Source organism: Flagellimonas pelagia, assembly GCF_003584135.1.
Taxonomy (GTDB): domain Bacteria; phylum Bacteroidota; class Bacteroidia; order Flavobacteriales; family Flavobacteriaceae; genus Flagellimonas; species Flagellimonas pelagia.
On sequence record NZ_QXFI01000025.1, the window covers coordinates 173,014 to 230,684 of the forward strand.

The window sequence follows — 57,671 nt, forward strand, 5'->3', positions numbered from 1 at the left end:
TCATCAATGAAATCTGAATCAGTGATGTCACCTTTTAGAAAAGTATAATTAGGGGCATTTTCTACATCCTTTAGATTTTCAAGGTTGCCGGCATAAGTAAGAGCATCCAAGTTGAAAATTTGATAGTTAGCGTATTTGCCCACAAACTGTCTGACCACATGAGACCCAATAAAGCCTGCGCCGCCTGTAATCAATATTTTTTTGTTTTTGAATTTGTTCATTGGTATGATTTCAAAGGCCTTATGTTTGATTAAAATTGGGGGAGTCTTTAATTTAAACGATTACGCTGTTTATAGGTCTTTTTGCGAAAGTACGATATTTCCTATCCAGAACAAGGTTCACCTTGTGCGTCAAGCCGTTTTCTTTCAGAATTTGTTCTGCAAAATCATACCATGTCATGGGTTTGCCATCAGTAACATGATAGATGCCGAAAGGCTTTTCTTCATTTAGAAGGTTTTCGGTGATGAACCCGACCAAGGATTCCGTATTAGTGGGGCAGCCTATTTGTTCATCGGTAATATGAAGGTCTTGCCCTTCGGATGCTCTTTTTACAATGGTTCTGTAAAAATTATGCCCATACTTTTTACTGTAAAGCCATGAGGTCCTTAAGATGTAATACTTCTCCAATAACTCCTTGATATACTGCTCCCCTTTGAGTTTGGAATTTCCATACTCGTTGATGGGATTGGTTTCGTCTTTAATGGTATATGGACCTTTTTTCTTGCCATCAAACACATAATCGGTTGAAATATGTATTAAAACAGCTCCATTATCCTTACAAGCCTTGGCCAAATTTTTTACTCCTTCTGCATTCACTGCAAATGCAAGCCTGGGAGTCTTCTCCGCTTGTTCCACATTGGTATAGGCCGCACAGTTTATACAGTAATCATAACCCCCATTTCCCAACACTTCATCAAGGTCCTCTTTTTTGGTAATATCCAAATCCTGCGAAGTCTTAAAATCAAAATGATAACCATAAAATTTAGGTGCAAGCTCTTTTAATGTCTTACCCAATTGTCCTCCTGCTCCAGTTACAACCACCTTTTTCATTGCTAAGGATAAAACATTAATTCATTGTGTAAATGAAGTTGTAGAGAAATGAATCGGTTACCCAAAATCATAAAGATTATGGCTTTGTATAAGTCTTCAAGTACTTATTAAGTTCCAGAAGCGTCAAGACAAAAATTACAAGGGCCAACAACGCCATGGGTAGTTTAAACTTATAGCTTTTTAAAAGTCCTTTTTGCTCAACACCCCTAGTTGGAAAATCGCTGATCACGTTGATAATGGACGACTTGTTGGCCCTATCCTTGTTCAGTTCCACCAAACGTTGCTTTAAAACATCCCGCTCTTGTACCAAAGCCAATTCCCTGTTCTGGGATTCTCCGTTTTCTGCCATGTTGATACTGGTTCCTTGCATGGGCTTTTCCGCTTCTTTCACCAATACGGTACGATATAGGCTTTGTAAGGAATCTATCTCGACCAATTGCTGTCTGTAAATGGAATCCTGAAGCGCAAGGTTTTCATCGTTTATCCTCTTTTGTAGCTTAAAATACCCATTTACTGAAATGGAATTGATGATTGCAGGCTGCATTTTTTTGGCCACCCTATTATCTGTGCTGATTACGGATATCTGATGGAACCTTGCGTCCAAGGAATTGAAGTTTTTCAAATAATTCTCAAAATCTATGGTCTTGATGGTGGTGGTATCCAACTCCCTCACAAATTCATCGAACAATTTGATCTTTTGGTTCTCGTCCGAATAGGAATCCGCATAGACTTCTTTAATACTTGCCGCTTCATGTTCAGTAATGTTCAATGCCGTTGCCAAGGCCACAGAGTCATTAGCTTTCGCCAAATCGTCATAGAAAGCAATATTGTTATAGAGCTGCTGAACACTATTAAAGTTCGGCTCCACCACCATTTTGGAGATATACTTTTCGGGCAGGATAGTATCCAACACATACCCCCCAATCGCTCCAATGACCAATGCCGTCCCTATAACTATTATGTTTTTCTGAATGAACAACAAGAATAACATCAGCACATGGAAAATGCCCTTAAAAATGCTGCCAATAAAATTGAAGACCCTCTGAAAGCCCCTTCCTATCATCTGAAACAGTTGTCCCAAATCTATTTCATCCGATGTATTCTGATTTACTGGTTGGTCTGCCATACCTTATGAATTGAATATCTGTTTTAAAATCCTGTCCGTAATCAAATAGGTGGGTTTTACCCCTGTTGTTCCCAATCCGCCAGAAGCCAAGGTACTCCCTGTTTCCAAGGGATTGTCCGACGCATAATAAGCATATCTTACCTTAACATCCTTTTTAATGCTCTTTCTGATCCGGGACGCCGATTGTATCGCCTTTTGGTAGTGAACACCTTCCATTTCCAAACCGATCACGTTCCATGTGGATTCGTGAAAGAACTTGAGCACATCCTTGTTCTGCAACGATGTCCCCAACACGGTCACCATGGTACCCTCCAAAACTTTCAGTCCATTGCCTTCAAAATCGGAAGCACTCAATTCGTTGTTGAACGGATAGTTGTCCGCTGTGCCTTCAAAAATATGTGCCGATGGAATCATGAGATCGCCTTTGCCACCTTCCAATATGCCGGCCTTGCCCATGATGGACAATGAATCCACGGTCAAAAAATATTTTTCTCCATCCTCTTCCAGTGGTTTCAACAACTCATCAATGGTCTCATATGCCTGCTCCCCAAAGGCGTAGTCCATCACAAATATAACGGGTTTTTGTTCCTGTGGCATGTTTTCGGGCAATTCATAGCAACACGTGTCCTTGCCAAATTTTGCCGTATCAAAAATTTGAATGTCAATATTGGTTCCCGATTTATCATCCATAAAGATCATCCCGTTCTTTTCTGCAACGTTCTTTACCTTTTCATTGAGCTTCTTGTTCTTTTCCGAACTTAAGGCCTCATAAATCTTTAGGGAATTACTTTCAGGAAACTCCTTAGCCAATGCTTTTTTTGCAAAAAGGGAATTCATGACACTGTGCATGTTGGCGCTGATGATATGCAATGGTCTTTCCAGCAGGCCCTTTTCCTTAAGGGTCTGTTTGATGGTTTGGGCCCATTTCTCGCCATGGAGGTGGTGTCCCAAACGCTCCCTCAACAAAGGACTGAAAGTGATGGTCCTTTTATTGCCCGTGGTTTCCTCTTCAAGGGCCAATTTGCCTAACCAATAGATCACGTTCAGGAACCGATCCGGATCTTCAGGGGTTTTGAGCTTGTTCTGTATATCCCCGACCTCATCAAAGGTCCTGCCCAAAATATTGGCGGCATGAATCAAGGCGACTTCCCGATCATCATCATTCTTTTCCTCACTCAAGACAAACTCTGTAAGCTTGTCCCAATCCCGAATGGTGGCACTACCACCATCCACAAGGACCCTTTTGCATATTTTCCCGGATTCGATGAACAAAAAGGTAAGGTGGGTAAGGATGTCGTAAATATCACTGCGGCCCCGGGTAATCTCGATGTTCATCTGTTCATCATCAATGCGATAACAGTTTCTGCGCCGTTTGGGAGGAACGATGGCCTTTAAATGGGATTTGGAAAATCCCTCGTCTGAAGTCAAATTGATAAACCGGCATTCTTCAATGCCTTCCGGTAGTCGTTCCAACACATAAATCAGTCCGTTGAGTTCTGCCTTATCCTCGGCAATGGTCCCATAAATTTCGGGGCGTAACAATAAAAGTGCACTCCTTAGGGCATTACCTGATACGCCGGAAGGTTTGTAAAAACCCCTGTTGAGCAAATGCCTCATGGTGATGTACAATCGCTCAATAGCATTGGTGGACTCCTGTGCCCTGGTGGTCTGTTTTACTTCTGTTGCTATCATTACTTCTTGGCAAAAATAAATGAATTCCTACGAAAGTACGGTGGTTCCGGCTCAACTAATTTTGAAGGCTCCCAAACCATCGGCTACTTTACGGTCGTTGGAGAGGCGCTGTACCTTGTTCTGGCCGCCCAGTTTGCCCAGGTTCTTCATATAATCCTGAAAGCCACCTGGTTTGATCATTGTAATCTTTAAGGGTTGAAGGATATTCCCGGCAATGAGATCATAATAGTAGCTGTTCTGCTTTTTCATGCTCTCTTCCATGATCCTTGAAAATTGGGGCATGTCCGAAGGCTTTCTTTCAAATTCTATGAACCACTCGTGATAGGGGAGTTCCCCGTTCTCTGGACTGGTCTGCGGAGCTACCGTGAATTCGTTCACCAAGGCATCGGTCCCATCCACGGCCAGCTTAAGGGCTTCTTCCACTTCTTTGGCAATCACATGTTCCCCAAAAGCAGAAATAAAATGTTTGATCCTCCCTGAAACCATGATCTTATAAGGGTCCCTGGAAATAAACCGAACGGTATCTCCAATGTTGTAGGCCCACAGTCCAGCATTGGTGGAGATGATCATGGCATAGTCCACATTAAGCTCCACTTCGGAAATGGTCAGCCTTTTCGGGCTTTCATTGAAAAATTCATCAGCCTTGATGAATTCGTAAAAAATGCCTGAATCCAACAAAAGGAGCATCCCTTTTTCCCTTTGGGAATCTTGGTACGCAAAAAATCCTTCGCTGGCAGGGAACAGTTCAATGCTGTCTACTTTTCTCCCGATCAAATTCTCGAACTTGGCCCGATAGGGTTCGTAGTTCACCCCACCATAAATGAACAGTTGGAATTCCTTAAAAAGCTCCCCCACCTTTTTGCCTGACTTGGTATGGAGCTTTTCAAAATACATCTGTACCCAAGAGGGAATCCCCGCAATCACGGTCATGTTTTCCTTTTCGGTCTCCTCAACGATCTTGTCCACTTTGGTTTCCCAGTCCTCAATGCAGTTGGTTTCCCAACTGGGTAAACGGTTCTTTTGCAGATAATTGGGGACATAATGGGCCGAAATTCCGGAAAGCCTTCCAAATTTGATGCTTCCCTTTTCTTCCAGTTCGGGGCTCCCTTGTAAAAAGATCATCTTGCCATCTACAAAATCGGCATGGCCGGTTTCGTGAATGTAATTGAGAATGGCATTGCGAGATGCCTCTACCTGGTGCTTGATGGATTCTTTGGTAATGGGAATATACTTGGCCCCAGAAGTAGTCCCAGAGGTTTTTGCAAAATAAAGGGGTTTTCCAGGCCAAAGGACATCATGGGCACCCTCGATTATCTTGTTTACATAATCCTTGATCTCTTCATAGTCACGGATGGGCACCCGTTGCACAAAATCGTCATGGGAATGGATACTTACAAAATCATGGTCCTTTCCAAATTGTGTCTTTTGGGCCGTTGCAATCAATCCCCTAAAAACTTTGTTCTGGGTCTGTACAGGATTATCTACCCATTTTTTAGTCTTTTGGGCTATCCTATTGGCGAAAATTTTTGCAGCAAATGCTTTTAACGACATTTAATTAAAATCCATATAGTTTTGGGGGTCCACGGGTTTGCCTTTTCTCCAGAGTTCAAAATGCAAATGTGGCCCGGTGGTGAGTTCTCCAGTGTTCCCGATAGATGCTACCACTTCACCTGCCTTTACCTGATCCCCCTGGGACTTGGTCAACGACCCGTTGTGCTTGTAGACTGAGGTAAAACCTTCTTGGTGCTCTATGATGATCACATATCCCGTATCCGAGGTCCATTCGGCAAAGAGTACCGTGCCATCCGCAATGGATTTTACCGGCGTATCCTTGGGAGCCACAAGATCAACGGCGAAATGTTTGGTCTTGGGGTCAAATCCTTGGGATAAAGTTCCAGAAATCGGAGCAAAAAGCAAGGTTCCCAAATTCTCCACGTTTCTTTCAAACAGGTTGTATTTGTCCTCCAGTTCCACTTCTTCGCGCAACAATAAATCTTCACGAATGGGTGTAAGATCTACCGATGCCGGATCTAACTTGTATTTTTCAAAAAGGGAATCGCGGTTTTGTTGGTTATTTTCCACATCGCCCCGCAACACTTTTCGGACATTGTCCAAATACCGGTTGGTATAATTAAGAACGGTTACCAAGGAATCTGTTTTATAGGTAAGTTCCGTGGCCTCTCGCTTTAGTTTAGTGGAAGAGTACCCTGGGATGTATTCTCGCAATGGGGTAAAGGCAATGATCAGGGTGGTCAGTCCGATCAGCACAATGATGAACAAGGTTCCGGTAACAAAAACATTGAGCCTGCTGAGCTTGAACGATATCTTTTCCTCAAAAGTACTTTCATTGAGAATGACCAAGCGGTACTTGTGTAACAACTTTCGTCTTATCTCTTTTCTTTTCTTCTGCTCCTTTGCCATAATGAACAAAGATAATCTTAGATTTTAATATTGATGTTAAGCTTTTTAAAAAGCCCACGTAATTACAACTCGCTCTAAATGATAACAATTGCTAATTTTCGTTAATTCATCGCGCTCTTCCAGTTCTTTTTACTACTTTTATCCTTCAATTAAAGGTTTTGATGTTATGATTGCTCAAACTATATTTCTTGGAATGATTGGAGCTCCTCAAATTATTCTTATTGTTGTAGTGGTGCTCTTGCTTTTCGGAGGCAAGAAAATCCCAGAACTTATGAGAGGACTTGGTAGTGGTATTAAAGAGTTCAAGGACGCTTCTAAACAAGACGAAAAATTAGACGGAGGAAGCAAGGAGTCAAACTCCTAACGCCTACCCTATCATGGATTTTGTGACGGAATAGGCCTTTTATACAAAGGGCTTATCGACAAAGAACCACATTTTTGATTCGTACACGCCACAAATCCATCCTTTCACAACAAAAAGTTATTAGCCCCTCTACCTTGTTCTATTTTAGCGGTTCAAACTAAACGTTAAGCCCTCTATGCTTAACCTCCAAATGGCCTAGTGGCTATTTGTGCAGATGGAGTGGTAATGAAAAGACTGATTTTGCCTCTTATTTTATTGTTGTCGATTGGGATGAAGTCCCAAGAGGTGTCCCTATTGCATTTTGATGGGGAAATCTCCGACAATTCCAAGCAGAATCGCACAGAATCTACCGCCCCTGATGAATCCCTAAAACATTTGGATGGTCTGAGCGACAAAAAACTTTCCCAATATGTTCGGAAAGAAGGTATTACGGAAAGGCTCATCGAAAAAGGGGATGACTATTTTAACAAGATGTGGTATGCCGAAGCGGCAAGAATCTATGACATTGTCCTTGAAAAAAGCGAGGCGAAACATACCTTGGAACTCCTTTCCAAAGCAGGCGATTCCCATTACTACAGCGGGAATATGGAAAAATCCTATAAATGGTACAACGAGCTGTACCAATTGTATACCGACGATATTCCTGAGGAAACTTTTTTTAAATACACCCAAACCTTAAAAGGTACGGGGAAATACCGTAGGGCCGCTGCCCTTACCAAGTTGTTCCGGCAAAAAAGGGATGAGCCCCTGAATGAATTGGAAACCGTAAGACCTTTGACATGGAAAGGTGCCACTTCGGTCAAGATCAAGAACATGGAAATCAATTCCAAGTATTCGGATTTCTCTCCCATGTTCCACAACGGTTCCGAAATCGTATATGCATCCGCCAAGGACTCTTCTTTTTTGACCACTAGACGCTACAGATGGACCAACCAACCCTTTTTGGATCTTTACGTAGCAAAAACCAAGAACGAGGAGGGCGACCTTTTCGGGTCTAGAAAATTCTCAAAAAAAATAAACACGAAGTACCACGAGGCTTCCATGGCCTTCTCACCAGATCAAAAGACCATCTATTTTACCAGGAACAATTATGGTAAAAGGCTAAAACGTGGCCAAAATGGGATCAACCATTTAAAAATATACCGTTCCCACTTCATCAATGGCGAATGGACGGAGGCGGAGGAACTGCCCTTCAACAGTGACGATTTTTCCACCGGCCACCCCACCATCAGTCCGGATGGCCATAAAATGTATTTTGTTTCGGACAGGCCGGGCGGTTTTGGACAAACCGATATTTATGTTGTCGACATTATGGAAAATGGCGGCTTTTCCGAGCCTGAAAACTTAGGAAGGTCCGTGAACACCAGTGCCAAGGAAATGTTCCCATACATCACCAATAATGCCCTTTATTTTTCTTCCAACCGTCCCATGAGTCTTGGTGGGTTGGATGTATACAAATCGGATTATTCCAATGGGGTGTTCAGTGTAGGCATCAATTTGGGCGAGCCCATCAACAGCAGCCGGGACGATTTCTCCTATATTATTGATGCTTCCGGTGAAAAAGGCTACTTCGCTTCCAACAGAAAAGGAGGAAAGGGGGATGACGATATTTATTCCTTCCATTATACCCTTAACTTAAATGCGGTTTCCGGTTCTGTACAGGATGCTGCAACAGGAGAGATGATGGATGGAGCCAAAGTGTCCTTATTGGACAAAGACGGTCAGTTACTGGCCGAAACTACTACGGACGACTCGGGAAGCTACACCTTTAAAAACTTAGATCCCCTATCTGAATATGGTGTAAAAGCACAACAAAAGGGTTATTTTGACGATCTAGTTCCGTTCAGAACGAAAGAAAATGTAGACATAGCGGTATCACAGCATCTGAAAAAAATTGAAAAAATCATGGGCGGGGAAAAGGCCAAAAAGCCTTTTGAACCCAACGCCGTGCATTTTGCTTTTGATAGCTACAAAATTGGGCCCAAAGCCGCTGAAGAGCTTGATAAACTGGTGGCCGCGTTGAAAGAAAACCAAGACCTGGCCCTCAAGATAGAATCCCATACCGATGCCGTGGGGAGTAATGCTTACAACAAATACCTTTCGGACAGAAGGGCAAAGGCCACACGTGACTATATCGTCTCGCAAGGCATAGACCCTTCCAGAATACTGAGTGCCATTGGCTACGGGGAAGAGCGGTTGCTGAACGATTGCTCGGATGGCAAACATTGCCCGCCGGATATGCAGCGGTTGAATAGAAGATCGGAATTTATTCTGGTTTCCAAATAAAAGTACAAAAGCCCCGAAGATTTCGGGGCTTTTTCTTTGGGCTTTATACCGTGTGATGCATTTCGTCGATTTTTTGTCCCGTCCAACCGTTCACCACAATATGCATTTCATCGATCAAAGAAATGGGTTTGCAGATGTTCAAGTCGCCTTGGTTGTTTTCACCCCTGTTTTACGACCATTTGTCCTGATGTTTTCTCCTCCACCTTGCAAAGTCAAATCTTTGTCATGTCTTTAAATCTTAAAATCTGACTTATGAAGAGACTTTTACTTGTTAAGGAAATTTATTTAGAAGGGTTCCGCAACTTGGGACACATTATCATTGAAAAATATTTTAAGGTATTTGCCTGGTTTAGCTTTGTTATGTTCTTTATTGTGCTTTACGCCTTTGTGTACAGGATCGCTACCGGCTTTGCCTTCGATTAACTAACTCCACTAAAAGCATTTAAAGAACAGAAAAGCCCAGTGAGTACTGGGCTTTTTTGATTTCTGTTTTTTTTGAGGGTCCTAGTCCGCTGGGGCCTGAGGGTCAAAATTCACAGTCTTAAGAATCGCCTCCAACTCGAACATATAGTCCCGCTTTTCGGTGGAAGGGGCAAAGGTGAAACCCTCCAATATCATTTTTCTGTTGTGCTCTTTATCATTAATGATATAGGTCAGAAATGGTCCTGCCATGGGATACCCATGTATTTCCCAAACGCCTTTTACCTCGGCCGCTTTCTTCCCACCTATTTCCGCAGGAAAAACATATGGAGCAAATGCCTTTTCGGTAATCATATAGGTATTCTCATAAGGTCCGGGAATGTATTTTTCTCCTATGGAATCGCGCATCCGAACAATATCCTGTACAAAAGTGGAATCATTCTCAAAACTGTCCCATGGCATACTGTACGCAATTATATTCATGGTCCCCTTGGGGATTTGAATGTCCATCCACACAAAGTTCTTTTCCCTCTTGCCCACCTTATAAAGCGAAGGCACATTCATTGTGATGCCAAACTCTTCTTCCAAGGCCTTGTCCTTACTCAATGAGCGGCTAAAGCGTTTTTGCGCTTCGGCCAGTTCAACGGCCTTAAACTCCTTGATGGCCCTTGGCGCCAATGAATCGAGATTCTTGATCATGATCTCTTCCGTAGGACCTGTGATCACGGCCACTTTTTGGGGCTTGGAATAGGCGTCCGTGCTAATATGTGCCAAGACAGTGGAATCTTTCTCCACATACAGGATAGATCGGGAATAGGTTGTGGTCCCCTTGAACACCTTGGGAGGCAATTGGGTTATGGTGAACAAGGGTTCTATTTGGGGCAGCCCTATGATCTGTGCCGCAAATTCATCGCGAATCTTATCACCCACTGGGCCCTTCCAGAGCTCGGTATCCATAACCACCATCAAGGAGTTCACGGGTCCCGTGGAGGGTGGGAGAAATCTTTTGTTGGAACCTGAATCGTTACAGGCTCCCAATGCCAATACAATACTGGCAACGAGTAGTGTTCCTAATTTTTTCATCTTGTGTTAAATTTACGAAGAACAATCGCACAATTTAAGTTTTGTGCCCGGTTTTAGGTTATTCCCACTAAGACCGTTCCATTCTCGTAAATTTTCCACAGAAACACCTGGATATTTTCTAGAAATTGTCCAAAGGGAGTCTCCTTGTTGGACCGTGTGTACCTTGGAGCCACTAGCTACCGTTCCAGAGGAACTGGAAGTGTTGCTCTTTGTGCTGGTGTTACTGGCAATATAGGGCTTTCTAGGGAAAATGGTCAACCGTTGCCCAACCCTCAGGTTATTGCTCCGTAGACCGTTCCACTGCTTAATCTGGCTAACCCCAACACCATATCGCTCTGCAATCTTTCCGAGATAATCCCCGCTTTTCACTTTGTAACGGATCTGATCATTGGCCGTAATCATCTGCGGAAGTGGCTTTTCCATGGAGTCCAGTTCCTGTTTTACATAGGCATAGATCTGCTCCTCATTGGCCACGAACTTACCGATTTTGCTCTTCGGCAATCGTAGGGCATAATTTTTTCCCTCTACTTTTGGAATGATGTTTAGTTTATAAGAGGGGTTCAACATTTCCAATTCCTCAGTGCTGATGTCCACCAGCTTCGAGATTTGATCGAACGAAATCATGTTCTTCACCTGTACCGTATCCGTTTCAAAATAGGGCCGGTCCGCCTTTTTGTAATGAAGGCCGTGTTCTTCCGCATATTCGAAAATGTACATGGTGGCCAAGAACGCGGGAAGATATCCTGCGGTTTCACGTGGAAGAAAAGGTCTGATGTTCCAATAGTTCTCATAACCGCCGGAACGTCGGATGGCCTTGTTCACATTTCCTGGGCCAGAGTTATAGGCCGCAAGGGCCAAGTCCCAATCATTAAAAATCTCATACAGTTTGGCCAAATACTTGCTTGCCGCTTCCGTGGCCATAATGGGATCATGGCGTTCATCCACATAACTGCTTACATCCAGCCCGTACATTTTACCGGTGCCGTACATAAACTGCCAAAGGCCTTTGGCCCCCACCCTTGATCTTGCCTTTGGGTTGAGGGCAGATTCGATGATTGCCAAATATTTGATTTCAAGAGGAAGGTCGTGTTTGTCCAATTCCTCTTCGAACAACGGAAAGTAAAACTGACTGGCCGTAATCATACGTTGCATCAAATCCCTTCTTCTGGTCAAAAACGATTTGATAACACTTTCCAAAGAGGGATTGTAGGTAATGTTGAACGGTGTTTTTTCGTTCATCCGTGCCAAACGCGCCTTTAGGGTATCCGTGGGAAGGTCCACCATGACGATCGAATCCTGTCCAGGGCCATTTTCCACTTCCAAAAGCATATCGCTGAACAAACTGGCACTGCTATGGAGTTCCCTCAGCCAAAGGCTGTCATACTTGCGGGCCTCCTCCAAATCCTGTAATTGAAACTTTCCATTTTCCTTTTTTTCCAAAGCAACAAATTCCCCATCGATCTTCATGTCGGACATTTGTATGGCCGGGGTTTCTTCAACGGAAAGCAAAACGGAATCCTGCTCCGCTGGTGGTGTGGAATCCACTTGTTGGGCCACCATAAACGGTGCTGCGGAAAGTAGCGCTGCGCATACAGCTATTTTCAATTTTTGGTTCATTTGGACAGGGTTTGATTTTTGGGGCAAACGAAAATGGTGTTTTTTTCTGAAAAAATAAAATTCCTTAACAAAAACACCATGTTAAAAACCTTCCCCAATAACTCATAACGTGCGAGTTAGTCCAATATTGCAGCAATACCCGGAAGGGTTCTGCCCTCCAGGCTCTCCAACATGGCACCACCACCTGTGGACACATAACTTACTTTGTCCTCAAAGCCGAATTGCTTCACGGCCGCCACGGAATCCCCGCCTCCAACAAGGGAGAAAGCGCCCTTTTGCGTGGCTTCATCTATGTAGTTGCCTATGGCAATGGTGCCATTGGCGAAATTTTCCATTTCAAAAACCCCTACCGGACCGTTCCAAAGGATGGTCTTGGAGGCTAAAATCACTTGTTTGAAAATTTCCAGGGTTTTGGGTCCTGCATCCAACCCTTGCCATCCATCAGGGATTTTGTCCACATCCACAAATTTGGTATTGGCGTTGTTGTCAAAAGCATCGGCCGCCAAAACATCAACAGGTAGGTATACTTTTACGTTTTTGGCATCGGCCTGTTTCAAAATATCAAGGGCCAATTCCATTTTGTCGTCCTCGCAGATAGAATCTCCCACCTTACCGCCGTGTGCCTTAACGAAGGTGTATGTCATTCCCCCACCGATGATAAGGTTATCGACCTTGTCCAAAATATTTTCAATGATGGTGATTTTCGAAGAAACCTTAGATCCTCCCAAAATGGCCGTCACGGGTTTTTCTCCGGTTTCCATCACCTTGTCGATAGCCTTGATCTCTTTGGCCAACAAATACCCGAAGCATTTATGGTCTGGGAAGAACTTGGCCACAATGGTAGTGGAGGCATGGGCCCTATGTGCTGTTCCAAAAGCATCGTTCACATAGATGTCGCCCAATTTGGCCAATTCCTTTGAAAAAGCCTCGTCACCTGCTTCTTCCTCATTATGAAAACGAAGGTTTTCCAATAGAAGGACTTCCCCATCCTGAAGGTTTTCCACGGCTTCCTCTGCCACTGGACCTACGCAGTCCTTGGCAAATTTTACCTGCACTCCAATAATCTCGGAAACCGTCTCACAAATATGGGAAAGTGACATATCCGGGTTTACTTTTCCATTGGGACGCCCCAAGTGACTCATCAAAACGGCGGAACCCCCGTCTTCCAAAACTTTTAGAATGGTTGGTTTTGCCGCTTCGATCCTACTGGTGTCGGTCACGTTGAAATTGCCATCTAACGGCACGTTGAAATCCACACGGATCAATGCTTTTTTTCCTTCAAAATTGAAATCGTCTATCGTCTTCATGTAATGTGTTCTTTTTAAGCGTCTCAAAAGTAAAGATTTCCTGCTTTTTGGATTGGAAGGTTTCGTTATATTTTTGGGCTTTTTCATAAAAACCTGTGAAATCCAACACCCTTAAATACCGTATCTTTGAAATATGCTTTTTAAAAACGTTTTAGGACTCGAGCATATCAAAAACCATTTGGTGACCACCGCAGAAACCGGAAGGGTGGCCCATGCGCAACTTTTTGTGGGTCCCGAAGGTTCCGGCATTTTGCCCATGGCTCTGGCCTATGCCCAATATTTACTTTGCAACAATACCGGGGCCGAAAACGAGGGCGGGAACCCGGTGTGCAATACCAAATGTGCTTCGCTTACGCATCCCGACCTGCATTTTGCCTTTCCTGTTTCCAATTCGGACAAGATAAAATCCCATGCCGTGAGCGACCATTTTTTGGAGGAATGGCGACAATTTGTAAAAGAACAGCCGTATGGCAATTTGTTTGACTGGTACCGACACATCGGAATTGAAAAAAAACAGGGACAAATAGGTGTGGACGAGGCCCAGGATGTGGTCAAAAAGCTATCCCTGAAATCCTACGAGGGCGGGTATAAAGTGCTCATCATTTGGATGGCCGAAAAAATGAATATTTCCGCAGCCAATAAATTGTTGAAGTTGATAGAAGAGCCGCCCAACAAAACCGTTTTGTTGCTATTGGCGGAAGAAGAGGAACAGATTATCAACACCATTCGATCCCGTTGCCAAATCCTTCATTTTCCTCCGTTGGCGGAGCAAGTAATAACGGATGGGTTGGTCCAACGTGGTGTAGGTGCCGCAGAGGCCCACACCATTGCACAAGAAGCCAATGGAAATTTCAACAAGGCCTTGGACCTGTTAAACAAGGATTCCGAAGATCTGGTGTTCGAACGTTGGTTTGTACAATGGGTCCGGAGTGCCTTCAAGGCGAAAGGGAACAAAGGAGCTGTTCAAGAGTTGATTTTATGGAGCGATGAAGTGGCCAAAACAGGCCGAGAGGTACAGAAGCAATTCTTGAACTATTGCCTAACCATGATGCGACAGGCCCTCCTGTTGAATTATAAAGCCGATGAACTGGTCTATACCAAGATTCATGTGCAGGGTTTTGATTTGGGAAAATTTGCGCCTTTTGTCCACGAAAACAATATTTTGGATATCGTGGAAGAGTTGGAAAGGGCCATTTTCCACGTGGAACGCAACGGAAACTCGAAACTCATTTTTACAGATCTATCGATAAAACTGACTCGGCTCTTGCACGCCAAGGCCGCATAAATACCTCTGACCATGGAAAATTTAATTTCAAACGCTACGGAGATTTTGCTATTGGCTTTTTTGACCATCACCTTTTTACAAAGTGGTATAGACAAAGTCATGGATTGGAAGGGGAACGTGGGCTGGTTGACCGGTCATTTTTCCAAATCGATTTTTAAGGGTGGGGTTCCCTTGCTTTTGGGCATCATCATGGTTTTGGAAATGCTCTCAGGGATTCTTTGCGGGGTCGGCATCTTCCAATTTTCCATTGATGGGGAAAGTTCCATTGGGCTGTATGGGTCCATTCTTTCTGCCGTTACGCTTTTGATGTTATTGCTGGGACAACGTGTGGCCAAGGATTATGACGGCGCCAAAACCATTGTCATCTATTTGATTCCCACAGTTTTTTTGGTGTATTTGATGCAGTGAAGAACGCCCATTTAACCAAATTCAAACAAACCAATTCATGAGCCTTGATAAAAACTTTGATTCCAAATCCATAGATAGTGTATTGGAATCTCAATCCGATATGCGTAGCGGCTATGCAAATGGCGCCTTGGGTGCACTTGTATCGGGAACGGTTTGGCTTGTTTCCGCTGTAGTTGCCCACCAGGTTTCTTCGCAAACTGCTGTTTGGACTTTGTTTTTTGGTGGCATGCTCATACACCCCTTAAGCCTTTTAGTATCCAAACCTTTGGGTATTCCCGGAAAACATTCCAAAGGAAACCCGCTGGGGAATCTGGCCATGGAGGGCACCTTTTTTATGTTGTTGTGCATTCCCTTGGCCCTGCTCCTTTCCCTACAAAACCACGCTTGGTTTTTTCAGGGGATGCTGCTCATTATTGGTGGGCGTTACTTGACTTTTTCCACACTGTACGGCTTAAAAATCTATTGGTTATTGGGCGGACTACTGGGGGTTGCGGCATTCGCTCTCTTTGCCCTAAAAGCTGATGCGGCGCTTTCGGCATTGATCGGATCTACCATTGAAATTGGTTTCGGTATTTTGCTGTTCTTAAAATTCCGGTCCCAAAAGACATAAAAAAACCCATTCGAATGAATGGGCTTGTTTGTTAGCAAGAAGTTTAAAAAACTATTTCTTGTACTTGTCGTTCAAAATCTTCAAGATGGCTTGGGTTAAATCGTTGGCCTCTTCGCCGTACAGCACGGAACCGCCATCGCCCCCACCCAAAATGTAGGTATACCCGTTGGCCTTGCCATATTCCTTGATCTCTTTTTTCACCTTCTTCACCAAAGAATCCATTTCCACTTGGCTGGTGGCCTGTAACTGCTGCTCTTCTTGCTGCAATTGTTGGCCAATATACTGACCGCGTTGCTGCAGCTGGCCATATTCTTCCTGGGCACTTTGTTGTGACATTTTTTGGGCCTTAGCCTGGAACGCCTGTAGTTCCATTTGGAAGGATTGGGAAATACTGTCCCTTTTTTTGGTCATGGCATCGGCTTTTGTTTTAAAACGGGCCTCCACATCCATCTTCTCTTGGTATTCGTCCATCAACTTTACGCTGTCCACAAATCCGATCTTGTTCTGCTGACATGCCATGGCCATAACGGCAAGGGCAAGTATCATAATTTTTTTCATCATTCACTTTTTATAGATGCGCAAAAATAGAAAAGCTTTTGGAATGGTGGTCATTATCTTTTTTGGATTGAAAAATTGATCCAAAAGGAATTATAAGTAAAATTTATAGAAAACCTCCGTTAATATTACACATCCTTATTATATCGGCTTGCAGAAATAAGGGTTTTAAAGCGTTTCTTTTCTTGCCAATAGCTTCGTCCGCATTGATGAAAGATCGCTCAAGAGAGGGGCTTAAACTAGCTGATTTTTCTTTTTAAGGATATAAATGAGCGATGAATGCTCTTTGGTAGAAAGAGCCTTTACGTTGGACCACAAACCAACAAAGAAAGCATTGATCAAATACAGTTTGTTGCCCTTATATTTTTCGGAGAGCATGGAAACATAAAACGCATCGAACCACATCGGCTTGATGGCGGTTACCTCCATTCCATGAGCGTCAAAAAGTTTGGCAATGGATGTTTTGGAAAAATGCCAAAGGTGTCTGGGTACATCATAAGCTGCCCAGTACTTTCCATAATAACTTGCATCATATGATTTGAAATTTGGGACCGCTATCACCAAAACACCATCGTCTTTCAAAAGTGAAGCTATAGTTTTAATCTGGTCATCTAAATTGGGTAAATGTTCCAAAACGTGCCAAAGGGTGATGGTATCAAATTTTTGGTCTATGATATTTTGGATTTCTTGATGAAGAGCAATGCCTTTTTGGGAAGATCGTTGTCTAGCCTTCTCGTTGGGTTCCACACCAACCACCTCAAAACCTCTCGATTTGGCGAAAAGTAGAAAATCGCCGGTACCAGCGCCAATATCCAGTAAAGATTTGGGATTATTTGACTGATTTTCAATTAATTGAATCTTATTTTTGAGGTTTTTCCTCTTTACTACCTGATACATTTTGTCCATCAGGGACTTTTCGGCATCTGTATGGGAAATATAGTCCTCACTTTCGTAATACTTGGAGAGATTCTCTGGTTGTGGTCGGGTAACCAGCATGTCCAATTCTTCATCCTTGAACAACTCAAAGGTTTCTCCCGAAACAGAAAAGTCCTTAGTTTTTAAAAACAACTTCATTATAATTATCTGTGGCCAAATATTCGTTTTTCAGATACCGAAGATAGGGCAAAACTATATCCCTTGAAACAGAACCTTCTTTTAAACAATCTTTCTCCATATCGCTAAAAACTTCCAAAGCGATATACCAATTTCCAGTTCGAGTTGTGTAGACCTCTTCAAAAATAGGGTCCATATCTGCAGCCTGGTCCAAAATGCCATCCACAACAAAAGGAATTAAATTAATCGTCTTTGTCGGAATTTCAACTTCATAAAATGAAAAGAAGTATGTTTCACCTTCTACCTCAAAAGGCACTTGAACATCCACATAATAATCATTAAGCTGAAATTTGGTGTTGATGTAATTATAAAACTCATTAGCATCCTTAGGGTCTTCAAAAACAAAGATTGTTTTTTTGGGTAATCCTCTTTTAAAACTTTTCCCCTTTGTGATTTTGTAATCTTTAATGTTTGGGGCAATCCGTAATGGGATGCAAGAACTTAAAAAAATGAAGGCGAAAGAAACGAGCAGAAACCTTTTCATGATGGCTGGGTTTGAACAAAAGCAAGCACAAAAATTAAGCCATATATGGAGTGAAAAAGAAAATCTTACTTCATGTTCCACGTGGAACAAAACATATCTTATCGGCCCAAATAGACCAACAAAACACTAATGTCTGCTGGAGAAACCCCGCTAATTCGTGATGCCTGGGATATGGTCACAGGGCGAATGGATTCCAATTTTTCCCTTGCCTCGAACGACAATGATTTTAATTGGGAATAGTCAAAATGGTCGGGTATGCGGACATTTTCCAATCGACGCAGTTTGTCCGCATTGTTTTTTTCCTTTTCAATATATCCCGAATACTTCACCAAGATCTCAGCCTGTTCCATCACCTCAGCGTCCAGTTCGTTTTCGGAAACATATCCTGAAACCTCATTCAATTGTAGCATGTGGTCCATGGTCACTTTTGGTCTGGAAAAAACCTTAAAGAGTTTGTCCGATTGACGAACAGTGGCTGAATCCACAGATTCCAGAATCGGATTCATCTCTTCTGGATCGAAACTGGTTTTTCTGAAAAAGTCCACAAACTTTTCGGATTTATCCAGCTTCTCCTCCATTCTACGCATACGCTCCTCTTTGGCCAAACCGATTTCAAATCCTTTGGGTGTAAGTCTCAAATCAGCGTTGTCCTGTCTCAAAAGCGTTCGGTATTCGGCCCTGGAAGTGAACATACGATAGGGCTCTTCTGTCCCTTTTGTGATGAGGTCATCTATCAAAACTCCAATATACGCTTCATCCCTTTTGAGGATAAAAGAATCCTTTTCATTGATCTTTAAATGGGCGTTGATACCCGCCATCAAACCTTGGGAGGCCGCTTCCTCATACCCGGTAGTTCCGTTAATCTGTCCAGCAAAGTATAGGTTGTTCACCAACTTTGTTTCGAGTGTATGCTTGAGCTGTGTGGGAGGAAAATAATCATACTCGATGGCATAACCTGGCCTAAAAAACTTCACGTGTTCAAACCCTTTTACCGATTTCAAGGCATTATACTGAACATCTTCGGGTAATGAAGTAGAGAAGCCATTCACATAAACCTCCACCGTATTCCAGCCTTCTGGCTCCACAAAAATCTGGTGGGAGTCCTTGTCTGCAAATCGGTTGATTTTGTCCTCTATGGACGGGCAATATCGAGGTCCTAAACTTTTGATCCTACCATTGAACATGGGAGAACGATCAAACCCTTCCCGCAAAAGATCATGTACCAATGCACTGGTGTGCGTCATGTGACAATCTCTTTGCTCTTTTAAAACAGGGGTGTTTAAATAGGAAAATTTCTCGGGCTTTGCATCCCCCGGCTGCGGAATCATTTTGGTATAATCCAACGAACGGCCATCTACACGAGGAGGTGTTCCAGTCTTCATCCTGCCGCTATCGAAACCTAATTCAACCAATTGTTCTGTAATTCCTGTAGCTGCTTTTTCCCCTGCTCTTCCCCCGCCAAATTGTTTCTCTCCAATGTGGATCAGGCCATTCAAAAATGTTCCATTGGTCAACACTACAGCCTTTGATCGGATCTCGATCCCTAGACTGGTTCTTACCCCAACAACCTTGTCGCCATCCACCAATATTCCGGAAACCATCTCTTGGTAAAAATCCGCATTGGGGGTGTTCTCCAAAGCCATTCTCCATTCTTCTGCGAAACGCATCCGATCATTCTGGGCCCTTGGACTCCACATGGCGGGGCCTTTACTTTTATTAAGCATCTTAAACTGTATCGCGGATTTATCCGTGACGATTCCACTGTAACCTCCAAGCGCATCAATCTCACGAACAATTTGCCCCTTTGCGATACCTCCCATGGCGGGGTTACAAGACATTTGTCCAATGGTCTGAAGGTTCATGGTAACCAATAAAGTGCTTGACCCCATATTGGCGGCAGCGGCAGTTGCCTCAGCACCGGCATGACCTCCTCCTACTACAATAACATCATATTCCTTCTCAAACATAACTATGGTTCCACGTGGAACATTTTCATTTTTTCTTCCTCCTTCGCGCGCATCATTTTCTTGTCCTCTTCCGACTTATCGCCATATCCCATAAGGTGTAAAACACCATGGCTCATCACCCGCAACAACTCTTCGTGGAAGTCCACCTCAAAACTTTTGGCGTTCTCTTGGACCCTTTCCGTGGAAATAAAAATATCTCCAGAAATAGTCTTTCCGTTGGTATAATCAAATGTGATAATGTCCGTAAACGTATCGTGGTTTAAATACTCTTGGTTGAGTTTCAAAAGATAATCGTCCGTACAAAATATATAGTCGATTTGCCCCTGTAAGAAGTCTTCAGATTCCAATATTCTATTTACCCAATCGGAAAAGTCGGATTTATTCTCCAACAACAAATCAGACCTAAAATGAAACTCAATCATTATTGAAATATACCTTTACTTTCTTTTCAAAATTTTGCCGCAAAGGTAAAGCTTGTCTGTTTAATATTTCAATGTCGTTTTGGTAATCTTTAAATAGCTCGGGTTTTGTAATAATGGGGTTGGCAAAATTAGTTTTGTTGGTTTCGCTTTCCCGTTCCTTTTTCTCGCCTTGTTCCAAGCTGGCATTTTCCAATTTCATCAATTGATGTTGGATGTTATTTGCCTTGCTCATGGTTCTATTCGTAATACCATTTTCTAGAAGATCATTCTCAAAATCTTCCATCTGTTGAATCAACTTTTTGGCGAGATTTTGATCCGACTTCTTAATAATATCACTCAATTGCTCCTCCAACTTTTCCCGAAGAAACTGTTGTTCCTTGTAAATTTCATAAACTTCATTCAGGTTCATTTCCTCAAGACCATTGCCGGTTTGACCCCCTGTAAATCCATTATCACCATTCTGTCCTTCTCCTTGTTCTGTACCTGAACCCTGGGGACCCTTCTCGCCTTGCTGCCCTTTTCCATCATTTCCTTTCTGTTCCCCTTCTTGCTGTGAAGGTTTTCCTTCTTGGCCCGAACCCTGCATTTTATCTTGGATATCTTGCTGCCCTTTGATAATGTCCGGCAACTGGAAATTGGACCCTTGCCCATTACCCTGACTTGGGTTCATGTTTTGTTGCATATTATCTAGAACATTAGCCAAAAAGTCTGCAAGGGAATTGGTGGCATTCATCACATACTGCTGATAAGATGCCCCTTGATAAATTTGGTTTTCGGCAATACTTTCCAGCGATTTATCGATGTTATAATAGACCTCCGTGATCTGTTCATTTACAAATTCGGACAATTCTGCCCTTCTCAAGGACAGGGCAAATAAACTGTCATCCACATGTTCAAATAACCTTCGTAGATTCTGTTGGTCCTTGACCGTTTTGGAAAATTGGGAAATATCTACGTCTGCTGTTTGAAGGTTATCGAACAGGTTCTCTTGTTTGAAAGAAAACGTGACCAAATTATCCAAAATCTGTCGCAACATTTCGGCATCTTCGGAATCCGTTTCGCCACCTCCCATAGAACTTTGCTGCATGGCCTGGCTTAATTCCCGCATCTTCTGTGCTGCTGATTTTTGTTTTTTGGACGTATTATTTCCAGCTTCTTGCTTTTGTGCACTTTGGGAGGATTGATCCATTCCCTGCTGTTTGTTGATTTCCTCCAAAGCATCCTTTTGATCTTCCTTTATATCATCGGTCTTCTTTTTGTCCGTGTCCAACTCCAACGGCTTTTGTAACTTCTGATTATCCTTTTCCAATTCTCGGATGTCCTTCTCCAAAGCATCAAAGTTTTCATTAAGCTTTTTTTGCTCCTTGTCACTAAAATCCTGTCCCAATTTAAGCTCAGAGAGCACCTCTTGCTTCTCGGCTAGTTTCTCTAATTCAATTGCCAACTGCGAAGCCTTTTCAGTAACATAATAGCGTTTGGTCAATTCCAAGATCTGTTCAAGATTTCTGGTATTTTTGCCTTGGTTTTTTCCCAGTTCCTCAAGTCGCTTTTGCAATTCTTCCTTATCTATCTTATCCGCAATTTTGTTGAGTTCTTCCAAAAGCTCAGCGTTCTTCTTGGCCTCCAATTCTTGCCGTTCCAAACGTTCCCGTAACATCTTTTTTAACTCACTATCCTCGCTCCCCTTGTCGATACTCTCACTCAACTCCCTACTGAACTTTTTCATCAGGGCTTCCTGCTGCTCTTGCTTCTTTAAAAAGTTTCTGATTTCCCCCTTGTCCTCAAATGAAAGTGCTTTCTCCTCCTTCTGACTCTCAGTAATTTTAGAGAGCTCTTGCCTTTGTTCCTTAAAAGCTTTCAAGGATTCATTCATCTTGTTCAAAGTAGCATCCTGAAATTCTAACTCTTTGTTTTTCAATTCATTATTATCGTATAGCGTGGCATTGAAAACGGGGCTCTTGGTAACCTTTCCGCCTCTAATACCGTCATTATCAACCACTTCGAAATACAATTTATAACTCCTGCCTTCCTCCAATTGCAGTCCAGATGGAAAAGTGTAATAGAAACGATACACATTGGTATTGGGAGATTCTAAATCCAACCGCTGAATGGCCTTGGCATCATCCGAAGGGTAACACACTAATCGAATCTTGCTTATCCCATAATCATCAGCAGCCTGACCTGTGTAGAAAGATTGGTTAGGATTCAAGGAATCCAAAAATTGTTCCACGTGGACCGTGGCATTGGCATCCTTTACAACATCCAATTGATAACCAAGTTTTTCAAAATTCTTCACATGTACGTTTGAGGTGCTCAACTCGTAGGCAAAATCATTGTACAGCCTACTCTGGTATGTAAAAGAATTTTCGTCTTCGTGAAACTTATAAATAGAATCCTTTGAAGACAGTTGTATGTCTTCTACATTAACTCCCTCTATCTGCCAGGTTACCCGAGTCCCTTCTGGTATCACCGCGTTACCCGTGCCTGTTATCATCTCTGGTGACTTATTCAGGTATTTGGGATACAGCATCTGCATTTTAAAATCCACGAGTGCGGGTGTTGCATAACTTTTAACGGAGTAGCTTCTGGAGTTCCAACCATTGGCCATTAGATAAAATGAGCTTTCCGTCACCGGTGCTTCAAAAGTATAGGTATACTCGCCACCGACTTGCTTCATCAACAATTCCTCACCATTTACTACAATACTCATACTTTCTGGCCGAATGGACCCTTCTGTGGTGGCCCTGATCGTAAGCGGTTCGTTGTCCAAAACTTCCAACTTATCGTTCAAAAGATGAAAAGCAAAAGGTGCCGGCTTTTCATAGGCCAAGTTATAGTGTAACACCCTTTCATGGGAATTGAAGAACGAAACAATGTTACCTGAAATCCAAATAAAAGCAAGAAGCACCACCGGAATCACGACATACTTGGCGTAGGAATAACTTTGTTTAAAATCCACAGCCTGTGCAAAAGGTATAGGCTTCAACCCTCTCGCCCTTTGTTCTATACTGGCCAATAAAAGGTCGGTCTTCTCATTGGAATCCGAGAGTTCCAAAAGGTTCAGCAGCTTATCATCAACGTTAGGAAAATGCTTCCCGATCAATACAGACGCTTCCCTGTTGGTGATTCCACCTCGAATTCGAAACAAATACAAAAGGGGTACAACAATGAACCGATATAATAGGAACAATTCAACCAAAACAAAGAGGATGAACAGGGTCAACCGCCAACCTTGGTTCAACCAAAACAAAAACTCCAAAGATGTTATCGCAATCCAAAAAAGCATGCCGAGGGCCAAGAAAAGTAAACTTCCCTTGATCAATTTCTGGGTGTAGTGCTTTTTGATGAAAGCACTCAATTTGTTCAATATTTCCTCGTAATTGCCCAATTGCTGAATTTATCTACTACCAAAATACCTGATCCTTAACAAATCAGGAGAAAATTTTTGTTAAACCTTAACGAACGACACCCCTAGAATCACTGGAAACGCATCCAACAATCCTTTTCTAATCGTAAAGCGGAGCGTATCTTTGCTTCATAAGCATAATGCCATGAGTGAAAAAGTAAGGGTCCGATTTGCGCCCAGCCCAACGGGGCCATTACACATTGGCGGTCTCCGCACTGCATTGTTCAACTATCTCTTCGCCAAGAAAAACGGCGGTGATTTTCTGTTACGAATCGAGGATACCGATCAAAACCGTTATGTGGAAGGAGCCGAAGAATACATTATCGAAGCCCTGAACTGGTGCGGAATTCCTTTTGATGAAGGACCGGGAAAAGAAGGCAATTTTGGACCCTACCGGCAGAGTGAACGCAAAAACCTGTACAAAGCCTATGCCCTTCAGCTTATCGAAAATGGAAATGCATATTACGCCTTTGATTCTGCTGAAAGCTTGGATTTTCACAGAAAGGACCACGAGGAAAAAGGTAAAACGTTCATTTATAACTGGCATAATAGATTAAAACTTTCTAACTCGCTTTCGCTGTCCAAAGAAGAAGTGGATGCCAAATTGGGAGCGGGTGAAGATTATGTCATCCGTTTTAAGTCGCCACAGGATGAACAGCTGATCTTGAACGATATCATTCGGGGTGAGATAACCATCGACACCAACATTTTGGACGATAAAGTCTTGTTCAAAAGTGATGGCATGCCCACATACCATTTGGCCAACATTGTGGACGATCATTTGATGAAAATTACCCACGTAATCCGTGGTGAAGAATGGTTGCCCTCTTTGGCATTGCACCAATTGCTCTACCAAGCCTTTGGATGGGATGCGCCGAAATTTGCGCATTTACCCCTTATCATGAAACCTGTTGGAAAAGGGAAATTGAGCAAACGCGATGGAGAAAAAGGAGGTTTCCCTGTGTTTCCTCTTTCTTGGAATGAATCAACGGGCTACCGCGAAGCTGGTTTCTTCCCAGAGGCGGTGGTCAATTTTTTGGCCCTATTGGGCTGGAACCCAGGAACGGAACAGGAAATATTCTCCCTAGATGAACTGGTACAGATTTTCAGTTTGGAACGCGTGAACAAATCCGGGGCAAGGTTCGACCCAGAAAAAAACAATTGGTATAATCAGCAATGGCTCCAGAGAAAAACCGATGATGAATTGGCTGAAATATTTATCAAAGACTTACAGGAGAGACAAATTAAAGTCGACTTTGCAAAGGTGAAACGGGTGGTTTCCCAGATCAAGGAAAGAGCTGTTTTTGTTTCCGATTTCTGGAATTTAAGTGATTACTTTTTTCAGAGGCCGACCAACTATGAGGAAAAAGCGGTAAAAAAACAGTGGAAAGAAGACACGCCCCAAATCATGGAGGAAGTTTTGGAAATACTGTCCGGCATTACAGAATTTGAATCTTCCAATATTGAGACCCTAGTAAAGGAATGGATTTCCAAAAAAGAACTCTCCTTTGGAAAAGTAATGCCCCCATTACGTCTTATCATTGTCGGTGACATGAAAGGACCCCATTTGTTCGACATCTTGGAACTGATTGGAAAAGAAGAAAGCATACAGCGGATCAAAACCGCCATTACGACCTTATCCAATTGACGGATCTGTAACAAAACTTGATGGATGGCGACCTATGGTGTACAAGAGTTTCGTAAATTCCATTTCTAACATAAAAATCTAAACACTATGGGCAATTATTTCATAATACCTATCGTATTTTTTGCGCTTGTAATTTTTTTCAAGTTCTTCTTTATCGTAAAGCAACAAACCGCAGTCATCATAGAACGGTTTGGTAAGTTCCATAGCATTCGCCACTCAGGGCTACAGATGAAAATTCCGTTAGTGGACCGAATCGTGACCCGAGTAGGTTTGAAAATTCAACAGCTAGACGTTATTGTGGAAACCAAAACGCTTGACGATGTATTCGTGAAATTGAAAGTTTCAGTTCAATATGTGGTCATCAAGGATAAAGTATATGAGGCGTTCTACAAACTGGAATATCCCCATGATCAGATCACTTCCTACGTATTCGATGTGGTCCGTGCGGAAGTGCCCAAAATGAAATTGGACGACGTCTTCGTGAAAAAAGATGACATCGCCATTGCAGTAAAGGCTGAATTGCAAGATGCCATGTTGGAATACGGATATGATATCATCAAAACATTGGTGACCGATATCGATCCAGATGCCCAGGTAAAAGCAGCCATGAACCGTATCAATGCTGCTGAACGTGAAAAAATCGCCGCCCAGTTTGAAGGAGATGCCCAACGGATCCTGATTGTGGAAAAAGCGAAGGCCGAAGCCGAAAGCAAAAGATTGCAAGGTCAAGGTATTGCCGATCAGCGTAGGGAAATTGCAAGAGGATTGGAAGAATCCGTGGAAGTATTGAACAAGGTGGGCATCAACTCACAAGAGGCTTCCGCTTTGATCGTGGTGACCCAACATTATGACACCCTACAGGCCATTGGCGAGGAGACCAATACCAACTTGATTTTGTTGCCCAACTCCCCACAGGCCGGTAGCGACATGCTGAACAATATGGTGGCTTCCTTCACGGCGAGCAACCAAATTGGGGAAGCTATGAAAAAGCAAAACAACAAGAAGAACAACGATTAAACTGTTCATAACCATAAAAAAAGGCTCCCATGTGGAGCCTTTTCTGTTTTTAAGATATTGGTCTAACCAATCTTTTTCAGAATTTTCTTGGCAACTATTGAAATGGCCACCTTTTGAATAATGGGTGTCAGCCCTCCTAAAATATTCACGGGATAAAGTTCCTTCTTGGTGTTTTGAAGCGCCAATTTCAATTGTTCCTCGTCTATCTGTCTTTCCAACTTCAAGATTTTAAGATCTTGATCTATGGCCTCAAAGGATGTATATTGCTTTTGTATCATAGTTCATCAAAATAAAATTTAGAAAACTTCTCCAGTAGCGGTCTTTCCAACCTTTGTCTGAAGACGAATATGATTATACCTATCAGTACATAAAATCCTCCGACCAACAAAAATCCCAAGGCGTTGCTATCCAGTGAGCTTCCGATCCAAAAAGCAGCGCTTATCGAAAGGAACAAAAGGGCCATGGCCACCATTGATCCAATCAGGATGACCTTGGCGCCCATGGTAATACCCTGCATCATGGACTTGAAGCTTTTCAACCTATAAAAGTCGATGCTGTTGTTTACATAGGACTTGGCACTATGTTCCGCTTCGGAAAACTGCTCTTTGATGTCCTCGAAAGCCATGTACTATTTTTGAAGTTCTGCGTTCTTCTCTCTCAAGTCTTCCAACTTTCTTTCCAAAGCCACAATAATATCATCGGCCTTGTAACTCATGTTGGAAAGCGTGTCCTCCAATTTTTCCTCGAACTCCATTTTTTTGGCTTCAGCTGTTTTATGGAATTCGTTCTTGGCATTGGATATGGTATCGGCCAAATCATTTTTTGCCTTTACGGCACTTTTCTTTATTTTCTTCCTGGTTTTGGTTCCCTTATCGGGAGCATAAAGAATTCCAACTCCGGCTCCTACAATGGCACCGGTCAATAATGCTGTTAAAATGTTTCCTGTATCATTAGACATAATTTCTAGGTTTTAAGATTAAACTTTAGTGAAGTATCCATCGAACGTCATATCATCTTTCAAAATCATACCGTCCCATCGATACAATGCTAAGGTACCCCAGTAAAAAGGGGAAGCTTGATGCAATCCATATAAAGATTGACTCTTACGATGAAAAAAGGGAAATAAGAGGGTTTTATGGGGTTTTATCCCGGTGGCTGGTCAATTGGGTTGCCCAAATAAAAAAGGGCGCCAAAAAGCGCCCAATTGATTCGTTTTCCATAAAATAAACTGATTGTTATTTTTTATTCAATAGGAGATGGCTATACTAGTCTTTTTGTTCCAATTTCGCCCAAGTGTCCCTTAAAGTAACCGTTCGGTTAAAAACCATTTTTTCTTTGGTCGAGTCCTTGTCCACATTAAAATATCCCATGCGTTGAAACTGGAACTGATCACCAACTTGGGCATCCTTTAAACTAGGTTCCAAATAGCCAGTAATTTTTTCCAAGGAATCAGGATTCACAAAATCCATGAAATCTTTGTCCTTGTGTCCATCTGGTGTGGGATCCGTAAACAGTCGATCGTAAAGTCTTACTTCTGCGGTCATCGCATGTGGTATGGAAACCCAATGCAGGGTACCCTTCACTTTTCGAAGGCTTTCTTCTGTACCGGAACCGCTCTTACTTTTGGGGTCATAGGTGCATTGTACTTCTATCACATTGCCCTCGCTGTCCTTGGTGCAGCTATTGGCTTGGATGATGTAACCGTTCTTCAAACGAACTTCTCCACCGAGTTTTAACCTAAAGAACTTTCTGTTGGCATCTTCCCTAAAATCCTCTTGTTCAATATATAACTCTCGAGAAAAAGGAACTTTCCGAAAGCCTGCCGATTCATCCTCGGGATTATTTTCAGCATCAAGCCATTCTTCTTTCCCTTCCTCATAATTGGTGATGACCAGTTTTAAAGGATTGAGTACGGCCATGACCCGTGGCGCGATTTTGTTCAAATGTTCCCTGACATGGAATTCCAACAAGGAAACATCCACCACGTTCTCGCGTTTGGCAATACCAATGGTGTTCGCAAAATTCTTGATGGATTCCGGGGTGTAGCCCCTTCTTCTCAAACCTGAAATGGTAGGCATTCTGGGATCGTCCCAACCAGCCACCACACCGCTGGTCACCAATTGCAGCAACTTTCGCTTGCTCACCACCGTATGGCTTAAATTCCGACGGGCAAATTCACGTTGTTTTGGGCGTAGTTTATCAGCAGATACCAATTGGTCCAAAAACCAATCATATAGTTCTCTATGTGGTAAAAACTCCAGTGTACAAAGGGAATGCGACACCTGTTCGATATAATCGCTCTCCCCGTGGGTCCAATCGTACATAGGATAAATACACCAATCGGTATTTGTTCTGTGGTGGGCTTTGTGCAATATGCGGTACATGACGGGGTCGCGCATCAACATATTGGAAGAGGCCATATTGATCTTGGCCCGAAGCACGTGCTCTCCCTCCTTGAATTCCCCATTTTTCATCCCTTCGAACAGCTTCAGGTTTTCCTCCACGGAACGATCTCGGTAAGGGCTGGGCTTTCCGGGCTCCGTTGGTGTCCCTTTCTGGCTTGCGATCTCTTCCGAAGTCTGACTGTCCACATACGCTTTGCCTTGCTTTATCAACTCCACGGCCCAGTCGTACAACTGCTGAAAATAGTCGGATGCATAGCATTCCGTATCCCATTCATAACCAAGCCAAGCGACATCTTTTTTTATGGCCTCCACATACTCCTTTTCCTCCTTTGCAGGATTCGTGTCGTCAAAGCGAAGATTGACAGGGGCATTATACTTCAATCCCAACCCAAAATTGAGGCAAATGGAACTTGCGTGCCCAATGTGAAGATACCCATTTGGTTCGGGGGGGAAACGGAATCTCAATTGGTCCGATCCATACCCGGTTTTCAGGTCTTCCTCAATGATGTGTTCTATAAAATTCAGCGATTTAACTTCTTCCGCCATACCCAAAATTTGAAGCGCAAATGTAGCAAAATCAACCATTCCTAGCTATTATTTGCACTTTTGTGTATACAAAGTACGCGATTTCACAACACTTTTTCTGTCCCCTACAACAATATCTTTCTGTTCGACGAAATTAACAACATATTTGTTATTGGAATACTATATGAAATCGAGGCGCTTGAGAACCGCCACGAAGAACAAACACATTTAAGGGGCACAAACTAACAGGGCATTATTGCCCATAACCTCTTAAAAACTAACGGTGATGAAGAAAAGAAGTTCAACCTATGGTATTCCGTTCTTGGCCTTGGCCCTTATGCTCCTTTTTGCCTCTGGAGCAAGTGCCCAGGTACTGAACAAACCTACTGCCGCGGACAACCCCAACCTTGCGGGAAATTCGGCTTGGACAGCTGCCTGTGCCTCAGCAAGCTTTAACGAATACTTTGTCAACTTTACCTGGAGTCCTCCCTTGGTGGCCTCTAACAACGAGTTCATCCTAGAGCTATCGGATGCCAATGGCTACTTTAGCAACCCTGTTGAGCTGGATCGGGTAAGTGATAAGAACACGGTTTTTGATTTCGAATTCCAGTTTGCCCTGCCTACGGACATTCGTGGTGAAAACTTTAAGTTCAGGGTCAGGAGTACCAATCCTGCCAAGACAAGCCCTGCATCGGATGCCTTTTCGATGTACTTTATCGACTATAACTCACCATTGCTGATCAGCCAAAATGGAAGCGGTACCATTCCGTCGGGTGGAATCATCCAAATATGCGGAGGAGGTTCCGTGACCCTAAAACCCCATAACATACCCAATGCGAACACCTATCTGTACAACTGGTACCGCAGTGGAACACTCTTGGCGGAAAAATCGGAAAGCATCACCGTGTCCGAGCCCGGAATGTACTACGTGGAACTGGATTATGGGTCCGTGTGTTCAGGTTCCGCCAACACATTGTCCAATACCATTGAGATAAGTACAGGAACCAGCGCGGGTATTGCCATTACAGGTGATAGCGCCATAGCGGTTTGCCCAGGCTCCTCCCAAATACTGGAGGCCAACATCACTGGAATGGGCTATTCGTATACTTGGTATAAAGACGGTTCAAAAATTAGCGGCCCCACAGTTGAGGGAAGCACATATACCGTAAACGCCACTACTGCTGGTTTTGAAGGTTCCTATACAGTAGAAATCAGCGGAAGCGGTGTCTGTGTGGAACAATCTGCTCCTGTAACCATTACCAGTGCAAGTGATTTTGAGGTGGCCCTTCAAAGTGCGGAAAATATTGTTTTGTTGCCATCGCAAACCAAAACATTGTCCGTTACCACTACTGCTTCCTCACCAACCTATCAATGGTTTAAAGATGGTGTTGCCGTAACCAACGCAACAAACAGCTCGTTGGTTATCAATGGAATAGGAGAGTATTATGCAGAAGTGACCGAAAACGGAGGTCCTTGTGCCTCGGCTCCAAAAACCTCGGCTGTTACCACTGTGGTTGCTCCCGATTCCTTTGAGTTCGTTGTTGATTTTGTAGGCACGTATTCATCCTGTGAAAACACCGATGCTACCTTGAGCCTTACCACCATCAATGCGGTAAGCGACAACGGGGCAAAGACCGATGTAACCTCTGATCTACAATCATCCTTTGCTTATCAATGGAAATTGAACGGTGCCAATATTACTGGTGAAACGGCAAAAACCATTACGGTTTCTGACCAAGCCAAAAATGGAACATATAAGTTAACCGGAACCATTGATGCTTTCAATGCCGGTTCCAACAACCTTGAAGTGAAACTGGCCTCTAGCCAAACTTTACAGATTACCGCTAATGGTACCGTGTATTGTGAAGGTGGGGATACTATTGTACTGGAAAGCTCAATGGACCTTAGTAACGAAACCTTCGAATGGAAAAAAGACGGTGCCTTGGTAAACAGTTCAACAGCTAGCCTAACCGTGGGTCAACCTGGTGTATATCAATTAGTTGTTTCCACAAACGATTGCCCAATTGTTTCCAACCAAGTGACCATCGTTCCGTTTGATGCTTCCCTGCTTGTTCTGGACAAACCCAGCGACCTCATCATCATAGAAGGGGAGACCGGGACCATTACGGCAAGTGGTGCAGATTCCTACGAATGGTACGATGCTGGAAACAATCTGATATCAACACAAAACTCCTATGGCTTCCAAGAAGAAGGCGAATACCTTTTGGTGGCCAGTTTTGGTACTTGTACTGTAAGCAAAGTCATCACTGTAACATTTAGGGATATGTTCGCCATACCCAACGTGATTACGGCAAACGGTGACGGTATCAACGATCTATGGATATTGCCCAACACATATTCAAGAGACCCCAACGTTCTCGTTACCATTTTTAACGAAAGGGGAGAACAGGTATTTAGCCAAGCCGGCTATGAGAACAACTGGCCACAATCCACCACAACCTTCAATAAACAAAGTATGATCTTCTACTACAAGATCACAAGAGGTGGAAAAAGCCTGAAACAAGGAACCATCACTGTTATCAAATAAACAGCAATGCAAACCAAAAAACCTCTACTACTTACATTCATCTTGCTACTTGTCTTCTCCGGAATGCGCGGACAAGAAGAGGATCCTTATGTGCCCTATAATGTCCCTTCCCAAAACTTGTTGAAATTCAACAGGTTCTTGATCAACCCGACGTTTTCCACGGTTCGTGAGGACAAGTCCTATATCAATTTGTTCCACAGGAACCAATCGGTATCTTTTGATGACAACAATCAAGTCTACTTCTTAAGCTATAGTGGTAGGGTAAGTGATAGAAGTGGTGTAGGGGTAAGCCTTTTTACCAACAGGGAAGGGGTTTTCAACAACTTTGGTGTACATGCCAACTATGCCTACGGGGTACGTTTAAGCCCTAAAAGCACTTTCACTTTCGGTGCCAACGTAAGCTATTACCAAAGCGCCCTTAACCAAAACCGTGTCAACTCCGTTGATGTGGATCCCTACCTAAGTACGCTGGAAGGCAGTTCTTTGGTGAGCTTTCAACCCGGTTTTAATTTCTCGTTTGGGAATTTTGATGTCGGTGGTTTTGCCGAAAACCTGTTTGATTACAACCTAAAAACCAGTGAATCGGTAACCGATTTTACAGAAAAAACCTATTCTGGGCACCTACAATATACCCATCAGTTTAAAAATGGTGCGGGCATTATGGAAAAAGCCCGTTTAATGCCTTTGGCCAGGGTGAGAAAAGTGGGCGACCAGAACTTGGTGCTCGGAGGAAACCTTATTCTTGACCTTCCCAAATTGGGTTGGGTACAGGCCGGATATGATGATTATTACGGTGCTTCTGCAGGACTTGGTTTCAACCTGACCAAGAATATCTCCTTGGGCTACACCGTGGAGAAGGGGCTGAGCAATGACTTTGAAAACTTTGGAGTTACCCATGAAATTTCACTGGCCTATTCCTTCACCCCTAACCTTACAGAGGACCGCGTAATGCTTGAAAAAGACAATGAGGACTTGGTTTCCAACGAAGAAGAGGTTCCCCAGGACAGCCTCAACATTACCGACAAAGATCTGGAAATTGCCCAACTGAAGGACAAATTGGCCGAAAACGATGCCATTTTGGATGAACTTCTGATGCGTCAGGATTCCTTGGAGACCAACAGAAGGCAAGACTTGGAAAAGCGTTTTGAAACCGTTATGAAAATGGTGCAACGCGAGACCAGGGGACAGAACCCGGCCTTGGAAGAAAAAGCCAAAGAGGTCTATTTCGCCAACATGGACAGTACGGATGTGGTGACCAGAAAAACCCAGCCCTTGTCCAATCACGGTTTGACCAATAGCACTTCCACCAAAAAAGTCATCAAAATAAACGAAAACAAGAACAACGGCCGCTTGGCACAAACCCCCATCAACAAAGACAATACATACAGGGCCACCGCAAGCAAAAGTAACAGGGTCTATTTCAAATCGCATAGCGTTCCCAATGTGGAAAGTGGACATTATTTGATTGCCAATGTGTTCAAGGATCCACACAATGTGGATCAGTTCGTGGAAAAACTTAGGGCACAAGGCTTGGACGCAGATTACTTCCAAAATCCAAAGAATGGTCTTAACTACGTTTATATCGGCGATTTTGAAAACAAAAAAGAAGCTTTGAATGCCTATCGTTCCAAAATGGATGGCAAATACCAAGGAGATGCCTGGATCATGAACGTTAACGGCGGTACCGATGCTAGCGTTGATGGATTGAGCACCGCCGTAGCCAACAATAATAACTCAAAATACGGAAACACATTTTTGTCCAAAAATGTGGCAAATACCGTATTGGGCCACGGAAAAATGAATATGGCGGTGAAGACGGCCTCCATTGATGGGCTTCCTTCTGGCTTTTATATCATAGCCAGTGTATTTGAAAGCTCCTCTAATGCTAGATATTTTGTAAAAGAACTGAATTCCAGAGGGTTAAATGCAAGCTATTTTGTTAATCCCAATGATGGTCTGCGCTATGTATACCTTAAAAAACATGAAACTTGGGGCAACGCCCTAACCTCATACTACTCCAAACTAAACGCCTCGTATGAAGACGACATGTGGATCATGCGAGTAAAACCAAACACAACCGCATAGAACCAAACCTATGAAACAATCTCTACTCAGATGGGGCATTGCCGCCTGTATTCTCTTGTTTTACTTTACAGGTGAGGCTCAGGTAAAGAACAACTTTGAGGTCCGTTACGAAAACAAGCTCAAGGGTGATCTTACGTTCATTGCCAACAATATAGTAAACCGTGATGACAGTTCTAACAATCCTGAGGACCCCTACAATCTCACAGGAAACAGTTCGGAGTACAATGACCGTCTTAATATGCAATATATTGACATTGACGGGGACCCGAATACCTTTAGTTCCAGTAGCGCCACCTTATCCGTACCGGATCCAGACTGTTCTTTGATTCGGTATGCTGGACTCTATTGGTCTGCCGTATATAAGGGAAGTGACAGAAGTGACTTCAATCAGGTAAAATTCCAAGTGCCCGGAGGCTCCTATGTGGATTTGACCGCGGATGAAATCCTTTTTGATGGATATAATGATGCTGATTTTGGAAACTATAGCCCTTATGCCTGTTACAAGGATGTAACCTCGTTATTGACAGCCCTCCCTAATCCTGATGGGGAATATTTTGTGGCCAACGTTCGCGCCAGTTCCGGAAGTAGTATTACCGGGGGTATATCTGGCGGTTGGTCCTTGGTCGTGGTGTACGAAAATCCCACGCTACCCGGCAAATACATCACCACTTTTGATGGATATGCAGGTATCAAGTCCGGTCAGACCGTGGATATTCCCTTTAGCGGTTTCACAACCTTGCCTTCTCCTTTCCCGGTAAACGCCAAATTGGGTGTTGCCGCTTTGGAAGGAGATAATAGGATTCCCGGTGATCAATTGGCCATCAAGGCCGATAGCAATGGGTCTTTCACAACTTTATCCAACACCGCCAATCCTTCAACCAATTTTTTCAATAGTAATATTACCAACGAGGGTTCCATAGTAACCACAAGAAACCCTAACAGCACCAATACATTAGGATGGGATGTGGATCTATTTACCATACCGAACCCCAACCAGACCGTTATTCCCAATGACGAGACAGGAGCTACCCTCCGGGCGTCCTCTACACAGGATAAATATGACATTTTCTTCACCTCTCTGGATGTGGAGATCATTGAGCCTTTGATGAACTTGGCCAAAACCGTCGAGGACATTGGGGGTAATGACATTACGGGACAAGGAGTACATCTAGGTCAATACCTGGACTATGTGCTCAGGTTCCAAAATGTGGGGAACGATGATGCCGTGAACTACACCATCAAGGACGTACTTCCCATAAATGTGACTCTAGACGAGGCCAGTATAACCATGCCTGCAGGAGTTACCTACACTTATGACCCTTCAACCCGTACCATTGAATTCACCATACCCGACAGTATTGTTGAAGAAGGTGATCCTGCCTCAACTATTCGTATGCGGGTACAAGTGGCTGAAAACTGTTTCGACTTTATCGACGCCTGTACGGATATCATACAAAACTTGGCCTATTCCACCTATCAAGGGGCCATTAATACGGCGCAAATTACGGATGACCCCAGTGTATCCGATTTTGACGGCTGTGGATTTGGTACACCAGGTGCCACCAACTTCTTGTTGGACGACCTAAGTGCCTGTAATTTCAGTAGAACCGTCCAGCTCTGCGGTGATGATGTTTTGTTGGATGCCGGGGATAACTTTGACAATTATATCTGGTACAAGGACGAAAATGGAAACGGTCAAATAGACGTAGGTACAGATACTGTGATCACGGATGCCGATTCGGACAACGACCCCAGTACCATGCTCGTTTCCGAGGTGGGAACCTATATTGTGGACAAGCAGGTTGCCGACCCCTGTAAGGATTTTGAAGAAACCATTATTGTTGAACTTTTTGGTTCAGTGCAATCCAACCCTATAACCGCTTTGATCAATGATACTTCAAACACCATCGATGGTGATGTGATCGTTTGTCCTAATGACGGTAGTGAAACTCCTGAAATATTCCTGTGTGGTTTGAACGACACCGAATTGATACAGATCAACATCCCTGATGCCACCAGCATTGTTTGGGAACAATTGGACGAAGCCAGTTGCCCCGCGGTAACCGATGGTTGTGCCAACACCAATGCGGGTTGTACATGGAACACCGTTGATACTGGCAATGACTTTTTGGCCTCCAATTCAGGCCAATATCGATTGGTAATCAACTACCAAAACGGATGTTTCAGTAGATTTTATTTCAACATTTATAAAAACCCGCTAGATCCCCAATACACTTCTAGCGACATCATATGTAATACTCCCGGTAACATTACGGTGACCAATATGCCGTTGACCTATGAGTTCCAGTTGGTGAACCAAACTACAGGTACTGTTTTGGTTCCTTACCAATCCAACCCAAGTTTTGATATCGCTACCAATGGTGCCTACATGGTAGAGATGAGACAACAGGGCGTAACCGATGGCTGCGTCTTTGTTTTGGACAACATCGGGATCTTGGAAAGGGATTTTCAAGTCGATGTGACCTCAAAGGACACGGATTGCAACGGTTTGGGCGAGATTTCCATTTCGGTGCTCAATGTGGAGCCTCAATATTATTATGAAGTTTCTTTAGGCGGAACAGTGGTGGACACCTATGGTCCATCTACGGATAACAACTATACTTTTGAAAACTTAAACGATGGGGTATATGACATTTCCGTGTCTACGGATGACGGTTGTACCTACACCCAACAGGTAACCATCAACGATCTTACCGATCTTGAGCTGAATGCCAGGGTATCCCAACACATTACCTGTAAAGAAGGTAATATCCTTATGGAATCCACAGGGGGTAAAACACCTCATACCTATGCTATTTGGTCCTATGTGGATGAAGGTGGGAACACTGTTATTTCCTATCCTTCTGTTACGGACGTACCCGCATCGGCATTCCAGACCAGCCAAATTTTTGACATCTACGATCCAGGGCAATATACCTTTATTGTGGTGGACAGGAACAACTGCTACGACATTTCCAATACGGTTACCATAGAGTTTAGGCCTGCTGCTGATTTTAACGCAACCTCCACAACCGATGTATTGTGTTATGGTGATGCAACCGGAACCATAACCTTCAATTTGGTAAGCAGCAATGGCTACCAACTTACCTATTATTTGTTCGATGCCACTGGCTTTGATGAGGACAATTTCGATATCAATAATGCATTGGCCACTAACGCTTCCGGAAACTTTCCGGGGTTGGCAAGTGGTGATTATGTAGTGGTCATCAACCAGCGAAAAGGAAGTGCCGATTGCGATTATTTTGAATACCATACCATTTCCGCTCCATCCTTTGCTTTGGATGCGGATGCTGTTTTGGTACAAGGATACACTTGTTTGCAAGATGGTATTATCGAAGCGCAAAATGTTACAGGAGGGACCGCTCCATACCAATATAGTATTGATGGAGTCACCTTTGGCGCCTCTCCAACGTTCCCTAACTTGACCGATGGAACGTATTCCATCACCGTTAGGGATGATAATGGATGTACCTTTGTTACCAACTCCATCACTATCGATCCTTTGGATCCGCCAACCGATTTGAGTTTCTCGGCCACCAATCCAATCTGTCCAACATTTGTTTCCGATGTAACGGTAACACCTACTGGTGGCACACCTAATTTGGTATATGAAATTATTTCACCTGCCGGAAGTGCTGTGAACAATGGAAACAATGCAACTTTTGCCGGTTTGTCACCAGGTACCTATATGTTCCGTGTTACCGATGCAAACGGTTGTGCTTATGACGAATCCTTCACCATTGATCCTGTTACCGAAATTTCTGTGGTGGGCCAATTGGTGAGCAATATTACCTGTTTTGGTGATAGTGATGGGGAAATCCTATACACCGTAGCCAACTTTAACACGGACTATGACTACACGGTAACCGGTCCGGCCAACTTCTCAGGAAGTGCACAGACCAATGGAACCATTTCTTTGACCGGTTTGGCAGAAGGAAACTATACCATTAGCGTTACCGATAACTTTACCAACTGTACCGATACAGCCGATGTGACCATTTCGGCCCCACCAGCGGCTATTACGGCTCCTGTAACCGTAAACCAGCCAACTTGTATGGCCAATGGCGATGCCACAATAGTGGCATCGGGAGGATGGGGAAGTTACGCCTATGAAATCACATCGGCTCCAGCCGGTTACGTGCTTACAGGACCGCAATCCAATGGATTGTTTGCTAATTTAAATATTGGTGGAACCTATACTTTTACCGTAACAGACGCCAATGGTTGTGTATTCACGGATACCTTTGACATTATTCAGGCGGTGGCCCCGGTTTTGGCCATTGTTCCTAATGACATTTGTTATGATGATGCCGTGGGATTGACCCTGACCGCCAATGTAACTTCCGGTGGAGATGGAAATTTTGAATACAGTTTGAATGGAGGGCCATTTGGGGCCAGCAATGTATTTACAGGTCTAGGCCCGGGGTCTTATACCATAGATGTAAGGGATGGCAATGACTGTACCGATTCTGCCAACATTACCATAAATCCAGAATTAAGTGTAGTGGCATCTGCGCCGAACATTACGGCTTGTACCACAGATACCGATGTAACCATTACCGCTGCGGGCGGGGATGGAAACTATGTCTATGCCGTGGTTGCCAATGGCGTTTCCCCAACGGCTGGGGACTTTTCTACAACCAATCCCATAACGGTTACAGGAGGAGCTGGTGATTACGATGTATATGTGAGGGACAATGGTGGGGCTATGGATTATTGTGAGGCTACCTACGACATTACTATCGTTCAGGATGACCCTTTGGCAATTTCTATATCCAATACCGATATTCTTTGTAGTGGTGAATCCCAAGCCCAGATCACCATAACGGCATCGGGTGGCGAAGCACCGTATTTGTACAGTATCAACAATGGCACTACCTATCAGCCTTCGAACATATTTTATAACCAGCCTGCAGGAAGCTACAACATCCGCGTTAGGGATGCCAACAACTGTGAGGTAACCCAAATCTATACCATTACCGAGCCCTTGACGCTTTCCGCTTCAGCAGCTGTTACCGCTCTTGCAGAATGTTACCCGGGTATGGGCGCCGAGGTAAGGATTACCAACGCCATCGGGGGTACCGCTCCTTACGAATACAGTTTTGATGGTGGTTCCACCTATGGTGCTAGTTCCATTGGGTACCTGCTTCCTGGTACACACACCCTTTACATTAGGGATGCCAATCTGTGTAGTTATCCTATGACGGTGACCATTGACCCGGAACCAACCCCTCCAACCGCTACCACTTCTATTGACTATGAGTGTGATGGCGAGGGAACTATTACGGTAACTCCAAGTAGCACTGATTTCGATTACACATACGAAATAGATGGCAACCCCAACACGCCCGACACATCCAATATTTTTTCTGATGTGGCCGTTGGAAGTCATACCATCACAGTAAACTATACCAGCAATATAGCGCCATCACCCAGTGTGTTGCTATTGGAAACCTTTGGAACTGGTCCAAATACTAGTATCCCAGAGGTAGATCCGGCCTATTGCTACGAACCTCAAAATGGTGCCGTGAACTCATGTGGTTGGGGTATTGACACCCACATTCAGGATGGGGAATACTCTGTTACCCAGACCATTGTAAATCCTTATGGTACATGGTTAAGTCCAAATGACCATTCTGGTTTGGCCAATGGTCGATTTTTGGCCATGAACGTTGGAGGGGCAGTAGGTCCAAACGGAATCATTTACGCTAAAAGAAATATTGAAGTAGTGGCCAATAGGGATATTACCATTTCCCTTTGGGCTTTCAACCTATTAAGAACAGGAACCAGTGGTGCCGATCCTGATATCGACATTCAGTTGGTAGATGGTGGCGGAACCGTTATTGCGAGCACTACCACAGGAAATGTTCCCAAAAACAACGGCGTCAATGATTGGCAAAATTATACGGTGACTCTTAACCCAGGAGCCAATACCAATCTTGACATCATAATAAGAACCAATTCTGCCGTAACAGGTGGAAACGATATCGCCATAGATGATATTGAAGCTTTCCAAACCCCAGAAGTTTGTACAGATTCTTTGACTCTGAACGTAACTGTGGAAGATGGTCATGCTTTCGATGCTGCCATTACCAACTTCACCAATCTTACTTGTAACGGTGCGGCTGATGGTTCCATCACTTTTGAAGCTGAAAACTTTGATCCGGCCACCGGATTTACCTATCAAGTGGATGGAGGTGCTGTTTCTGCGGCTCAATTTGCCAGCCCTATTACGGTAAATGGCCTTGCCGCTGGCAACCATACCATCACCATTGTAGATCTTAGAGATCCTGCGTGTTCCGTGGTGCTCAACCAAACGTTGACCGAACCTGTGGTATTGGATGTTACGGCCTCCATTACTACCCAACTGACCTGTACCAACGGAGGAGCTGTCATTACGGCTGCTGCCACAGGGGGTACCCCAACCTATCAATACCAATTGGAAGATGGTGTTGGCGGTATTTTGGTGGCCTTCCAATCATCAACCGTTTTCAACGGCCTTACTGCCGGTGATTATGTGGTAAGGGCAAGGGATACCAATCTTTGCGAGGATGTTACGACTGTGATGACCGTAGTGGCCCCGACACCCATCGTGTTCACATCGACCCCAACAGCATGTTATAGCGGAAACAATGACGGAAGCATTCAAGTGGATGTGACCAGTGGAAACGGCAACTATCAATTTAGTTTGAACGGAGGCCCTTGGATGACCCCAACGCCTGCAACCGGAACCACTTATACTTTCGGAAATCTGACTGCTGGCACTTACACCATTGATGTTCGTGATCAATACGGATGTCTTGGTGTACAACAGAATGTGACCATCGTGGATGCGTTGGTTGCCCAAGTGCAAGTAGTGGACGTTTCCTCTTGTGCGGATGGAAGCATCACTGTAACTGCCTCAGGCGGATCGCCCACTTTGCAATACGCATTTGTATTGACGGGAGGTGACCCTACCGGTTTGTTCACCGCATCCAACGTATATAGCGTAACTACTGGTAATGATGGCACCTATGATGTGTACGTAAGGGATAATTCTGCTACTGCTCCATATTGTGAATATATGGAAACGGTGACCGTTAATCCTGGAGTGCCATTGACCATGACGGCCACACCAACAGATCCACAGTGTCATGATGGCACAGGTTCCATTTTGGTTGACATTACATCCGGTTTAGCTCCATACACTATTCAGATTGTGGACTTGGACAATGGTGGAGCTTCCAACCAAACCAACAGCAATGTATTGGCTTCAACCAGAACGTATTACAACCTAATGCCGGGTGACTATACCATTAATGTCACCGATGCCGCAGGTTGTACAGTAACAGACACACAAACCATCAATAATCCCGATGAACTTACAGGTGTGGTTTCTGGAATTACACCTCCAACCTGTACTGGCTTAGCAAGTGATTTTGGTTTTGGCTTCTCGGGATACCCTACAACTTTAGGCACCATTGAGTTTAGTGCTGATGGTGGTACCACTTGGATCGGGGATAATTCCAATCCTGGTCTATCCGATCAATTCACAGGTTATAATTCAGGTGATACCGTATATCCTTCCATGAGAACCGTGGACGGATTGGGTAACACGCTCTGTCAGACGGATCTGCCCCCTTTCATCATTCCATATCCATTGGATGATCTGGACATTACCATTTCTGCTTTGGTGGTAAATTGTAATGAACTACAGGTAACCGTACAAGGTTCCGAAGGTTCTCCCGGATATGATTATGCCTACTCGGATGATCCGGCAAACTTTAACCCTGCAACCGCAACCTGGTTTGCCGGTGGAAGTGTTGACAATTTGGGCAACCCAGTTACCGCAGGATATGGTATGTATCAATGGACAGGCTTGGTTCCCGGGAGAACATATGTTTTCTACGTAAGGGATAGTGGCGGTTGTGTTAGACAAAGTAATGTGAATGTCAATGATTTGATTACCGTTCCTTTGGAAATCACCTCGACCATCACTCCAAGTTGTTTTGGTTTGAGCAACGGAAGCATTACCTATACCGTAACCGATAACCAAGCTCCATTTGAAACACAATTCAGATGGAACTTCTACGATATGAGTTCTGGTTCCCCTGTTTTGGTAAGCAGTAGTGGCATTGTTCCCTATGCTTCCCCACAAGATATTACCCTAACAGGACTACCTGCAGGAAACTACTATATTGAAGTAATTGAGGTTGATGGAAGCAATGTTGACAGTTGTGTGGGTGCCACGGAAAATGAACTGTTGGAAGAGTTGGACCCATTATCTGGAACACCTGTGGTCCTACAGAATATCAGTTGTAATGCCCCGGGATTGATCCAGATTCAAAACCCTCTTGGTGGTGGTGGCATCTACACCTATACCGTAACAGGTCCTGCCGGATTTACAACCATCACTTCAACTTCAGATAACCCTATTGAGATTCCTGCCAATTCACCTGCAGGAAACTATGACGTAACCATGCAAGACCAATATGGTTGTGGGGTGAACTTGGGTACGGTTCCATTGACCTTGACCCCTAATCCGACCATTGACAGTGTGGTAATAGATAATTGTGCCGCTCCGATCACAGTAACCATCAACGCCACAAGTACTGCTGCCCAAATCTTCTATTCTTTGGATGGTGGGGCTACTTATGTGGACAATGGTGGTGTGTTCAACAATGTGGCGCCAGGAACTTACAATGTTGCTATCATCGACAGCAACGGATGTATGGACACAGATACGATTGTAGTACATCCTCCTTTGGAATTTACGGCGATTCAAACGGTTGCTTTGGATTGTGAGCCCGGTTCCGCTGCCAACGCAGAAATTGAAATAACCGTAATAGCTGGATCAGGAAATTACGAGTACTTGATAGATGGCCCTGGAACCAACGACGAGGTAAGAGGCGTACTCCCGTCCAATCCATTTACGTGGACCGGTGCAGGTGCCGCTGGAGATTATGTAGTAACCGTTTTTGACATTGGAACAGTACCAACCTGTTCCAAGATCATAACAGTTGGTGTGCCAGATGCGCCCCTTCCTTCCTTTACAGAAACCCATATGGATGTGAGTTGTTTCGGAGGAAGTGATGGTAGCATCACCCTGCACGAAGTGGATAACGGGGTGGGTCCATTGACATTTACCCTAAGTCCAATGCCAGCGGGAGCTGTATTGAACGGTACCACTTTTGAAAACCTTCCTGCGGGCACATACAGTGTTCGCGGTGTGGGTACCAATAGCTGTTTTGATGATATTTTCAATATCATCATTGGCGAGCCCGCAACTATTGTGGTTCCTGCTCCAACGGTTGTTGAATTCGGGTGTACTGCCGGGAACAACACCAATAATGCCACTATTACTGTGGATACTGCTTCCATCACTGGAGGTAGTGGAACCTATGTTATCTATGAATTTATCAACGATGCCGGTTCTGTAGTGGTACAATCTGGCAGCAACCCTGTTTATACAGAAACCAATACCGCGGGGGGTAACTATACTATCAATGTATATGATGAAAACGGCTGTTTGGGTACAACTACAGCGGTAATCGCTCCGTTTGATAGTCTGGACAATGCCACCATCACTGTATCTGATGTTGCAACCTGTGTTAATGGTGAAAACATTACCATTACCGCAAATGGTTTTATTACCAACTCAACCGCAAATCCTGCCAACTATGAATTTAGGGAGTTGCCTTCTGGCACCTTCCAAGCATCTGGAAGCTTTACGGGTCTATCTGTTGGTGTTCATACCTTTGAGGTGAGAAACACGGTTACAGGATGTATCCTTACCGTTTACCACGAAGTGGCCGATCCAGAAGTATTGGATCTGATCGTAGTGGGCACCACAAACATCACGTGTTATGGTGATACGGATGGCACCGTGGAATTGAACTTGGTGGATGCATCCAATGTGACCTACCCAAGCGCAACCAGCTATACCTTGTATTACGACATTAACCATACGCCGACCAACTTGGCCGATGACGTAGTGACCACTGGATCTGATGCCGATGGAAGCTTTACCATCACGGGTCTTGCGGCAGGTACGTATTATATAGAAGTAACCGATACCAACCCTCCGGGTTCTGCTTGTGTGTACAGCGAATCGTTCAACATCGCTGGTCCAGCAGCTACCATTACTGGTGCAAGGGTGGTGACCGATATTACCTGTGACCCAGGAAATGATGGTATCATAGAAGTTATAGATGTTCAAGGTGGATGGGGCGGATATTCCTATTATGTGAGCACAACACCTAACCCTGATCCCAATGATCCTTTAAACTATGTGTCCAACCCAAGGTTTGAAAACCTTTCGGACGGCACCTATGAAGTTTGGGTTATGGATCAAGCAGGCTGCTCTGTACAGTTGCCAGATGTGCCTTTGACCTTACCTATACCAATTTCCGCGGATTTGAGAATCAATCAAGCCAATTGTACCAACCTACAAGGAGAAATTGAAGTTGTGGGCATTCCAGCAACCAACCCTGTAAGCGGTGGTCAAGGAAGCAATTATACCTATCAATTGATCAAGGATGGTACTAACTCTGGTTCCCCGCAAACAAATACCATTTTCTCTGGATTGGGTGCTGGTTCCTATGAAGTCTACATAGAAGATCAATGGGGTTGTTCTACAACCGTGGGCCCTGTAGTGCTGACGAACGCCATGACGGCCAATGCCACCGTAGTCAAACCTATTGATTGTACCGTAAACCCAGGTGGACAGATTACCATCAATGTCAGTGGAGGTTCTTCCAACTTGACCTTTGATGTGGTTTACCCTGATGGCTTTACAACGGCTAGTAATGCAACCGGTGTATTTACTGGACTTATCCAGCCAGGTGTTTATACCTTCACCATTACGGATAATGATACGGCTACGCCTTGTACCTATGTGGTTACCCAAGAATTGGATGACAAGGTTGATCCTATAATCGATGACGTACTAATTGATGATGTAAACTGTAATGGCGGTTCTGACGGAAGTTTGACCGTAGTATTGGATCCTGCTACCATAGTAGATCCCGTATACACCTATGAGCTTTACAGAATGTCAAATCTAGGAACACCATACCGATTTGCACAGTCCAGCCCAGTGTTCGATAATCTTCCTGCGGACAGCTACCGTGTAAGGGTGATTTCATCCAGGGCCTGTGAGGATACCTTCGATGTTACTGTGGGACAACCCGCCCCATTGACAGCTTCTGCGGTGGCCACGGACTTTGTTTGTAATCCAAACAATGCAGTAAACACTTCAACCATTACCATTAGCCCGGTTGGTGGAACAGGACCTTATTTCTACAGTAGGGATAATGTGAATTTCCAATCCTCAAACTCGATTCCTATAGTGGATACGGGCGTTGATCAAAACATTACCCTATATGTGAGGGATAGCAATGGTTGTACTACCACCACTTCTGTGATGATACCGACCATCAACAAATTTAGTGTTGCGGTAACCCAAATCACGCCTATCAGTTGTTCCGATTATGAAGAAGTGTTGTTGACCGTTAACGACAATGGTGATGTAACAAACATCTATGACTTTGAACTGTTACCAATTGGTAATACCTATGGAACATTGACGGGTACTCCGACCAGTACTACTGCAACCTTCGAGTTGTATGCACCCGGAACCTATACTTTTAGGGTAACTGACAGGGATACAGGTTGTTATGTAACTACAGTTGCTTATACCATTCCCCCATATGATACCATAGACGTTATAGCAACGGCCACTTCTCCTGCCATGTGTTTTGGAGATGCGGGTACTTTGGAAATCAATGTTACTGGTTATACTGGTGCTTATAGTTATGAAGTCTTCATGGCCAATGGAACCACAACAGGTATCGTAGGAACAGGAAATACTTCAACCAACCCATTGAGCATCACAGACCCTGCCTTGGTGGGTGGAAACTACTTTGTACGTGTTACCGAAACCGGTTATCCAAAGTGCGTTGAGGATTCCAACACCATTACCATTATGTCCCCAAGCAGCCCATTGGCGTTTGTTCCTCAGGAAGTGGCCAATGTGACCTGTACCAATGACCAAGGGGAGATATTGGTAGCCCCAACGGGTGGTTATGCGCCTTATGATATCATCTTGACCAATACCACAACAACCCAAGTGTACACGGTGAACAATGTGAACAGCTTTGTATTTACAGGGCTTGCTGCTGGCGCATATGAAGTTAGGGTTACTGATAATGGTGGTTGTGAAATGGTTGACAACTCACTTACATTGTCTTTGCCAACACCCATAACTGCTGATGTTGATGCGGCTCCGATTGACTTGACCTGTTACGGAGACGAAAGTGCCTCTGTATGGGCCTACAATGTTGCCGGAGGTGAAGGTTCTTATGTATACCAGTTGAACATCTATGATGCAACAGGAACCAACATTGTCTTCACAACAGGAGAGCAAGGCAACAATACCTTTACTGGGTTGGGTGCTGGAATTTATAGCATTACCGTGTCCGATGGATGGAACTGCGGTATAGAAACCCCACAGGTCACCATCAATGAGCCAACTGAAGTTATGGCTTCTTTGATACAGGTTACTGAAATGACTTGTCTTAATGATGCCGAAATTAGATTGACGGCAGCTGGAGGAAACGGTTCCTATGAATACAGTAGCGACAACATCAACTTTACCCCAATGGGTGGTAATTCGGTTACCCTTACCGTTGGAGCTGGTGTATACCAATTCTATGTACGTGACACCAATGGTTGTGAGGCTGAAATTTCCAACCAGGTGAGTATAGATTCTATCCCACCTCTTACTTTGAATATTGACGAATCTGCAGCGATCATCAACTGTATGGGAGAAGCATCGGCAACCATCATTGCATCTGCAACTGGTGGTCTGGGTAACTACAACTATGAACTATTCTCTGATGCTGCGTTGACAAACTTGTTGGCCGGACCACAAACCAGTGGCACCTTCAACATGTTACCGGCTGGCAGCTATTATGTTCGAGTAACCAGTGAGGACTGTGTGGAGGTTTCTCCAGAAATTGTAATCGTAGACCCAGCTCCATTACAGGTTGATAATCAAGATTTCACCAATGTTACCTGTTCCGGAATGGACGATGGTACCATTACTGTGGAAGTTTCCGGAGGTACTGGACAGATTCTTTATGCCATTTCTCCAAACTTGGATCAATTTGATACTGAAAATACCTTTACCGATTTGGCTCCTGGTATCTATGATGTGATTGCACAGGATGTGAACGGATGTTTCATCACCTTCCAATTCGAAATCACTCAACCAGAACCTATTCAGGCCGAGGCAGTGAACATCATGCACGAAGTGTGCTACAACAGTGCCGATGGTTCGTTTGAATTGCAAATCACTGGAGGAACTGCGCCTTATGAAACCAGTCTGGACTCCAATGCAGATGCAGATTTTGTACAAGACCAGTTCTTGTTCCAAAACCTTTCTGCAGGTACCCATGTGGTCTTTATTAGGGATGCCCAAGGTTGTGATACCAACGTATTCGTAGAAATTGAACCCGGAGTGAACCTTGCTGCTACCGTTACCCCAATGTACGAGTGTACTGGTAATATTCCTGATAACTACCTGGATATTGTGTTCGAAGATCCTTCGGTTTCTGCAGATGTATTATACGCATTGGATTCCACTGATCCTGCAGATATGCAATTGACCGCAGATTATAGAAATATGGCACCTGGTGACCATTATATCACCATTGCACATGCTAATGGATGTATGACCACCTATGATTTTACCATAGAAGGTTACGAGCCGCTTACCTTGGTATTGGAGAACAATGTCATCAACCAGATTACAGCTATTGCCAATGGCGGTGTGGAAGAATATACCTTCTATTTCAACGATCATAACAATGGCACTGATAACACCTTTTTCATTAACCGAACCAATACCTATACAGTCACTGTAATAGATCAAAACGGTTGTGAGGTTCAGGCACAGATATTTATGGAATTTATAGATGTGGAATTCCCTAGTTTCTTTACACCAGATGGTGATGGATTGAACGATACTTGGATCCCAGATCATTTAGAAGGCTTCCCTAATGCACTAATTAAGATTTACGATCGTTATGGTAGAGTAGTGGAAGAGATGACCCGCGATACCCAAGGTTGGGATGGTGATTACGATGGAAAACCTTTGCCAACGGGTGACTACTGGTATGTAGTTAAACTGAAAGGTGAACTTGACGATCGTGAGTTCGTGGGCCACTTCACCCTATATCGACAATAACGCTTAACCTGCTGACCCCATGTTCAAAAAAGTATTTTCAACTATCTTCCTTTTTTTGTTGGCACTTTGTGCCAGTGGACAGGAGTTGACCATACCACAACTTTCACAATATATTGCAGATAACCCCTTTATCATGTCCCCGACCTATGCAGGTATCGGGGACCATATAAAGGTCCGTCTCAATGGTCTTACCCAATGGGTGGGCATCAAGGACGCACCGGACACCCAAACCCTAGCGGCAGATGCCAGGATAGGAAACCGTTCCGGTATAGGTATGTTATTGTATAACGACAGTAATGGGGAGACCAAACAGAGGGGGGCAAGGGTTTCTTTTGCACACCACCTTACCTTGGACAGGTATGATGATATCTTTCTTTCTTTTGGTATATCGTACAACTTTAACCAGTTTAGAATCGATGTTGAGAACTTTAATGCCAACAATGGACAGCTTCCTACAGACGATAAGGCAACCACCAACCATAACTTTGATCTTGGGGTTTTGTACCGCTACAGTAAATTCTACTTCAGTTTGAATGCTTCTAATATCCTACCCAAAAATTTAGAACGGTTCAACCCTACTTTCGAACCCAATACCTTACGGAACTATTATGTGTACACAGGTTATAGTATCTCCAAGAGCAAGAACAGTAAATTGGAGATTGAACCTTCTATTTTCTTTCAGTGGTTTGAAAGCGACGGCCGTTCGGTAACCGATCTTAACGCCAAATTCCGTTTTCACGATTTTGAGGATTATTATTATGTTGGGCTTACCTATCGTTTTTTGAACGACCAATGGGGAGCGCCCTTGTATATTGCCCCAATAGCAGGTTTCAAAAAGAACAATTTTTATTTTGGATACTCCTATCAGATCATTACCAACGAAATTTTGGGATACAGTACTGGTACACACGTTCTTACGGTAGGGATGGATCTCTTCCAAGGAATCAGTAACTGTAGGTGTATGTATTGATTTAGCCCGTTTTATCCTATTTTTGCCGTTCTTAAAGGCATCTCTGTGGGAAAAATTAAGCTAAAAAACATCCGTATCCACTCCAACCATGGTTGTTTGAAGGAAGAAATGCTCATCGGTAGCGACTATCGGGTAGACCTTGAAGTGACCGCCGATCTTGCCCGACCTGCTTTATCTGACAAGCTAGACGAAACAGTAGACTACGTGCACCTCAACAACATTGTAAAAGAAGAAATGTCCGTACGTTCCAACCTGTTGGAACATGTTGCCAAACGTATCATTGATCGTATTCTTGAGGAGATTTTGGAAGTGACCGAAGTTGAGGTTGAGGTAGCAAAAATAAATCCGCCCATAGGCGGAGATGTGGAGAGCGTTTCGGTGAAACTCGGATTTACTCGATGAAACGCAGTTTTTAAAAAGCTGGTAATGTTAAACTTTTTTAATTTTGTCTACAACTGAAACGGCATTGTGGTCGAATTGGACAGACAAAGTCCCGCAAGGATTTTTATGGTGGTTCGAGTCCACCCGATGCCTCAAAGATAAACTTTTTATTAAAGTTATCCCTCTACTTATTTAGATAATTTACCCTCTAAAAATTCATAAAATATTTATAGCTTTGCCAACCTAATTGGCATCGTGGCCGAGTGGCTAGGCAGAGCTCTGCAAAAGCTTGTACAGCGGTTCGAATCCGCTCGATGCCTCAAAACCCAGTACAATGTGCTGGGTTTTTTTGTTATATCTTTTCTATTTTTTCAATTTCGTCCTTGATGTCGAACCTGTCTTTTGGAAGGAAACCTTTGATAATCAATACAATGCCACAAATAATCAAAATGATACCGAGCCCTTTTTTGATGAGTACGATCCGTTCCTGGGTAAGATAACGTTTCAATTGTTTGGCCAAAATAATCTTTAAAAGATCTGTTCCGAAATACACCAAAATCACCGTACTGAAGAAGACGAACATCCTATTGGGATCATTATCCAAACTTGGACCGACAACTATTATCAACCCCAACCAAAAGGCCAAAACCCCAATATTGATGAAATTCAATAAAAATCCCTTGGCCAAAAGACCCAGATACGTTCCTTTGGTTGCCTTTACATTGGCCCTTTTCTTTGCTTTTTTCACAAATAGGAAGATGCCATATACCAGAAGGATCATACCACCAAAGACAAAGAGCCCAGGTTGGTTGCTCAAATTTTCCAGCAGTTGAAAACTACTGAAATAGGCAATGGTCAAAAAAACAATATCCGCTATAATTACTCCTATATCCAAACTTACCCCAGCCCTAAATCCTTTTGTGGCACTGGTTTCCAGCAACACAAAGAACACCGGTCCGATCATAAAGCTCAACAAAAATCCCAGAGGGATTGCTGTTTGGATATCTTCAATCATTTTTTAATGTACTCTTTTTACTTTTCCGCCAAATAAGGTTTGTTCATCCATTTTTTTTGGGTCTCCATAGACCAACACCTCACCACCCGCCTTTACATTGGCCTTAACATAATCCGTGGCATAAATTTCTGCACTCCCCCCTGCATTTACACTGATTGTAGTGAATTTAGTCTTGAAAGTCTTTCCTGTGTAAATACCACCAGTGTTGATGATCACATCTTGCGTATTGGAAAAACCTGCGGTCAATATTTTACCTCCAGAAACCGCCTTTATCAACAACTGGTCCACTTGGCAGTTGATTTCCAATTCTCCTCCTTCCTGTGCCTTAAGTTCTAAAATTTCTTGCACATAGGTACCATCCGAGGAAATTCTGGCATCTTCGTTCACATCGATTACTACCAGTTCTTCTGTGTGATACAAATCCACATAGGTACGGTACCCACTAAAAATTTTGTCTATTTCCATCCGGATTTTGAGCACCCCATCATTGTTCACAATGGCCACTTTATCTGTGTTGGCTCCCGTAATCACCGCTTTGTTTTCTTTTCCTTTGATAAGATTTATGGAAAGTCCATCAAAACCTTTTACCTCCGTAAACTTTTGTAGGTTCTTTGTTACGGTTGCTTCCTGTGCCTGCGCACAGGAAAGGGTTAGGAACAACATAACAAGTGTAATTTGTTTCATGTTATAAAAATTTGGTTCTCAATAGGATAACAAATTTTATTCCAAAATAGTATCATTCCCTTTTACCAATCAACGAAAAGTCGAGGTGTCTTTTCAACAAATCGGTATCCTTCACCATAACATACACCTCGTCTCCCAACTGGTACATGCGCTTGGTCCGTTCCCCGATAATGGCATATTGGCGTTCATCAAAAATGTAATAATCATCCCGAATATCCCGAATCCTTACCATTCCCTCACATTTGTTTTCAATGATTTCCACATAAATGCCCCATTCGGTCACTCCGGAAATCACACCCAAAAACTCTTGATCCTTATGGTCCTGCATAAACTTAATCTGCATGTATTTTACAGAATCACGTTCCGCGTTGGCTGCCAACAGTTCCATATCGGAGGAATGCTTGCATTTTTCTTCATAAATCACGGCCTTGGGTTGCTGGCCACCATCCAAATAATGCTGCAGTAATCGGTGCACCATCACGTCCGGATACCTTCTGATGGGCGAAGTAAAATGCGTGTAATAATCAAAGCCCAGACCATAATGGCCAATGTTTTCCGTAGTATAAATCGCTTTGCTCATACTGCGGATGGCCAAGGTATCCACCAAGTTTTGTTCTTTTTTGCCCTTAACATCTTCCAATAACTGGTTCAGGGACTTGTTGATGCTCTTTCTATCCTTCAGGTTGATACTATGTCCGAATCTGGAAATAACGCCGTTCAAGGCCATCAATTTTTCCTCATCCGGCTTGTCATGCACACGATAGACAAAGGTTTTTTTCTGCTTCCCGATAAACTCCGCCACCTTTCTATTCGCCAAGAGCATAAATTCCTCTATCAACTTATTGGCATCCTTGGCTTCTTTGAAATACACACTTTCAGGCTCGCCGTTTTCGGAGAGGTTGAATTTTACCTCGATTTTATCAAAAGAAATGGCCCCTGCATCCATACGTGCCTTGCGCATAATCTTGGCCAATCTATCAAAAGTGAGAATGGCATCAACGATTTCATCCGAAACTGAATACACATTGCCCCGGATGGAAATTTCTTCTGGAATCTGTGAACCACCAGTTTCTATGATATGTTGGGCTTCCTCATAAGCAAACCGCTCATTGGAATTGATAACGGTCCGTCCAAACCATTGGTCCACCACTTTGCCCTTTTCATCCATTTCAAAAACAGCGGAAAATGTATATTTTTCTTCGTTTGGCCTTAAAGAACAAGCCAAATTGGACAATACCTCGGGCAACATCGGAACCACGCGATCCACTAAATATACCGAAGTGGCCCTTTCATAGGCTTCATCTTCCAGGACCGTACCCAATTCTACATAATGGGAAACATCCGCAATGTGGATACCTATTTCGTAATGGCCATTTTCCATTTTCTGAAAGGAAAGCGCATCATCAAAATCCTTGGCATCCTTGGGATCTATGGTAAAGGTGAGCACCTCACGCATATCCCTTCGTTTGGCAATTTCAGATGCCTTGATGGAAGTATCCAATGTCTTCGCAAACTGTTCCACTTCATAAGGGAACCCATACGGAAGCCCGTATTCCGCTAAAATGGCATGGATTTCTGTATTGTGTTCTCCTGGTTTGCCCAATACTTCCACTATTTCCCCATAGGGAGACTCTGCATCATCCGGCCAATCGCCAAGGTTTACCAACACCTTATCCCCGTCTTCGGCTTTCTTGAGCTTTTCCAGGGGAATAAAAATATCCGTATACATCCGGGAATCTGTAGGTCTTACAAAAGCAAAGCGCTTTTGTTTGTCCACAATGCCCACATAGGAACTCTTTTTCCGTTCCAAAACCTTGGATATTTCCCCCTCCGGCTTTTTACCTTTTCGACTGGGTTTTAGGAACACTTCCACGGTATCACCATGGAAAGCTTTGTTCAATCTATTGTTGGGAATAAAGATGTCCTGATCCAATTCATCCACAATTACATAGGCATTACCGCTGGAGGTCAAATCTACCTTGCCCGTAAAATATGTATGCAAGGTCGGTTTCTTTTGATACTTGCCTCGCTCCACTTCCGCAATACGGTCCGAAGCTTTCAGCTGGCCCAAACGTTTGATCAGTTCGTTCCTATCCTGCGTATCTGTAATCCCTAATTTAGATGCTATTTGCTTGTAATTGAAGCTCTTGGATGGTTCTTTTTCCAGAACCGTAAAAATGCCTTTCGTTATCTCATTCTTCCTCTGACCTTTGGCCCTCTTCTTTTTCTTTGACATTTACGTCCTTATTTTTTTGAAAAATACGAATTATAATTCTTGGCCCACAAGGATTGATACAGGAATCACAAACAATACGTTCTTATCAACAATTATCAATAGTATCTTTTTTCTTCTTTCTTTAAATTTTAAAAAATGATGATGATGATGTATTGTTGAAATGTGGAATAAAATTTTGAACCAAATATTGCTTTGAACAGTGAAAAAATTTTGTTCACAATTTTTCAGACCTAAAGAAATATAAGAATCAAGCCTTTAGAAATGTTATCCACGATTTTTGATAACCGTTTTCAACATCAATTTATTGAAAAGTAAATGTATCCTTAATGTTAATTAGAGGGATAAAATGTTTCATATAGGTTGATTAATTTTTAATGGAATATCGGCTCAACATTAAGAATTTATTTTAAGTGATCCATTTTTTGTAAAATCAAAATTTAGTTACTGATATTTTTCTTTAAAAAATGAACAAAAAAGGCAGATTGTTAATAGGTTGTTTTTTAATGGAATATCAACTTTTGGTGATTTTTATGAACACCCTCACATAAGAAAGATATTGTACCTTTGTTAGGTATCCTCAAAATACTAAAACCATGAAAATTTCTATAGGAAATGACCACGCCGGAACTGATTATAAACTGGCCATAGTGGGGCTTTTAAAATCAAAGGGAATAGAGGTAATCAACTACGGTACCGATGGTACCGATAGTGTGGATTATCCTGATTTTACCCATCCCGTTGCTACTGATGTGGAAGAAGGTAGGGTAGATTATGGTATCGTAATCTGTGGAAGCGGTAACGGTGCCACCATGACCATCAACAAACATCAAAAAGTAAGGGGAGCTCTTTGTTGGACCAAGGAAATTACCCAATTGGCACGGGAACATAATGATGCCAATATTTTGAGTCTTCCTGCGCGTTTTATTGCATTGCCACAGGCATTGGACATGGTGGAAACTTTCTTGAACACCGAATTTGCTGGCGGCAGACATGAACGTAGGATAGAGAAAATTCCCTGCAGTTAAAAAACTATGGCACACCACCATCATCACAATCATAGCCATTCACATGCCCATCCCGATTTAAAGGGTAGGAACCTGCTTATTTCCATCTTTTTGAACATCGCCATTACGGTGTCGCAAATTGTGGGCGGACTTATTTCAGGTAGTTTGGCTTTATTGTCGGATGCCTTGCACAATTTTAGTGATGTACTCTCCTTGGTCATCAGTTATGCGGCTACCAAACTGGGGAAAAAGAAAGCCTGCAAAGAGAAGACATTTGGTTATAAACGAGCCGAGATCATGGCCGCTTTCGTGAATGCCGCGACTTTGGTGGTGGTGGCCATCATTTTGATGAAGGAAGCCGTGGAACGACTCTTTCAACCACAACCTATCGAATCCAATCTGGTCATCTGGCTTTCCTTGATTGCCATTGCCGGTAACGGTTTCAGTGTGCTGTTATTAAAAAAGGATTCCGAGCACAATATGAACATGAAATCGGCGTATCTGCATTTATTGACCGATATGATGGCTTCGGTAGCGGTATTGGTCGGTGGTATTTTGATGAAGTTCTATCAAATTTATTGGGTAGATGCCGTGTTGACCATGGCCATTGGCGTTTATCTGATTTATATGGGGTATGATCTGTTGAAGGAATCCACCAAAGTATTAATGCTCTTTACCCCCAAGACCATCATCATCCAAGATTTGGTGGAATCAATCTGTACCATAGACCGAGTGAAGAATGTGCACCACGTTCATATATGGCAACTCAATGAAGATGAGGTACATATGGAAGCCCATATTGATTTTGTGGAAGACATCAAACTTTCGCAGTTCGATGCTATTTTGGAGGAAATCGAAGAACATCTGTACCACAAGCACGGCATCAACCATGTCAACATTCAGCCAGAATTTGATAAGTGCGATTCCAAGAGCGTAATTGTGCAGGATTGATGGAGATCAGCGTAAAGACTTTTGATGAACTTTCCAATACGGAGCTGTACCAATTGTTAAGGCTCCGCAGCGAGATTTTTGTGGTGGAACAGGATTGTGTATACCTGGATTTGGATAACAAAGATCAAAAAGCCCTTCATGTTGTGGGCACCAAAAATGGCCAAGTAGTGGCCTATACCCGAATTTTTCAACCCGGGGATTATTTTAAAAACGCCAGTATTGGCAGGGTAGTAGTGGCTCAGGACCAGCGCAAGTTTGGGTACGGCAAACTTATCATGGAAGCTTCCATTTCGGCTATTGAAGAAAAGTTTCCGAATACTTCCATAGAAATTTCGGCCCAATCCTATCTATTAAAATTTTATTCCGATTTGGGGTTTACAGCTTTTGGCGAGGAATATTTGGAAGACGGTATTCCGCATACCAGAATGTTGAAAAAGTGATTATACCAATCGCTTTGCCATGCCAATTTTCTCCAAAAATTCAAGTTTTAAGATAAGGTTGATGGGTTTTTCAGCCTTGTTTTGGGTAGAAAAGAACAGATAACCTTCCTTTTTGGGATGGAGTTCCTTCAATTCCATTTTTCCATGAATCTCTTTATGCACCAAGGAAATCTCTTTCAAAAATTTTTGGGTAAGCCCCTTCTGGGATAAATGCGCAATCAATTTTTCCCGGTTCACAAAAGTGATGTTGCACGAAGTGAACGTGTCTTCCTCATCAGAAAAAATGCTGGTTACCAAGGCATAAAAATGAGTCTTTTTGGAATGATCAAGGAACCAACCTTCCTTTATTTTTCCATTTTTCCGATAAAACAATTCAAAGGCAAAAGTGGGCAAAGATTCGTTCACATAATCCAACTGGGCCTTTTCATCCACGTAGTATTTTGTGTTGTTCTTAAGATCGGTTAAAATAAGATCTACGCCCGCTTTTTGTAATCTCAGGTCGGAAATACGCTCAAAACCATAGTGTTTCAAGCGATTTTTGTAATAGTGATCCAGTAAGGGGGTTAATTTTTTTTCTTTGGATAAGTCTGCTTTAAAATGACTCTTCAATTTGGGATAGTTTCCGGAACAAGGTGGAACCTATCCGCTCCACAATACCCACCACCAAGGCATTTCCCATAAAAAATGCGCGTTTGGCGTCTGGGATTCCCTCCAATAGGGTGTGATTGTCCGGAAACATGTTCAACCGTTCCAATTCAATAGGTGTAAGTCTTCGGAGTCCCTTGGAGGTCTGGACTACGTGTTTGAACCGGGAAGGCGATTTGCCGCCCTCACCGGTTATGATGGTTCTGGAAGGTTGATCAAGCGCATCGGGAAACACCATGCTCCCCTCGCTATAATGGTACTCAAAACCAGCAACGGTCTTGCGAATTTCTTTTTTGGCCCCTTTTAGATATGCCCATTTTTCTAACTCGGTGTCGTCAATGAACAGTTCTGGGTCGATGTTATCCTTTTCCAAAATATCGGAAAGCAATGTTCTTGCACCGTCGTACGATGGAATGGTTTTGAAGGTAGTAACGTTACCATCTACACAAACACCTGTATTTTGAAAGGGAGAAAGCCCCTTTTTATCATTGAAATGTTCCGAAATGGAAACCAGATTCTTATCGAGAGTAAAGTGTTGAAGGTTTTCAGTCGTTTCTCCTACGGGGAAAGTGGTTGCAATGGTTCCTTTTTTCAAAAGCCAATCTTTTGATCCTGTTTTTTGGATGCTTTTGAACAATTGGGTAGACTTGTGGTACGCCAGAAAAAAAACGCGCCTTCGGCGCTGAGGCATTCCATACTCGGCCGCATTAATCACGCGCCATTCCACAGCATAGCCCAAATCCGACAAGCTGCGGAGCATAATTGCAAAATCTCGCCCCCGTTGGTTGGATGGGGATTTTAACAGGCGATCTACATTTTCCAAAAAGAGATATTTGGGCTTGTTCTTTTTTTCGGTAAGAATACGGTGAATGGACCACCAAAGCACCCCCTTTTTACCCAAAAGCCCTTTGGAATTTTTAAGGCTGGTGGCCACAGAATAATCCTGACAAGGAAAACCACCCACTAAAATATCGTGGTCGGGTATTTCTTTGGTCGGGACTTCTTCAATATTGTTGTTGGAGTGGTTGTCGGAACCAAATCGGGCCTCATACACCAAAGAGGCATGCTGCGTTTTGGTGGAAGGTTCCCATTGGTTGCTCCACACTACTTTGTAGTGATTCGTACTTTCAAGTCCCAAACGGAAACCACCGACACCGGCAAAAAGTTCGCACACCTTTAGTTTTTGCATGCCCAAAAATAGGATTAATCTTTCTTTTTTAAGTGGTCTTTGCTCTTGTCGTCATCGGGGT

The 57,671-nt window shown here is 43.4% G+C and carries 40 protein-coding genes and 2 tRNA genes (1 of these 42 running past the window's edge); 18 read left to right on the top strand and 24 right to left on the bottom strand.

The genetic code is table 11. From position 1 onward, the window contains the following. From rfbB to D2V05_RS09730, 6 genes are all read right to left on the bottom strand, one after another. A protein-coding gene (rfbB, locus tag D2V05_RS09705) for a dTDP-glucose 4,6-dehydratase (protein ID WP_119647389.1) crosses the window boundary here: on the bottom strand, positions 1–221 show its beginning. Its footprint begins 838 nt before the window's first position; only the first 221 of its 1,059 coding nucleotides appear in the window; its start codon is at positions 219–221; the stop codon falls past the left edge of the window. A gap of 52 nt (positions 222–273) precedes the next feature. Next, positions 274–1,050 carry a dTDP-4-dehydrorhamnose reductase gene (gene rfbD, locus D2V05_RS09710; RefSeq protein ID WP_119647390.1) on the bottom strand — a complete coding sequence of 259 codons (777 nt, stop codon included), beginning with the start codon at positions 1,048–1,050 and terminating at the stop codon, positions 274–276. A 76-nt stretch (positions 1,051–1,126) separates the two neighbouring features. Then, positions 1,127–2,176 carry a hypothetical protein gene (locus D2V05_RS09715; protein ID WP_119647391.1) on the bottom strand — a complete coding sequence of 350 codons (1,050 nt, stop codon included), beginning with the start codon at positions 2,174–2,176 and terminating at the stop codon, positions 1,127–1,129. Positions 2,177–2,179: 3 nt separating this feature from the next. Beyond that, positions 2,180–3,868 (bottom strand): DUF6909 family protein, encoded by a 1,689-nt coding sequence (locus tag D2V05_RS09720; RefSeq protein WP_119647392.1) that lies wholly within the window; start codon positions 3,866–3,868, stop codon positions 2,180–2,182. 51 nt (positions 3,869–3,919) lie between these two features. Continuing rightward, the gene (locus tag D2V05_RS09725) at positions 3,920–5,419 is read right to left on the bottom strand and encodes a GH3 auxin-responsive promoter family protein (protein ID WP_119647393.1); all 1,500 of its coding nucleotides are present in this window, start codon (positions 5,417–5,419) and stop codon (positions 3,920–3,922) included. Further along, positions 5,420–6,289: a M23 family metallopeptidase gene (locus tag D2V05_RS09730; protein ID WP_119647394.1), complete on the bottom strand. Its 870-nt coding sequence runs from the start codon at positions 6,287–6,289 to the stop codon at positions 5,420–5,422. Positions 6,290–6,455: 166 nt separating this feature from the next. On the opposite strand from D2V05_RS09730, the gene tatA reads away from it, so the two are divergent. The 3 genes from tatA (at position 6,456) to D2V05_RS19680 (ending at position 9,362) form a co-directional block, all read left to right on the top strand. Beyond that, a complete protein-coding gene (gene tatA, locus D2V05_RS09735) occupies positions 6,456–6,653 on the top strand; it encodes a twin-arginine translocase TatA/TatE family subunit (RefSeq protein ID WP_119647395.1) in 198 nt (65 codons plus the stop codon). A 225-nt stretch (positions 6,654–6,878) separates the two neighbouring features. Next, on the top strand, positions 6,879–8,939 hold the full coding sequence (locus D2V05_RS09740; RefSeq protein WP_119647396.1) for an OmpA family protein: 2,061 nt from the start codon (positions 6,879–6,881) through the stop codon (positions 8,937–8,939). 252 nt (positions 8,940–9,191) lie between these two features. Beyond that, positions 9,192–9,362 carry a DUF6747 family protein gene (locus D2V05_RS19680; RefSeq protein WP_183114816.1) on the top strand — a complete coding sequence of 57 codons (171 nt, stop codon included), beginning with the start codon at positions 9,192–9,194 and terminating at the stop codon, positions 9,360–9,362. Positions 9,363–9,443: 81 nt separating this feature from the next. Here the strand turns inward: D2V05_RS19680 and D2V05_RS09745 are convergent, their stop codons facing one another. The 3 genes from D2V05_RS09745 to D2V05_RS09755 all read right to left on the bottom strand — a co-directional run bounded on the left by D2V05_RS09745 (position 9,444) and on the right by D2V05_RS09755 (position 13,366). Further along, positions 9,444–10,442 (bottom strand): DUF4837 family protein, encoded by a 999-nt coding sequence (locus D2V05_RS09745; RefSeq protein ID WP_119647397.1) that lies wholly within the window; start codon positions 10,440–10,442, stop codon positions 9,444–9,446. A gap of 12 nt (positions 10,443–10,454) precedes the next feature. Continuing rightward, positions 10,455–12,059 carry a lytic transglycosylase domain-containing protein gene (locus tag D2V05_RS09750; protein ID WP_119647398.1) on the bottom strand — a complete coding sequence of 535 codons (1,605 nt, stop codon included), beginning with the start codon at positions 12,057–12,059 and terminating at the stop codon, positions 10,455–10,457. Positions 12,060–12,175: 116 nt separating this feature from the next. Beyond that, a complete protein-coding gene (locus tag D2V05_RS09755) occupies positions 12,176–13,366 on the bottom strand; it encodes a phosphoglycerate kinase (RefSeq protein ID WP_119647399.1) in 1,191 nt (396 codons plus the stop codon). A gap of 133 nt (positions 13,367–13,499) precedes the next feature. Here D2V05_RS09755 and D2V05_RS09760 point away from each other — a divergent pair, with 133 nt between their 5' ends. From D2V05_RS09760 to D2V05_RS09770, 3 genes are read left to right on the top strand one after another with little or no spacing between them, the layout of a single operon-like run. Further along, on the top strand, positions 13,500–14,651 hold the full coding sequence (locus D2V05_RS09760; protein WP_119647400.1) for a DNA polymerase III subunit: 1,152 nt from the start codon (positions 13,500–13,502) through the stop codon (positions 14,649–14,651). Positions 14,652–14,663: 12 nt separating this feature from the next. Beyond that, positions 14,664–15,059, top strand: a complete 396-nt coding sequence (locus D2V05_RS09765) for a DoxX family protein (RefSeq protein ID WP_119639206.1) — start codon at positions 14,664–14,666, stop codon at positions 15,057–15,059. A 37-nt stretch (positions 15,060–15,096) separates the two neighbouring features. Further along, positions 15,097–15,669, top strand: a complete 573-nt coding sequence (locus tag D2V05_RS09770) for a DUF7010 family protein (protein WP_119647401.1) — start codon at positions 15,097–15,099, stop codon at positions 15,667–15,669. Between the two features lie 51 nt (positions 15,670–15,720). Here the strand turns inward: D2V05_RS09770 and D2V05_RS09775 are convergent, their stop codons facing one another. The 6 genes from D2V05_RS09775 to D2V05_RS09800 form a co-directional block, all read right to left on the bottom strand. Then, a complete protein-coding gene (locus tag D2V05_RS09775; RefSeq protein WP_119647466.1) occupies positions 15,721–16,227 on the bottom strand; it encodes an OmpH/Skp family outer membrane protein in 507 nt (168 codons plus the stop codon). Positions 16,228–16,458: 231 nt separating this feature from the next. Then, positions 16,459–17,298 carry a class I SAM-dependent methyltransferase gene (locus D2V05_RS09780; protein ID WP_119647402.1) on the bottom strand — a complete coding sequence of 280 codons (840 nt, stop codon included), beginning with the start codon at positions 17,296–17,298 and terminating at the stop codon, positions 16,459–16,461. After that, positions 17,276–17,902 (bottom strand): hypothetical protein, encoded by a 627-nt coding sequence (locus D2V05_RS09785; RefSeq protein WP_147378265.1) that lies wholly within the window; start codon positions 17,900–17,902, stop codon positions 17,276–17,278. The genes D2V05_RS09780 and D2V05_RS09785 overlap by 23 nt, the downstream gene beginning before the upstream one ends. Before the next feature lie 17 nt (positions 17,903–17,919). After that, positions 17,920–19,788, bottom strand: coding sequence for a tRNA uridine-5-carboxymethylaminomethyl(34) synthesis enzyme MnmG (gene mnmG, locus D2V05_RS09790; protein ID WP_119647404.1), 1,869 nt, complete (start codon positions 19,786–19,788; stop codon positions 17,920–17,922). Between the two features lie 2 nt (positions 19,789–19,790). Beyond that, a complete protein-coding gene (gene ybeY, locus D2V05_RS09795) occupies positions 19,791–20,210 on the bottom strand; it encodes an rRNA maturation RNase YbeY (protein WP_119647405.1) in 420 nt (139 codons plus the stop codon). Beyond that, positions 20,203–23,598 carry a hypothetical protein gene (locus D2V05_RS09800; RefSeq protein WP_119647406.1) on the bottom strand — a complete coding sequence of 1,132 codons (3,396 nt, stop codon included), beginning with the start codon at positions 23,596–23,598 and terminating at the stop codon, positions 20,203–20,205. The genes ybeY and D2V05_RS09800 overlap by 8 nt, the downstream gene beginning before the upstream one ends. 163 nt (positions 23,599–23,761) lie before the next feature. On the opposite strand from D2V05_RS09800, the gene gltX reads away from it, so the two are divergent. Together gltX and D2V05_RS09810 are read left to right on the top strand one after the other, a co-directional pair. After that, complete coding sequence (gene gltX / locus D2V05_RS09805; protein WP_119647407.1) at positions 23,762–25,264, top strand: glutamate--tRNA ligase; 1,503 nt, start codon at positions 23,762–23,764, stop codon at positions 25,262–25,264. Between the two features lie 87 nt (positions 25,265–25,351). Continuing rightward, entirely contained in the window at positions 25,352–26,281 is a 930-nt protein-coding gene (locus D2V05_RS09810; protein WP_119647408.1) for an SPFH domain-containing protein, read from the top strand. Positions 26,282–26,343: 62 nt separating this feature from the next. Here D2V05_RS09810 and D2V05_RS09815 read toward each other — a convergent pair whose 3' ends face one another. The 4 genes from D2V05_RS09815 to D2V05_RS09835 all read right to left on the bottom strand — a co-directional run bounded on the left by D2V05_RS09815 (position 26,344) and on the right by D2V05_RS09835 (position 29,232). Then, a complete protein-coding gene (locus D2V05_RS09815) occupies positions 26,344–26,559 on the bottom strand; it encodes a DUF6327 family protein (RefSeq protein ID WP_119639217.1) in 216 nt (71 codons plus the stop codon). Next, positions 26,556–26,906, bottom strand: coding sequence for a DUF5656 family protein (locus tag D2V05_RS09820; RefSeq protein ID WP_119639218.1), 351 nt, complete (start codon positions 26,904–26,906; stop codon positions 26,556–26,558). The genes D2V05_RS09815 and D2V05_RS09820 overlap by 4 nt, the downstream gene beginning before the upstream one ends. Positions 26,907–26,909: 3 nt before the next feature. Next, complete coding sequence (locus tag D2V05_RS09825; RefSeq protein WP_119639219.1) at positions 26,910–27,239, bottom strand: YtxH domain-containing protein; 330 nt, start codon at positions 27,237–27,239, stop codon at positions 26,910–26,912. 307 nt (positions 27,240–27,546) lie between these two features. Further along, a complete protein-coding gene (locus D2V05_RS09835) occupies positions 27,547–29,232 on the bottom strand; it encodes a glutamine--tRNA ligase/YqeY domain fusion protein (RefSeq protein WP_119647467.1) in 1,686 nt (561 codons plus the stop codon). A gap of 265 nt (positions 29,233–29,497) precedes the next feature. On the opposite strand from D2V05_RS09835, the gene D2V05_RS09840 reads away from it, so the two are divergent. The 7 genes from D2V05_RS09840 to D2V05_RS09865 all read left to right on the top strand — a co-directional run bounded on the left by D2V05_RS09840 (position 29,498) and on the right by D2V05_RS09865 (position 49,766). Next, positions 29,498–31,759, top strand: a complete 2,262-nt coding sequence (locus D2V05_RS09840) for a T9SS type B sorting domain-containing protein (protein WP_119647410.1) — start codon at positions 29,498–29,500, stop codon at positions 31,757–31,759. Between the two features lie 6 nt (positions 31,760–31,765). Further along, on the top strand, positions 31,766–33,844 hold the full coding sequence (locus D2V05_RS09845) for a PorP/SprF family type IX secretion system membrane protein (RefSeq protein ID WP_119647411.1): 2,079 nt from the start codon (positions 31,766–31,768) through the stop codon (positions 33,842–33,844). 10 nt (positions 33,845–33,854) lie between these two features. Then, positions 33,855–48,095, top strand: coding sequence for a T9SS type B sorting domain-containing protein (locus tag D2V05_RS09850; RefSeq protein WP_183114817.1), 14,241 nt, complete (start codon positions 33,855–33,857; stop codon positions 48,093–48,095). A gap of 19 nt (positions 48,096–48,114) precedes the next feature. Further along, positions 48,115–49,065: a PorP/SprF family type IX secretion system membrane protein gene (locus D2V05_RS09855; protein WP_119647412.1), complete on the top strand. Its 951-nt coding sequence runs from the start codon at positions 48,115–48,117 to the stop codon at positions 49,063–49,065. 45 nt (positions 49,066–49,110) lie between these two features. Continuing rightward, on the top strand, positions 49,111–49,467 hold the full coding sequence (gene folB, locus D2V05_RS09860; protein ID WP_119639224.1) for a dihydroneopterin aldolase: 357 nt from the start codon (positions 49,111–49,113) through the stop codon (positions 49,465–49,467). A gap of 60 nt (positions 49,468–49,527) precedes the next feature. After that, positions 49,528–49,599: transfer RNA gene (locus tag D2V05_RS19685), tRNA-Cys, on the top strand. A 96-nt stretch (positions 49,600–49,695) separates the two neighbouring features. Next, positions 49,696–49,766 (top strand) — tRNA-Cys (locus D2V05_RS09865). 32 nt (positions 49,767–49,798) lie between these two features. On the opposite strand, the gene D2V05_RS09870 is transcribed toward D2V05_RS09865, so the two are convergent. The 3 genes from D2V05_RS09870 to rnr are packed head-to-tail and all read right to left on the bottom strand — an operon-like array spanning position 49,799 to position 53,381. Continuing rightward, entirely contained in the window at positions 49,799–50,461 is a 663-nt protein-coding gene (locus D2V05_RS09870; protein ID WP_119647413.1) for a LysE family translocator, read from the bottom strand. Positions 50,462–50,464: 3 nt separating this feature from the next. Further along, complete coding sequence (locus D2V05_RS09875) at positions 50,465–51,145, bottom strand: head GIN domain-containing protein (RefSeq protein ID WP_119647414.1); 681 nt, start codon at positions 51,143–51,145, stop codon at positions 50,465–50,467. Between the two features lie 52 nt (positions 51,146–51,197). Then, the gene (rnr, locus tag D2V05_RS09880; protein ID WP_119647415.1) at positions 51,198–53,381 is read right to left on the bottom strand and encodes a ribonuclease R; all 2,184 of its coding nucleotides are present in this window, start codon (positions 53,379–53,381) and stop codon (positions 51,198–51,200) included. Between the two features lie 593 nt (positions 53,382–53,974). Between rnr and D2V05_RS09885 the strand changes: the two genes are divergently transcribed. From D2V05_RS09885 to D2V05_RS09895, 3 genes are read left to right on the top strand one after another with little or no spacing between them, the layout of a single operon-like run. Beyond that, positions 53,975–54,406: an RpiB/LacA/LacB family sugar-phosphate isomerase gene (locus D2V05_RS09885; RefSeq protein ID WP_119639229.1), complete on the top strand. Its 432-nt coding sequence runs from the start codon at positions 53,975–53,977 to the stop codon at positions 54,404–54,406. 6 nt (positions 54,407–54,412) lie between these two features. Further along, complete coding sequence (locus D2V05_RS09890) at positions 54,413–55,336, top strand: cation diffusion facilitator family transporter (protein ID WP_119647416.1); 924 nt, start codon at positions 54,413–54,415, stop codon at positions 55,334–55,336. Then, the gene (locus D2V05_RS09895) at positions 55,336–55,776 is read left to right on the top strand and encodes a GNAT family N-acetyltransferase (protein WP_119647417.1); all 441 of its coding nucleotides are present in this window, start codon (positions 55,336–55,338) and stop codon (positions 55,774–55,776) included. The genes D2V05_RS09890 and D2V05_RS09895 overlap by 1 nt, the downstream gene beginning before the upstream one ends. On the opposite strand, the gene D2V05_RS09900 is transcribed toward D2V05_RS09895, so the two are convergent. Both D2V05_RS09900 and dcm read right to left on the bottom strand, forming a co-directional pair. After that, the gene (locus tag D2V05_RS09900) at positions 55,777–56,307 is read right to left on the bottom strand and encodes a hypothetical protein (protein WP_235855430.1); all 531 of its coding nucleotides are present in this window, start codon (positions 56,305–56,307) and stop codon (positions 55,777–55,779) included. Between the two features lie 61 nt (positions 56,308–56,368). Further along, positions 56,369–57,610 carry a DNA (cytosine-5-)-methyltransferase gene (dcm, locus tag D2V05_RS09905; RefSeq protein ID WP_119647419.1) on the bottom strand — a complete coding sequence of 414 codons (1,242 nt, stop codon included), beginning with the start codon at positions 57,608–57,610 and terminating at the stop codon, positions 56,369–56,371. Between the last annotated feature and the right edge of the window lie 61 nt (positions 57,611–57,671).

Coding starts and splice junctions, on each gene's coding strand:
- rfbD (WP_119647390.1), bottom strand. CDS start 1,050: ATGAAAAAGGTGGTTGTAACTGGAGCAGGAGGACAATTGGGTAAGACA.
- D2V05_RS09740 (WP_119647396.1), top strand. CDS start 6,879: ATGAAAAGACTGATTTTGCCTCTTATTTTATTGTTGTCGATTGGGATG.
- D2V05_RS09885 (WP_119639229.1), top strand. CDS start 53,975: ATGAAAATTTCTATAGGAAATGACCACGCCGGAACTGATTATAAACTG.
- dcm (WP_119647419.1), bottom strand. CDS start 57,610: ATGCAAAAACTAAAGGTGTGCGAACTTTTTGCCGGTGTCGGTGGTTTC.
- D2V05_RS09720 (WP_119647392.1), bottom strand. CDS start 3,868: ATGATAGCAACAGAAGTAAAACAGACCACCAGGGCACAGGAGTCCACC.
- D2V05_RS09870 (WP_119647413.1), bottom strand. CDS start 50,461: ATGATTGAAGATATCCAAACAGCAATCCCTCTGGGATTTTTGTTGAGC.
- D2V05_RS09815 (WP_119639217.1), bottom strand. CDS start 26,559: ATGATACAAAAGCAATATACATCCTTTGAGGCCATAGATCAAGATCTT.
- ybeY (WP_119647405.1), bottom strand. CDS start 20,210: ATGATTGAGTTTCATTTTAGGTCTGATTTGTTGTTGGAGAATAAATCC.
- D2V05_RS09845 (WP_119647411.1), top strand. CDS start 31,766: ATGCAAACCAAAAAACCTCTACTACTTACATTCATCTTGCTACTTGTC.
- D2V05_RS09835 (WP_119647467.1), bottom strand. CDS start 29,232: ATGGCGGAAGAAGTTAAATCGCTGAATTTTATAGAACACATCATTGAG.
- D2V05_RS09820 (WP_119639218.1), bottom strand. CDS start 26,906: ATGGCTTTCGAGGACATCAAAGAGCAGTTTTCCGAAGCGGAACATAGT.
- D2V05_RS09770 (WP_119647401.1), top strand. CDS start 15,097: ATGAGCCTTGATAAAAACTTTGATTCCAAATCCATAGATAGTGTATTG.
- tatA (WP_119647395.1), top strand. CDS start 6,456: ATGATTGCTCAAACTATATTTCTTGGAATGATTGGAGCTCCTCAAATT.
- D2V05_RS09825 (WP_119639219.1), bottom strand. CDS start 27,239: ATGTCTAATGATACAGGAAACATTTTAACAGCATTATTGACCGGTGCC.
- D2V05_RS09745 (WP_119647397.1), bottom strand. CDS start 10,442: ATGAAAAAATTAGGAACACTACTCGTTGCCAGTATTGTATTGGCATTG.
- gltX (WP_119647407.1), top strand. CDS start 23,762: ATGAGTGAAAAAGTAAGGGTCCGATTTGCGCCCAGCCCAACGGGGCCA.
- D2V05_RS09775 (WP_119647466.1), bottom strand. CDS start 16,227: ATGAAAAAAATTATGATACTTGCCCTTGCCGTTATGGCCATGGCATGT.
- D2V05_RS09755 (WP_119647399.1), bottom strand. CDS start 13,366: ATGAAGACGATAGACGATTTCAATTTTGAAGGAAAAAAAGCATTGATC.
- D2V05_RS09765 (WP_119639206.1), top strand. CDS start 14,664: ATGGAAAATTTAATTTCAAACGCTACGGAGATTTTGCTATTGGCTTTT.
- D2V05_RS09875 (WP_119647414.1), bottom strand. CDS start 51,145: ATGAAACAAATTACACTTGTTATGTTGTTCCTAACCCTTTCCTGTGCG.
- rnr (WP_119647415.1), bottom strand. CDS start 53,381: ATGTCAAAGAAAAAGAAGAGGGCCAAAGGTCAGAGGAAGAATGAGATA.
- D2V05_RS09850 (WP_183114817.1), top strand. CDS start 33,855: ATGAAACAATCTCTACTCAGATGGGGCATTGCCGCCTGTATTCTCTTG.
- D2V05_RS09895 (WP_119647417.1), top strand. CDS start 55,336: ATGGAGATCAGCGTAAAGACTTTTGATGAACTTTCCAATACGGAGCTG.
- D2V05_RS09890 (WP_119647416.1), top strand. CDS start 54,413: ATGGCACACCACCATCATCACAATCATAGCCATTCACATGCCCATCCC.
- D2V05_RS19680 (WP_183114816.1), top strand. CDS start 9,192: ATGAAGAGACTTTTACTTGTTAAGGAAATTTATTTAGAAGGGTTCCGC.
- D2V05_RS09840 (WP_119647410.1), top strand. CDS start 29,498: ATGAAGAAAAGAAGTTCAACCTATGGTATTCCGTTCTTGGCCTTGGCC.
- D2V05_RS09750 (WP_119647398.1), bottom strand. CDS start 12,059: ATGAACCAAAAATTGAAAATAGCTGTATGCGCAGCGCTACTTTCCGCA.
- D2V05_RS09780 (WP_119647402.1), bottom strand. CDS start 17,298: ATGAAGTTGTTTTTAAAAACTAAGGACTTTTCTGTTTCGGGAGAAACC.
- D2V05_RS09715 (WP_119647391.1), bottom strand. CDS start 2,176: ATGGCAGACCAACCAGTAAATCAGAATACATCGGATGAAATAGATTTG.
- mnmG (WP_119647404.1), bottom strand. CDS start 19,788: ATGTTTGAGAAGGAATATGATGTTATTGTAGTAGGAGGAGGTCATGCC.
- D2V05_RS09760 (WP_119647400.1), top strand. CDS start 13,500: ATGCTTTTTAAAAACGTTTTAGGACTCGAGCATATCAAAAACCATTTG.
- D2V05_RS09855 (WP_119647412.1), top strand. CDS start 48,115: ATGTTCAAAAAAGTATTTTCAACTATCTTCCTTTTTTTGTTGGCACTT.
- D2V05_RS09725 (WP_119647393.1), bottom strand. CDS start 5,419: ATGTCGTTAAAAGCATTTGCTGCAAAAATTTTCGCCAATAGGATAGCC.
- D2V05_RS09730 (WP_119647394.1), bottom strand. CDS start 6,289: ATGGCAAAGGAGCAGAAGAAAAGAAAAGAGATAAGACGAAAGTTGTTA.
- D2V05_RS09810 (WP_119647408.1), top strand. CDS start 25,352: ATGGGCAATTATTTCATAATACCTATCGTATTTTTTGCGCTTGTAATT.